Origin of the sequence: Xylanibacter ruminicola 23 (genome assembly GCF_000025925.1) — a bacterium.
Classification (GTDB): Bacteria; Bacteroidota; Bacteroidia; order Bacteroidales; family Bacteroidaceae; genus Prevotella; species Prevotella ruminicola.
In genome coordinates, this window is the sequence record NC_014033.1 from 2,533,138 (window position 1) to 2,590,808 (window position 57,671).

General features: G+C 48.3%; 52 protein-coding genes and 5 tRNA genes (2 of these 57 only partly in view). 8 read left to right on the forward strand and 49 right to left on the reverse strand.

Translation table 11 applies throughout. The annotated features are described in order from the left end of the window. The 47 genes from rpsC to PRU_RS11105 all read right to left on the reverse strand — a co-directional run. On the reverse strand, positions 1 to 28 hold the 5' end (the start) of the coding sequence (gene rpsC / locus PRU_RS10880; RefSeq protein ID WP_013064542.1) for a 30S ribosomal protein S3. 695 nt of this gene lie to the left of the window's left edge; 28 of the gene's 723 nt are visible here — the first part of the coding sequence; its start codon is at positions 26 to 28; the stop codon falls past the left edge of the window. 2 nt (positions 29 to 30) lie between these two features. Beyond that, positions 31 to 438 (reverse strand): 50S ribosomal protein L22, encoded by a 408-nt coding sequence (gene rplV / locus PRU_RS10885; RefSeq protein WP_013064877.1) that lies wholly within the window; start codon positions 436 to 438, stop codon positions 31 to 33. A 40-nt stretch (positions 439 to 478) separates the two neighbouring features. Then, complete coding sequence (gene rpsS / locus PRU_RS10890) at positions 479 to 745, reverse strand: 30S ribosomal protein S19 (protein ID WP_013065476.1); 267 nt, start codon at positions 743 to 745, stop codon at positions 479 to 481. Positions 746 to 766: 21 nt separating this feature from the next. Continuing rightward, positions 767 to 1,594, reverse strand: coding sequence for a 50S ribosomal protein L2 (gene rplB, locus PRU_RS10895; RefSeq protein WP_013064908.1), 828 nt, complete (start codon positions 1,592 to 1,594; stop codon positions 767 to 769). A gap of 5 nt (positions 1,595 to 1,599) precedes the next feature. Next, entirely contained in the window at positions 1,600 to 1,947 is a 348-nt protein-coding gene (gene rplW / locus PRU_RS10900) for a 50S ribosomal protein L23 (protein ID WP_013065472.1), read from the reverse strand. A gap of 16 nt (positions 1,948 to 1,963) precedes the next feature. Then, the gene (gene rplD, locus PRU_RS10905) at positions 1,964 to 2,593 is read right to left on the reverse strand and encodes a 50S ribosomal protein L4 (protein ID WP_013063016.1); all 630 of its coding nucleotides are present in this window, start codon (positions 2,591 to 2,593) and stop codon (positions 1,964 to 1,966) included. A gap of 1 nt (position 2,594) precedes the next feature. Further along, entirely contained in the window at positions 2,595 to 3,209 is a 615-nt protein-coding gene (gene rplC, locus PRU_RS10910; protein WP_013064246.1) for a 50S ribosomal protein L3, read from the reverse strand. Positions 3,210 to 4,057: 848 nt separating this feature from the next. Continuing rightward, complete coding sequence (locus PRU_RS16140; RefSeq protein WP_013064897.1) at positions 4,058 to 4,201, reverse strand: hypothetical protein; 144 nt, start codon at positions 4,199 to 4,201, stop codon at positions 4,058 to 4,060. A gap of 4 nt (positions 4,202 to 4,205) precedes the next feature. Next, positions 4,206 to 5,474 carry a hypothetical protein gene (locus PRU_RS10915; protein ID WP_013065697.1) on the reverse strand — a complete coding sequence of 423 codons (1,269 nt, stop codon included), beginning with the start codon at positions 5,472 to 5,474 and terminating at the stop codon, positions 4,206 to 4,208. Between the two features lie 51 nt (positions 5,475 to 5,525). After that, positions 5,526 to 8,549, reverse strand: a complete 3,024-nt coding sequence (locus PRU_RS10920; protein ID WP_143040020.1) for a hypothetical protein — start codon at positions 8,547 to 8,549, stop codon at positions 5,526 to 5,528. A 41-nt stretch (positions 8,550 to 8,590) separates the two neighbouring features. Continuing rightward, the gene (locus PRU_RS15405; protein WP_013064547.1) at positions 8,591 to 9,139 is read right to left on the reverse strand and encodes a hypothetical protein; all 549 of its coding nucleotides are present in this window, start codon (positions 9,137 to 9,139) and stop codon (positions 8,591 to 8,593) included. Positions 9,140 to 9,695: 556 nt separating this feature from the next. Next, complete coding sequence (locus tag PRU_RS10930) at positions 9,696 to 11,312, reverse strand: ABC transporter ATP-binding protein (protein WP_013063426.1); 1,617 nt, start codon at positions 11,310 to 11,312, stop codon at positions 9,696 to 9,698. Positions 11,313 to 11,348: 36 nt separating this feature from the next. Continuing rightward, positions 11,349 to 11,618: a PqqD family protein gene (locus PRU_RS10935; protein ID WP_013065410.1), complete on the reverse strand. Its 270-nt coding sequence runs from the start codon at positions 11,616 to 11,618 to the stop codon at positions 11,349 to 11,351. A 37-nt stretch (positions 11,619 to 11,655) separates the two neighbouring features. Continuing rightward, on the reverse strand, positions 11,656 to 12,093 hold the full coding sequence (locus PRU_RS10940; RefSeq protein WP_013064460.1) for a S24/S26 family peptidase: 438 nt from the start codon (positions 12,091 to 12,093) through the stop codon (positions 11,656 to 11,658). Positions 12,094 to 12,114: 21 nt separating this feature from the next. Continuing rightward, entirely contained in the window at positions 12,115 to 12,969 is an 855-nt protein-coding gene (locus tag PRU_RS10945; RefSeq protein WP_013064372.1) for a hypothetical protein, read from the reverse strand. Next, positions 12,960 to 14,057 carry a nucleotidyltransferase domain-containing protein gene (locus tag PRU_RS10950; RefSeq protein ID WP_013063163.1) on the reverse strand — a complete coding sequence of 366 codons (1,098 nt, stop codon included), beginning with the start codon at positions 14,055 to 14,057 and terminating at the stop codon, positions 12,960 to 12,962. Before PRU_RS10950 ends, PRU_RS10945 begins: the two co-directional genes overlap by 10 nt. Before the next feature lie 83 nt (positions 14,058 to 14,140). Further along, entirely contained in the window at positions 14,141 to 16,645 is a 2,505-nt protein-coding gene (locus PRU_RS10955; RefSeq protein ID WP_013065285.1) for a TonB-dependent receptor, read from the reverse strand. Next, positions 16,642 to 17,532 carry a GLPGLI family protein gene (locus PRU_RS10960; protein ID WP_074683580.1) on the reverse strand — a complete coding sequence of 297 codons (891 nt, stop codon included), beginning with the start codon at positions 17,530 to 17,532 and terminating at the stop codon, positions 16,642 to 16,644. The genes PRU_RS10955 and PRU_RS10960 overlap by 4 nt, the downstream gene beginning before the upstream one ends. Positions 17,533 to 17,556: 24 nt before the next feature. Then, a complete protein-coding gene (locus PRU_RS10965) occupies positions 17,557 to 18,789 on the reverse strand; it encodes a tetratricopeptide repeat protein (protein ID WP_143040018.1) in 1,233 nt (410 codons plus the stop codon). Positions 18,790 to 18,802: 13 nt separating this feature from the next. After that, on the reverse strand, positions 18,803 to 20,413 hold the full coding sequence (locus tag PRU_RS10970; RefSeq protein ID WP_049769152.1) for a M56 family metallopeptidase: 1,611 nt from the start codon (positions 20,411 to 20,413) through the stop codon (positions 18,803 to 18,805). 28 nt (positions 20,414 to 20,441) lie between these two features. Further along, entirely contained in the window at positions 20,442 to 20,801 is a 360-nt protein-coding gene (locus PRU_RS10975) for a BlaI/MecI/CopY family transcriptional regulator (protein WP_013063741.1), read from the reverse strand. A gap of 220 nt (positions 20,802 to 21,021) precedes the next feature. Then, entirely contained in the window at positions 21,022 to 21,327 is a 306-nt protein-coding gene (rpsJ, locus tag PRU_RS10980) for a 30S ribosomal protein S10 (protein ID WP_013064715.1), read from the reverse strand. A gap of 81 nt (positions 21,328 to 21,408) precedes the next feature. Continuing rightward, the gene (gene fusA, locus PRU_RS10985; RefSeq protein ID WP_013063203.1) at positions 21,409 to 23,535 is read right to left on the reverse strand and encodes an elongation factor G; all 2,127 of its coding nucleotides are present in this window, start codon (positions 23,533 to 23,535) and stop codon (positions 21,409 to 21,411) included. A gap of 34 nt (positions 23,536 to 23,569) precedes the next feature. Beyond that, a complete protein-coding gene (gene rpsG / locus PRU_RS10990; RefSeq protein WP_013063135.1) occupies positions 23,570 to 24,046 on the reverse strand; it encodes a 30S ribosomal protein S7 in 477 nt (158 codons plus the stop codon). A 156-nt stretch (positions 24,047 to 24,202) separates the two neighbouring features. After that, positions 24,203 to 24,583 (reverse strand): 30S ribosomal protein S12, encoded by a 381-nt coding sequence (gene rpsL / locus PRU_RS10995; RefSeq protein WP_013063973.1) that lies wholly within the window; start codon positions 24,581 to 24,583, stop codon positions 24,203 to 24,205. 277 nt (positions 24,584 to 24,860) lie between these two features. Then, positions 24,861 to 29,192 (reverse strand): DNA-directed RNA polymerase subunit beta', encoded by a 4,332-nt coding sequence (rpoC, locus tag PRU_RS11000; protein ID WP_013064429.1) that lies wholly within the window; start codon positions 29,190 to 29,192, stop codon positions 24,861 to 24,863. 46 nt (positions 29,193 to 29,238) lie between these two features. Then, positions 29,239 to 33,051, reverse strand: coding sequence for a DNA-directed RNA polymerase subunit beta (rpoB, locus tag PRU_RS11005; protein WP_013065193.1), 3,813 nt, complete (start codon positions 33,049 to 33,051; stop codon positions 29,239 to 29,241). 77 nt (positions 33,052 to 33,128) lie between these two features. After that, positions 33,129 to 33,509, reverse strand: a complete 381-nt coding sequence (rplL, locus tag PRU_RS11010; RefSeq protein ID WP_013063286.1) for a 50S ribosomal protein L7/L12 — start codon at positions 33,507 to 33,509, stop codon at positions 33,129 to 33,131. A 48-nt stretch (positions 33,510 to 33,557) separates the two neighbouring features. Continuing rightward, positions 33,558 to 34,073, reverse strand: a complete 516-nt coding sequence (gene rplJ, locus PRU_RS11015; RefSeq protein WP_013064077.1) for a 50S ribosomal protein L10 — start codon at positions 34,071 to 34,073, stop codon at positions 33,558 to 33,560. 20 nt (positions 34,074 to 34,093) lie between these two features. Continuing rightward, a complete protein-coding gene (gene rplA, locus PRU_RS11020) occupies positions 34,094 to 34,786 on the reverse strand; it encodes a 50S ribosomal protein L1 (RefSeq protein WP_013065728.1) in 693 nt (230 codons plus the stop codon). A 22-nt stretch (positions 34,787 to 34,808) separates the two neighbouring features. After that, positions 34,809 to 35,249 (reverse strand): 50S ribosomal protein L11, encoded by a 441-nt coding sequence (rplK, locus tag PRU_RS11025; protein ID WP_013064963.1) that lies wholly within the window; start codon positions 35,247 to 35,249, stop codon positions 34,809 to 34,811. Between the two features lie 95 nt (positions 35,250 to 35,344). Further along, positions 35,345 to 35,890 (reverse strand): transcription termination/antitermination protein NusG, encoded by a 546-nt coding sequence (gene nusG / locus PRU_RS11030; RefSeq protein WP_013064805.1) that lies wholly within the window; start codon positions 35,888 to 35,890, stop codon positions 35,345 to 35,347. Positions 35,891 to 35,907: 17 nt separating this feature from the next. Then, positions 35,908 to 36,099, reverse strand: a complete 192-nt coding sequence (secE, locus tag PRU_RS11035; protein WP_013063860.1) for a preprotein translocase subunit SecE — start codon at positions 36,097 to 36,099, stop codon at positions 35,908 to 35,910. A gap of 16 nt (positions 36,100 to 36,115) precedes the next feature. Further along, a tRNA-Trp gene (locus PRU_RS11040) sits at positions 36,116 to 36,188 on the reverse strand. A gap of 85 nt (positions 36,189 to 36,273) precedes the next feature. Beyond that, positions 36,274 to 37,458 carry an elongation factor Tu gene (gene tuf, locus PRU_RS11045; protein ID WP_013063031.1) on the reverse strand — a complete coding sequence of 395 codons (1,185 nt, stop codon included), beginning with the start codon at positions 37,456 to 37,458 and terminating at the stop codon, positions 36,274 to 36,276. Between the two features lie 64 nt (positions 37,459 to 37,522). Then, positions 37,523 to 37,594, reverse strand: a tRNA-Thr gene (locus PRU_RS11050). Between the two features lie 10 nt (positions 37,595 to 37,604). Further along, a tRNA-Gly gene (locus PRU_RS11055) sits at positions 37,605 to 37,677 on the reverse strand. Positions 37,678 to 37,692: 15 nt separating this feature from the next. Further along, positions 37,693 to 37,775, reverse strand: a tRNA-Tyr gene (locus PRU_RS11060). Between the two features lie 95 nt (positions 37,776 to 37,870). Continuing rightward, positions 37,871 to 37,944, reverse strand: a tRNA-Thr gene (locus PRU_RS11065). 102 nt (positions 37,945 to 38,046) lie between these two features. Continuing rightward, on the reverse strand, positions 38,047 to 38,346 hold the full coding sequence (gene hpf / locus PRU_RS11070) for a ribosome hibernation-promoting factor, HPF/YfiA family (protein ID WP_013063088.1): 300 nt from the start codon (positions 38,344 to 38,346) through the stop codon (positions 38,047 to 38,049). Between the two features lie 40 nt (positions 38,347 to 38,386). Continuing rightward, the gene (gene xerA / locus PRU_RS11075; RefSeq protein WP_041386143.1) at positions 38,387 to 39,268 is read right to left on the reverse strand and encodes a site-specific tyrosine recombinase/integron integrase; all 882 of its coding nucleotides are present in this window, start codon (positions 39,266 to 39,268) and stop codon (positions 38,387 to 38,389) included. A 75-nt stretch (positions 39,269 to 39,343) separates the two neighbouring features. Then, positions 39,344 to 39,535: a 30S ribosomal protein S21 gene (gene rpsU / locus PRU_RS11080; RefSeq protein WP_013065274.1), complete on the reverse strand. Its 192-nt coding sequence runs from the start codon at positions 39,533 to 39,535 to the stop codon at positions 39,344 to 39,346. A 157-nt stretch (positions 39,536 to 39,692) separates the two neighbouring features. Next, on the reverse strand, positions 39,693 to 41,834 hold the full coding sequence (locus tag PRU_RS11085) for a hypothetical protein (protein ID WP_013064413.1): 2,142 nt from the start codon (positions 41,832 to 41,834) through the stop codon (positions 39,693 to 39,695). Positions 41,835 to 41,893: 59 nt separating this feature from the next. Beyond that, positions 41,894 to 43,357 (reverse strand): hypothetical protein, encoded by a 1,464-nt coding sequence (locus PRU_RS11090; RefSeq protein ID WP_013063624.1) that lies wholly within the window; start codon positions 43,355 to 43,357, stop codon positions 41,894 to 41,896. Positions 43,358 to 43,733: 376 nt separating this feature from the next. Further along, a complete protein-coding gene (locus PRU_RS11095) occupies positions 43,734 to 44,354 on the reverse strand; it encodes an HU family DNA-binding protein (protein WP_041386145.1) in 621 nt (206 codons plus the stop codon). Positions 44,355 to 44,474: 120 nt separating this feature from the next. Continuing rightward, entirely contained in the window at positions 44,475 to 44,780 is a 306-nt protein-coding gene (locus PRU_RS11100; RefSeq protein ID WP_013063788.1) for a nucleotidyltransferase domain-containing protein, read from the reverse strand. Further along, a complete protein-coding gene (locus tag PRU_RS11105; protein ID WP_013064604.1) occupies positions 44,777 to 45,217 on the reverse strand; it encodes an HI0074 family nucleotidyltransferase substrate-binding subunit in 441 nt (146 codons plus the stop codon). Before PRU_RS11105 ends, PRU_RS11100 begins: the two co-directional genes overlap by 4 nt. 255 nt (positions 45,218 to 45,472) lie before the next feature. Here PRU_RS11105 and PRU_RS11110 point away from each other — a divergent pair, with 255 nt between their 5' ends. After that, the gene (locus PRU_RS11110) at positions 45,473 to 47,818 is read left to right on the forward strand and encodes a TlpA family protein disulfide reductase (RefSeq protein WP_013065388.1); all 2,346 of its coding nucleotides are present in this window, start codon (positions 45,473 to 45,475) and stop codon (positions 47,816 to 47,818) included. 3 nt (positions 47,819 to 47,821) lie between these two features. Here the strand turns inward: PRU_RS11110 and PRU_RS11115 are convergent, their stop codons facing one another. Beyond that, positions 47,822 to 49,597, reverse strand: a complete 1,776-nt coding sequence (locus PRU_RS11115) for an aminopeptidase P family protein (RefSeq protein WP_041386817.1) — start codon at positions 49,595 to 49,597, stop codon at positions 47,822 to 47,824. Between the two features lie 153 nt (positions 49,598 to 49,750). On the opposite strand from PRU_RS11115, the gene PRU_RS11120 reads away from it, so the two are divergent. The 7 genes from PRU_RS11120 (at position 49,751) to PRU_RS11150 (ending at position 56,784) form a co-directional block, all read left to right on the forward strand. Next, positions 49,751 to 50,737: a malate dehydrogenase gene (locus PRU_RS11120; RefSeq protein ID WP_013064390.1), complete on the forward strand. Its 987-nt coding sequence runs from the start codon at positions 49,751 to 49,753 to the stop codon at positions 50,735 to 50,737. Positions 50,738 to 50,793: 56 nt separating this feature from the next. Further along, positions 50,794 to 51,282 carry an RNA polymerase sigma-70 factor gene (locus PRU_RS11125; RefSeq protein WP_013063389.1) on the forward strand — a complete coding sequence of 163 codons (489 nt, stop codon included), beginning with the start codon at positions 50,794 to 50,796 and terminating at the stop codon, positions 51,280 to 51,282. A gap of 61 nt (positions 51,283 to 51,343) precedes the next feature. Further along, positions 51,344 to 52,054: a hypothetical protein gene (locus PRU_RS16145; RefSeq protein WP_013064212.1), complete on the forward strand. Its 711-nt coding sequence runs from the start codon at positions 51,344 to 51,346 to the stop codon at positions 52,052 to 52,054. A gap of 13 nt (positions 52,055 to 52,067) precedes the next feature. Further along, positions 52,068 to 54,668 (forward strand): TonB-dependent receptor, encoded by a 2,601-nt coding sequence (locus PRU_RS11135; protein ID WP_041386147.1) that lies wholly within the window; start codon positions 52,068 to 52,070, stop codon positions 54,666 to 54,668. Between the two features lie 6 nt (positions 54,669 to 54,674). Further along, positions 54,675 to 55,778 (forward strand): DUF4249 domain-containing protein, encoded by a 1,104-nt coding sequence (locus PRU_RS11140; RefSeq protein ID WP_074683569.1) that lies wholly within the window; start codon positions 54,675 to 54,677, stop codon positions 55,776 to 55,778. Positions 55,779 to 55,782: 4 nt separating this feature from the next. Continuing rightward, positions 55,783 to 56,235 (forward strand): FecR domain-containing protein, encoded by a 453-nt coding sequence (locus PRU_RS11145; RefSeq protein ID WP_013065126.1) that lies wholly within the window; start codon positions 55,783 to 55,785, stop codon positions 56,233 to 56,235. A 21-nt stretch (positions 56,236 to 56,256) separates the two neighbouring features. Next, positions 56,257 to 56,784, forward strand: coding sequence for a gamma carbonic anhydrase family protein (locus PRU_RS11150; protein ID WP_013064589.1), 528 nt, complete (start codon positions 56,257 to 56,259; stop codon positions 56,782 to 56,784). A gap of 4 nt (positions 56,785 to 56,788) precedes the next feature. Here PRU_RS11150 and PRU_RS11155 read toward each other — a convergent pair whose 3' ends face one another. Beyond that, on the reverse strand, positions 56,789 to 57,671 hold the 3' portion of the coding sequence (locus PRU_RS11155) for a metallophosphoesterase (protein ID WP_013064247.1). 224 nt of this gene lie beyond the right edge of the window; only the last 883 of its 1,107 coding nucleotides appear in the window; the start codon falls outside the window, past its right edge; it ends in the stop codon at positions 56,789 to 56,791.

The following is a 57,671-nucleotide window of genomic DNA, read 5'->3' on the forward strand; positions in this document are numbered from 1 at the left end:
TGCTAATTGGATTAACTTTCTGTCCCATACTTATTCTTTTACATCATTAGTTTTAGCATCAACAAACAGAGTCACGTGATTAGAACGCTTGCGGATACGATAGCCGCGACCCTGTGGTGCAGGTCTCATTCTCTTCATTGTAACACCCTCGTCAACGAATACGCGAGTGATGAACAGCTCACCATCCTCAGCCTTGCGATCGTTCTTGGCTTCCCAGTTAGCGATGGCCGAACGGAGGAGTTTCTCTACATTAGCTGCAGCTGCCTTCTTCGAGAAACGGAGTACACCCAGAGCGCGATTAACCTCCATGCCGCGGATCATGTCCACAACATAGCGCATCTTGCGGGGTGAAGAGGGGCAGCCGTTGAGCTTGGCAAAATACTGTGTCTTAAGTGCTGCTTTTCTTTCTTCAGCCTTAATATGTTTTCTTGCTCCCATTTTAATTCTTTAATTTTTTAATTCTTAATTCTCCCTGGGATTACTTCTTGTTACCGGCGTGACCACCGAAACGACGTGTAGGTGCAAACTCTCCGAGCTTGTGACCAACCATGTTTTCTGTAACGTAAACAGGGATAAATTTGTTACCGTTATGAACTGCAACAGTGTGTCCCACGAAATCGGGTGAGATCATTGATGCTCTGGCCCATGTCTTAACGACATTCTTCTTACCACTCTCATTCATAGCGAGAATCTTCTTCTCGAGTGATACGTTGATGTATGGACCCTTCTTTAATGAACGACTCATAATTTACTCTAATTAACTTGTTTACTTCTTGTTAGCTCTTTCAATAATGTACTTGTTTGAAAGCTTCTTAGGTGCACGAGTCTTAAGACCCTTAGCGTACAAGCCCTTACGTGAACGTGGGTGACCTCCAGACTGACGTCCTTCACCACCACCCATTGGGTGATCATGTGGGTTCATAACTACACCACGGTTGTGAGGACGCTGACCCAACCAGCGAGAGCGACCAGCCTTACCTGATGCCTCCAGAGCGTGATCTGAGTTACCTACACTACCTACAGTTGCTTTACAAGCTGAGAGAATCTGACGAGTCTCGCCTGAAGGAAGCTTGATTACACAATAGCTACCCTCACGAGAAGTCAACTGAGCGAAATTACCAGCCGAACGAACCAGCTTGGCACCCTGACCAGGACGCATCTCAATGTTGTGGATGACTGTACCTACAGGGATGTTTGCCAAAGGAAGGGCGTTACCAACCTCGGGTACTGCATCAGCACCCGACATCAGAGTTGCACCAACCTGCAGTCCATTAGGAGCAATGATATAACGTTTTTCACCATCAGCGTAGAAAAGAAGTGCAATGCGAGCTGAACGGTTAGGATCGTACTCGATTGTCTTTACTACAGCTGGAACACCATCTTTCTCTCGCTTGAAGTCGATCAGACGATACTTCTTCTTGTGACCGCCGCCCATGTAGCGAACAGTCATCTTACCGGTGTTGTTTCGACCACCGGTTGAACGCTTACCGTAAACGAGAGACTTCTCTGGCACGGATGCAGTAATATCCTCGAACGTGCCAATAATCTTGTGTCTTTGACCCGGAGTTACGGGCTTTAATTTACGTACTGCCATTTTTATTACTGAATATTGCTATAAAAATCAATTACATCGCCCTCCTTAAGAGTAACGATTGCCTTCTTGAACGCGTTCTTCTGACCCTTGATCAGACCAGCCTTAGTGTAGCGTGAGCTACGCTTGCCGGCGTAACGAACAGTGTTCACGTCGATTACTGTAACATTGTACAGAGCCTCAACCTCATTCTTAATCTCAAGCTTATTAGCCTCAGGACGAACGATGAAACCATACTTGGCCTCAGCCTTCTTGGTACGCTCCTCGCCCTTTACCTTATAAGTTTTCTCTACAGAAGACTTGTCTGTAATCTTGGTCATCTTCTCAGTGACCAGGGGTTTAATGATAAATGCCATATCCTTAGTCCTCCTTTTACTTGTTTAAGATACCGTCGATAGTCTCGAGAGCCTTCTCAGTGATAACGAGTGCATCAGCGTTCAGCACCTTGTAGGTGTTAACCAGCGAAGCCTCCATTACCTCTGTGCCCTGCAGATTGCGAGCCGACAGATATACATTGTTATTAGTACCTGACATTACGAAGAGAGTCTTCTTGCCGTCAACCTTCAGGTTCTTTGCAATGTTGATGAACTCCTTAGTCTTAGGAGCCTCCATGGTGAAGTCCTCAACAACTACGATTGCATTCTCCTGAGCCTTGTATGACAGAGCTGACTTACGAGCAAGAGCCTTAACCTTCTTATTCAGCTTGAAGCCGTAGTCACGAGGTGTAGGACCAAACACACGACCACCACCACGCAGCAGAGGTGAGTTGATATCTCCGTGACGGGCACCGCCGCCACCCTTCTGACGTCCAAGCTTACGAGTAGAACCAGAAATCTCGCTTCTCTCCTTTGACTTAGCTGTACCCTGACGCTGGTTAGCGAGATACTGCTTAACGTCCAGGTAGAGAACGTGGTCATTAGGTTCAATACCGAAGATAGCCTCGTTCAGAGTTACCTTACGTCCGGTCTCCTGACATTTGATATTCAATACGCTAACTTCCATCTTACTTGTTAATTAAAACAGTTGAACCATTATAACCAGCGCAGCTACCCTTAACAAGGATAAGATTGTGCTCTGGAATTACCTTTAACACTTTGAGGTTCTGAGTAGTAACTCGATCGCCTCCCATCTGGCCGCCCATGCGCATTCCCTTGAATACCTTGGCGGGATAAGAACAGGCACCGATAGAACCTGGCTTACGCAGACGGTCGTCCTGACCGTGAGTAGCCTGGCCTACGCCACCAAAACCATGACGCTTCACAACGCCCTGAAAACCTTTACCTTTTGAAGTTCCTACAACGTCAACAAACTCGGCACCCTCGAAGATGTCGACTGTAACGGTGTCACCGAGATTCAACTCGGTATCAAACTTGAACTCGGCCAAGTGGGCCTTTGGTGTAGTGTTAGCCTTCTTGAAGATACCCATCATTGCTTTTGTGGTATTCTTCTCCTTCTTCTCACCGAAGGCGAGCTGAACAGCCTCATAGCCATCCTTCTCAACAGACTTAACCTGAGTTACAACACAAGGACCAGCTTCGATAACAGTGCACGGTACATTCTTACCGTCGGCACTGAAAACGGATGTCATTCCGATTTTTCTTCCAATTAATCCTGGCATTTCAGTTTAAAAATTAATAATGTTTATAAAATATATAATAAATGTTCCTTTTTAAGTGGCTCTCGCAACTTCCGTGCACACAAAACACCCACTTAAAAAGGAACTTCAACTACTTCGTTTTCGAAGGCTAAGTCGCTATTTATCAGGGCATTGTTAGCTCCACGGCCAGCGCAATACTCACTTTTGCGGGTGCAAAGGTACAAATAATATATAATATACACAAATATTATTAAGGCTTAGTAGTAACTTTTAAGTATTTTTATACCTTACACCTCCAAAAACTAAACAATTCTGGCTTTTGGAAGCCGAGGTAAGGTATGTGTTGTTCAGATAATCTGCGTGTGCTGTCCAGATAATCTCTATCAGTTGCTCAGATAATCCCTATAGGGGTATAGAGATAATCCGAACGAGTGGTTCGCTACGTCTGAGCAAGGCATAAGTGCCATCCCAACAAACTATATGCTTCTAACATTATCGCCATTAAAAACAAATTCACCACTAACTTGCTGATATTTAATACATTACATATAATATGTGATTTAGTGAATTAGATATATATAACTTTTAGTATACAAAAAAGGAAAATGTATAACATTAATATTTTTGAATAGAAAAATGTTGCATATTATAAATGCACTAAATCACACTTTCAATCAGATTAACAAGCCAAGTTATTGATATTCAACCACTTGCCCCATCAAAAAACCCATCTTTTTTTTATATCAAATTGATTGAACACAAAAAAAAGAATCCTCTTGCAACCTATTTTATAAAGTTGCAAGAGGATTGAGGTCATATAGCAGTTATTCCATACTGTTCATGTCAGGGGCATCTATAGATGATTCTTTTTAACCTAACCAGTCATCGAATTCTGGTGCATCTGTTGGATCTGATGTGTCTGGAAATTTATCGCCACTACTTATCAACAATGCACCCTGATGGCGCAGTTCTATCACCTGTACAGATGGCTTAATATATACTTTCTTTTTCATATCCTTACTTAATTATAACCTTTTTACCATTATGAATATACAGTCCTTTCTGTGTGGGCTTGGCAGAGAGCTTACGTCCGCTCATGTCGTACCAACCACCAAAGTCAATCTCACCCGTCTCGGTGTCGAGTGTACCGATGGCTGTTGTGCCGCCCTGATTGTCGTCGTCATCCTGATTACCAGGTCCTACATTCGACAGTAGTCTGACTACGATGCTACTGGGCAGTTCATCTATGGTTCCACGCGTCATGCTACGAGTATTATTGGGTGTGCTGTTCCAAATCAGATAGCAAGTCATCGGACGGATCTTGGCACCGCTCTTAGCTTTCACAAAGTCGCCCACCTCAATATCATCCTTCTGTACTCCTGCAAATCCATAGACTCGCCCAATCTCCGCAGCGTTTGCACCGCCGGATATCCATTCCTTATATTCATACGTTCCCTTGAACGTCCAGTTACTACCCTTATCGGCTTTCTGACAATTGCCGCCACCCTCTGTACAGAGCGCCACGCCCTCGTTAGGGATGGTGAACGTGATGCCCGTCGCTGTCGGCATAAACAGATATGGCGTATTGGCTGTCAGCGTAGTCACGTTGTTGGTGCCGTCGCCCGGCTCCTTCATGGTGGCTACCCACTGCTCATTTTCTTTCTCTACGCCTACAAACTCATAGAACGAGCCGCCCTCGCTGCCCGTGCAGATATAATCAAATGGCAGCATTACTGTCGACGCCTTACCCACGGTGAACGTGCGGTTATACGTCACGTCATCCACCGTTATTGCTGTCGGAATGTTGATGGTTGCCGTCGATGTTCCATCAATGGTTGCAACCTTACCGCTTTGGTCTTCAGAAGTAGTCAGGGCTCCATAGTTAGTCACCTTCGGAGTAATGGTAAACATCGCCTCCTTAGAGCCAGCATAGTTGGCCATGCCGGTGATGGTATAGGCATGGTTGCCAGAATCCTGAATTGGGCCGCTCGGAGCAGTCACGGTGTAGTCGGTATTCTCGGTCAGCACTGTCTCGCCGTCCTTCACAGTGATGACGGGTGTCAATTCGCTGCCCGTCCATGTCTGCGACGGAATGGTGACGGTGATGTCATTATTCGCCAGCAGTTTCTTCACATCTGCTGTCACCGTTACGTCGTTATCAGGCATGATGATGGTATAGGTGCCGTCACCGTTGTCGGTCATGAGTTGTTGTGCGCGGGCTTCGGGGGCGACGATGACCAGAAGCAGCAGGAGGGCAGCGCGAAGTATATTCTTATTATGTTTCATTGCATTCTTTTGTTTTTGTTGTTCTACAAAGTTGTTGATGTCGCCAGTGGCTTATTCTAAATAGTCTTCATAATCGGGTATCTCTTCGGGCGGGGTGGAGCGAAGGTATTTCGATTGTTCCGTGGCCTCGACGTTGGTGGCACTGTAGCCCGCCTCAAGCTCGATGACGATTGTGGAGCCCTGGCTGAGGTCCTGGCCGTTGCCGGTATAGGGCTGGCCGTCGACGCTGACTATCTTGAAATGCTCGGGCAGGGTGAGCACGAGGCCATTGTTGCCGCCAGTGCCATCGCCCGTCCACATTAGGTAGCACGACGTGGGGCGAATCTTCGCGCCGCTCTTCACTCTCACGAAGTCGCCGGCCACGACGAGTTGTTCGTCCACCTCCTTGGTCGCTCCTGCGAAGCCGTACACCTTGCCGATTTCTTCGGAGTTCTCGCTGTCGCTCCAGTAGCGAGGCTGGTAGGTGCCTTTGAAATTCCATTTGTTCCACGAATATGTGCCATCACTGCCGTCGTACTCGGTCTGCTTGTTACCGCGTTCGTAACCCTCAGTGAAGATATCGAAGCCTTGGTAGTAGTCGTCCCCATTAGTGAAGTAGAGGAATTTAGCGTCCGCACTAGGCATGAAGAGATACGGCGTGTTGGCCTTCATCGTGGTCTCAGTCGTTTCGTTAGAGCCTTCCACGCCCACTTCCTTCATCACGGCAATCCAGAAGTTAAATGGCACTTCCTCAATGCCTGCGAACTCGTAGAACTTTCCTTCCATAATGTTGTCATATTCACCCCGCCTGATATCGTTCTTCGTGAAGTCGAACGGCAGCATGATGGTCACGGCCTTGTCTCTGGTGAACGGACGGTTGTAACGCAGGTAATTTGTCCTCTGTTTCGTCTTGACATCCTTGATGCCGAGCGGCATGTCATCGTACTCGATGATATAGCTCTTCTCCCCGCTGTAGCTGTACGTCTCCACCAGGTCACCGTATGTCGGCGTATAGTACTTGCCGTCGAAGACCATGGTGTGGCCATAGACCTTCAGGAAGCCGTGGTCGGTCGGAGTGCCAAAGTGGGCGAAATTGTCGGGAACGTCGGCCGATTCCACAGCGGGCGAGCCTTGCTTCAGACCGCGTGTGCCGACGTAGAAGCAGTTGGTCAGTTTACCCTCACCATAGCCGTTGCTGCGGTGGAAGAAGGTGCTGTTCCTGTCGTTGTCATATCCCCACAGCAGTTCGCACATGTTGCCATTGTTGTCGTACTGGCCGTGCAGGAAGAGGCAGTCGGTGAGGTCAACATACGCATACTGCGACATGGCACCGACGAATCCGCCGCAGCCGTAGGTCTGATTCCAGGTGTTCGAGTTACAGATGAGTCCGTCGAACACGCAGCCCGTGATGTGGCATTGGTTGTATTGCGAACTCAGAAGACCCACGAATCCGCCGTGCTCCGCTTCACCGTTGATGGTGCTGCTGATTTGGGTGCTGACGCGGCAGTTCTCAATGGTGAGGTTGCTGCTGGCAGAACCTACCAGACCGCCCATGTAGTGCCAAATACCGCCATCAATCTGTCCCGTTGCATGCAGGTTGCGGATGGTAGCGCCGTTAGTGATGCGGAACGGAGCGCAATTAGGCCTATCAGCGGTGTAGTTGAAAGTCAGCGTATGGCCGTCGCCGTCGAACGTTCCTTTGAACGCGTATTTTCCGCTACCCGCCATCGTTGTCACGGTGATGTCGTCGCCCAGCACCACGGTCTTGCCACTGAAACCGTTCAAATCAGCATCGACATCCATGCGCTGACAGAAGTAGTTCCAGCCATCGGCAGTCTTGATGGTGTAGGTGTCGCCGCTCTGAGTGATGTTGTTTTCATTCAGCGGATACGTGAACGTAGCGCTGAGGTTCACGTCCTCTGCGGGCATGTTGAACGTGTAGGTGTTTCCGCTTTGCGTGTAGGCGATGTTGTTGCCCGACGTCGCGCCCGTCAGGGTCAGTCCTTCAAGACTCTCATCCATCTGTTGCGTGTAAGTGATGGTCATCGCTTCGCCCTCCAAAGCCGAACTCTTGCTCAGGCTGAACTGCGAGTAGGTGTTGTTGACATTGAATCCGGCCAAGATGCTGAAATTTGTGGTCAGCATGTATGGATGCTCGTTATCGCTGTTGATGATGATGGTAACGGTGACGGTGTAGTCGCCTATTAAATTTGGTGCTGTACCACTACTTTCTGACGTAGCGTTGTTCGTGTAACTATAGGTAGTTTTAATATCGGTAATGCCCGTCTCTGCCGAGAAATCCGTCAAGTTAAGTGTGGCACTATGTCTTTGGTTGTCAAATGAAGCATCGTTGGCGGTGAGCATCAGTGTGGACTTGCGACTCGTGCCGAGGTTGCAATTGTGGTATTGGCTGGTCTGATTGCACGTGGCGGTCAGTGTATTGCCGCTGGCACTGAACGTAAACGTATGTCCGGGGTCGGAAGTATCCTCCACCTCAACATCGTAGGTAATGGCAATAATGCCATCCTTAAAACTGAAGTCTCCTGAAGCGTCATCTCTTGCGCTGGAAAACATTATTTTCAATGGATTCGGAGCGCTGACAGCCACACTGCCCTCAAAAGTTGCGGAATTAGAATAATCATAGTTGTTGTTCGACGGGAAATCGTAGTCGTTGGTGGTTCCTTGCAGATGCAGCAATGTTGAAGTGTTGTTCTTATCAAGGCCAATGTACATTTGCATATCACTATCGTAGAACCTGAAATTAGTGAGTACCACGCTTTTCACGGTTCCTTCTAAGTTAGGAAACTCAATGACACCTCCGCACTCAATTACACTGGCACGAAAGGTTGTAGTTTTTTTATTGGGTCTACAGTAGATATTATTGTTTGACGGGTCATTGTTAGACCAATGCAAGGTCTTTCCACTGCTTACCAACGTCCAGTCGTCTTGCACCGACGTATTACCCGATGCGCCGCCGTCCATATAGAACGTCACGGTTCTTGTCTCCGTCACAGCCCACGCCGTCTGCGCCATCGTGAGCATCGCGGCGAGGGTGAGGATGAGGATGAGATTGAATTTCTGTCTTGTCGTTCTCATTTTCTTTTTAATTGTTTATGTTTAATGGTTTAACTTTATTACTATCTCAGTTTGCCTTTGCCATCCAGATATTTGGTGAAGGTCTCCCACTGCACGGCGTTCTTCTTGATATTGGCCTGCGTGCGCTCGTCGTCGATGAACTGGGCAGGATAGCAGTCGTGCAGGTAGTAGCGGGGATTGTCGGCATCCTCGCCAATCATGGAATAGTGCAGCACGAGGTCGTAGAATATGCGACTGTCTATGTCGGATACGAAGCGGCTGACCTCGAACAGTACGTCCTCGCCGAGGTGGAACTCCAGCTTTTCTTTATTATAGTTCTTCATCAGTTTCGTGTAAAGCTGCTCGTCCTGCTTCTTGAAGCGGATTTCGCGGGTGCTGACGTTGAACCACTCTATGTCGTCCTCGGTAAAGAGGGTGTCGATGGCGGCGGTCGCGCCCCTTGTGTCACCGCCCGCCTCGCAGACGAAGAACCTAGTCTGCTCTACGGGGTCTGTCGTAAACGGTTCTTCCTGCTCGTTCTTGCCGCATGACGCGATGAAGATGGCAGCAACCATCACGAAGATGTTTCTACAGAAAGTCAGATTTTTCATTATCGTTTATGCTTTATGGTTTAACTTTATTTGTCTCGTGGGGTATAAAACACAGCGGCTTGCCCTGCATTCGTGCAGAGCAAGCCGTATATCGCCATTGCGCGCCGACACAAGTGTCGTCGCTCAATGTATTTTTAGCCTCTATAGAAGTATAGTGAGTGAGTGAGTGAGTGAGTGAGTGAGTGAGTGAGTGAGTGAGTGAGTGAGTGAGTGAGTGAGTGAGTGAGTGAGTTAACGAATTATTTGACATGGCCAAACAATTCGCGTTAAACATTGTTACAAACACGCATTTACACATCATCTGTTGATAATAAAGATTCTAATGTTTCATAAAACGAGTGCAAAGGTAACACTTTTTATCGAAACCACCAACAATAATGAATAATAATTTTATATTTACCTAACAATAATCGCTGGAATCAACTTCTCAGGTATTGTTTACACAATCCGCTATCATACGCACAGAAATGTTCACATCTGTTTTCATCTCCTCAGGGCGAGAAATAGCATAATGACAATTAGGACATTGTATCTGTTTTTCCAAATATGCGCACATTCAGCTGTGGCTGGCAAATTGTTTTTTTTCATTTTCTATCAATACTATATCATCACATAGTTCGCAGACTGTCGACCTATGTGTTATGAAGATCATAGTTTTCTGAGGTAAAGCTGTAAATATCCGGTGGTACAGATCTTTTTCAGTAGATTCGTCGAGCGAGCTGCTTATCTCGTCGAGCAGCAGTATGTCGCCATCATGCAGCAAGCCACGGGCAATGGCTATGCGCTGGGCCTGCCCCTCGCTCAGGCCGCAGCCACGTTCACCCAGTTCGGTATCAAGACCATCCTCCAGATCGAACACAAAGTCGGCACAGGCGGTATGCAGCACCTGGCGCAACTCGTCGTCGGTAGCCGTGGGCTTGGCCAACTGCAGATTGTAGCGGATGGTGCCGCTCATCAGGGTGTTGCCCTGCGGCACGTAACAGATGTTACCACCTACCTCTACCCGTCCGCTGGTGGGCTGGATAAAGCCGAGTATCAAGCGGAACAGGGTGGTTTTACCAATACCCGTCTGCCCCATGATAGCCGTCTTGGTGCCAGGGGCAAACTGGTGCGTAAAATGCTGTAATATCTCGCTGTCGCCATTGGCATAGCGGAAGCTCACGTCATCAAGCCTTACCATTTTATTTGGCACGGAGTTACACGGATTATCACGGATTTCTTTTTTGTCCTGAACAGACAGTTCCTCTAACCTATCGATACTGGCGGTGCAGTGTATCACCGTGGGCACCATGTTAAGCAGTTGCAGAATGGGGTGCTGAATCATACCTACCAGCTGCAGGAACGAGGTCATGACACCAAAGGTGATGGTGCCATTACGCAAAGAAATGCCACCCCATACGAATGCCAACAGATAGCCCAGGCCGAACACACAGCCCATCACAATCCTCATGGCCACGGTGAACCGCATTCGACGCATCACATTGCCTTTCAATCGCTGCTGCATCGACTCCAAACGATCGGTAACCCACTGCTCTGAGCCCAGCGAGCGCAGCACGGCATTGTGCTCCATGCTCTCTTGCACCTGCATCTGTATGCGACTCTCGTCTTCGCGGATATCGAGCGTCATCTTACGCAAACGGCGGGATATCAGCTTACCAAACACAATGGCCATAGGCGTGAGCAACAGCAATGCCCAGGCCAGACGAGCGTCGAACCAACGCATGAGCAGGAAAGCACCACACAGCTGTATAAAGGTGATGGCTATCTGGGGGATGGTGTCGGTACACACGCTGCTAATGGTCTCGATGTCCTTGACCAGTCGCGAGGTAACATCGCCCGAGTGCAGCTCTTGTTCGGTATATAGCTGACGGCGGAACAGACTGCTGAAGATACGCAGGCGCAGGGCATTGGATTGATGTACGCCTGCCGTAGTGGTGAGCCAGTAGCCCACCTGACGGAGTGCCACGCCACCCAATACGGTGAGTACCAACAGTAGCACCATACGCAGCACATCGTCGGCCGTGCCTGTACGGATGGTTTCGTCGATGAACTTACGACTGAGCCATACCATCAGCAGGCCAAGTGCCACCTGACCGATACCCGTCACGATACGCACCACCGTATTAAAGCGGATACCACGCGAGTGATGCCATAGCCACGCGATGTAGTTCATATTTTTTTAGGCACGAATTACGCGAATTACACGAATTTATTCCACCACACCAACGTTTTGCCATTCGTCGAGGATGGCAGCCACATCGGTTTTGGCCTCATCGACTGAAACTTCGTATTCGTCGCAGAGTTTCTGGGCGAGGGTGTCGATGGTGAAACCGTCCATAGCCACAGCCTGCTGCCACAGCCAGGCGGCTGTCTCGTTCAGCGCCAGCATCTTACCAAAGTTAATGGCGCCAAGGCCCTCGCCTACTATCACATTCTCGCCGCACACCTGGCGCAGCACAAATCCCTTTTTTATCTTCATGTTTAATGTTTAATCTTTAATGTTTAATGTTTAATCTTTAATCTTTAATGTTCAATCTCCTAAGTATGGCCAGCAAGTACCGGCGGATGGGGCGCAGATGCCACCACAGGCGGGCAGCACGACAGCGCCACGGGGTGTACAGATCGTGCATCTGCTCGTTAGCACCCACCACATGGGTAGCCACAGCCTTTACATCCTGCAGCGTACAACGCTCGGTGCCTACCAGATTGCCGTCGCCCATCAATATGACGTTACGGCCATCAAAAAGTATAATCCTGTGCACCACATATCTGCTATTATCAACCCAAGCCAGCACCACATCGCCAACCTTCAGCTTATCGGGCTTCTGTAGAACCACACTCTCCTTACCACCGATGATAAACGGCAGCATGCTGTGGCCATTCACGGGCAGTGTCACGCTCACTCCTTCCCTCACCAGCCGGATGGCTTCCTCTATGATCTCATGATCCGTCACAATTATTTCATTTTTACATTATTACATTTTTACATTGCTCCAGCACAACCGTGCTGCGGCCTCGTCGGGCAGACACTCCAGGTGCCACATGGGCACTTGCATGGCCAGGTTGTTCTCGGTGGCATGCAGACCATCGGCTATACGTGCGTCCCAGCGCTTGCCACTGATGCTGGGCACCAGGGCTGCATAGGCCTGCAGTCCGCCTAATGGCTGTATCTTATTGTAAGGCGCCTGACTGAGCATCACGATACCCCCCAAGGGATAGCGCACGTTACGATAGCAGGGTGTTTTGCCGCTCCAGGGCGAGCCGAAGACCGTAGCCGCGCCATCCGCACCAATACGTACCACGGGATTATCATCGTTAACCAGTTCGGTGCCATCGATATACTGTAGCCACAGGCGGGCATGTGTACTCTTACCCGTGCCGCTGGGGCCCAGGAACATATAGCCCTTATCCTGATAGCTCACGATAGCCGCATGGAACAGCGCCGTGCACTTATCGGCCGTTACCAGGGCAAACATAATCATCAAGGCGTTATCGATAGCCATTTTTACGTGATGGGCAGTCATTATCAGTCGGCCCTCACTATAGTCGGCCTTGCAAACCAGCCAACCGGCATTTACGCCAAACCAACCAAACTGGAACACCATCTGACCAGTAGCGGTATGACCGCAGATAATGATCTGTTCATTATCTTCCTGTCGCAGTTCCTCGGTATAGGCGGGTGCATCGCCGCTGGTAATATCCAAGGTAAACAGCACGTCGCCTTCGGCACAGGCAAACGGCTCATAGTTGGTCATGAGCGATAAACAAGCCTCATCGCCACGCACGCAGAACCGATGTTCTGCCACTTCATAATATCTGGTTATACACATTCCGGATAGTCTCTTAATGATATACTTCTGAGTCGAATACGTATGTGCAACGTACGCACGATACGTTTCCAATAGAACAGCTCTTGCCACAGTATCTCGGAGGCGTTAAACCGCATCAGCTGCAATCGGCGACGTTTGCTCTGTGCAACCCTGCGCCACACCCCCAGCTGTGTGCGTTTGGCATAACGTCCGAAGTTGCCACCAGCCATGATTTCGCGCAGCATCCACTCGCCACGATAGCTACCTGGTTTACAAAGCATCTGTTCCTTTGGCAGGTGCAGCACCTCAGCCAGCACCCACATCAGGGCACCTGCCGCATGAAGCAAGCCCAAACGACGTAACTGAGCACTCACACACTGCCTGTCGTCGTCGGTAGCATTCTGCAGCAGCCAATAATAATCGCACACCTGGCGCAGCCCTACCCCTTCGCCTAAGAAATGGCGCTGTATGTGTGCCAACTGCATGACCAGGGCGAACCTTACCGATGGTACATAAAAACCTTCGGGCGAAAGCTCGGTATGCTGTATCTCTTGCTCCAGCCATTGCTGCAAGCGGCGATTGGTGATAGGACTGAAATGGCCCGATGACGGACGGAAATGTATCTCAACCTCAACCCCTTTCTCGTTCTTGGGCAGATGGGCATGGTGGTACGCTACAATAGCCTCGCCATCAATGAGTGCCAACACACTCTCACGACCGCCCTCTACCCAGATATCGATATCGCCAGGCTGGCGGGCATATTTTTCGGGATAGAGGCGCGCGTTGGCCTGACCTTTCAGTATCGCCGTCTGGCGCCCTTTCTCTGAAAACTCCCGTGTGAGTCTGGCCGCCTCCTGATAGAGCAGTTCGTTCAGTCCCTTTATCGTCTCGGCCTCGCAAGTCCACTGCATAGCTATATCTACAGGTAGCTGTTGCTTACCCGACAACTGGCAAACGCCTTGGTAGCAAACGCCTACGAGCGACTGGCGCACAGCCATCTGATACAGCCATCGCCAGTCATCGGCATTCACGCCATCAGGAAACTCCTGCGACAGTCCTAACGACAGGCGCAGCAGCTGATAGAATAGTTCGTTATCGCGTAGAATCATACTTCAATGTTAAAGCAACATGGCGTTTGCGCCGCAAAGGTAATACTTTTCTACAACATTCAGTACATTCTACAGGAAAAAATTTACAATGAGAACTCGGCGGAGAGGATGAGTTCGCGGGGACGGAGGAGGTAGCTGGTGGTTGAGGTGGCGATACCAGTGTAGATGGTCTCCTCGTAGGCTTGCTTGTTGAACAGGTTGTTGAGAGCGGCCTTCAGGCGGACAGTCTTCAATCGCCAGGTTACCGAGGCATCGCTGAGCAGGGTGTTCAGGGTGTTGCCGGCTTGCAGCTCGTTGCGGTGATGCACAAACTTCCAAGAGAGATCAACCTTGCCGATAGTGGAAGTGAGCACCAGCTGCTGGCGCCAATTGAACAGCGTGGTATGCGAACTGCCAGCCGTTTTGTTGCCATTGAGCGAGAAACTGGCACTGTAGTCGAACTCGCACCAATCGGGCGACACGATGATACCCGGCGTAAGCGTAAGCGACTGGGTGGTATAACTGTACCACTCACCTGCCGACAGCTGGCGACCTTTGCTTAACGAGCCATTCACACCCAGGCTCAACTTGGTCTTGATGGCATAGAAGCCTTTCTGTATGCTGGCACCGCCACTCAGAAAGTCGTTCTGACTGTGGAGTTCCTTCAGGGTGTAGTAATAGCAGCCATCGATAATCTGCATATCGTTGGTGGTGTTGTTCCAACTGCGCTGCACCGTGAGGTTGACAGTGGCAAAAAGCTCACGGATAGGACGTTTGTACCGATAGCCCAACGTGGCATAAACCTGACGGTTGACAGGTATCAAGTCGGCTGCTTTGTACCACGTGCGATAATCACGGCGATAACTGTCGAGAGCATAGTTCTGCATACCACCCATTGTTTGTACGTAGGCACTACCGAGATGAATTTCGGAACGGGTATCAGGATTCCAATAAGCAGAGAGCACGGGATGCAGATAGAACATAGACTGCTGCTGACGCACGTAACGCTGGAAAGTAAGCGTGGGCGATAGCGAGAGCGTGAATTTATCGGTGCGATACTGCCAGCGGGGACGCGCCTCGATGATGAGGTGCAGGTTATCGGTGTGGTTTACATACACATCCTCGCCCTCGACAAACAGGTTGTAGGTATGTGTTATCTTACCAGCCTTACGCTGCCAGCCCAGCAGGTGGGCGGTATGCCAGAGGTTGGTGCGCAGGCGATTTCGATCGGCATCGAGATAGAGGTCGCCCACACTATGATGGTAGTCGAGGACAGATTTCCAGGTGAGCTGTGCCCCACTCTTTAACGAATACATACGATACAGCGAGCCCTCGAGAGCGAGCTGCGGCACACGGATGCGCTGCAAAGGTTCATTAGTGCCGAATAGAGACAGACCGTCGCCCTGCGTAGCACCGATGCTGAGCATCTCGTTGCCATAGGCTTTTTCGGTATTCACCTTACGCTCTACCTCAGCCGAGAAGTTATCGGTGATAATGGTCTTCTGCTGCTGTTCGGTGGTAATGGTGGGTGCCTCGCCATCAAGATAGTAGGCCGTACGGTTCTCGGTGGATTGTCGTACCACACTACGGTCGTACTGGGCAGCCACGCGCAGTTCGCCATCATTCTTTGTTTTCCTGACGCTGTTGATGCCATAGCGCTGCGAGGTATTGAAACGCAGGCGCTCCTCGTCGAGTGGTGCCGAGAGCGATGGCACACTGTACCACGAGGGGATGTGACCACCATCGAGACGATTGTAATTACCACCCAGAATCTGATACGACTCACTGAGGTCGATGCCCTTGCGGTCGTAGGCCACATCGTACATCAGCTGTTTCTTCTTACCTATCTGTCGGATATTGGCCGTACCGCCCACATGCGTGGGATCGCCTACCAACAAGTAGGGTATCAGCGTGGCCATCAACCGATCGCGAGCCTCGTCCTTCAGGGTAACGTTCATACCCACATCTTCGGTATAAACCTTATCACGCAAGGCCTTGATAGGCTGGTCGTGCTCTACAATCTCAGCTTTCTCCACATCCTTGGCACGGATATTCTCTGTGAGCTGGTTATAACGGCCACCCGTGAGATCGAGTCCTTCGACGGTGAAGCGCTTTACCTGTTGGTTATTATAGTATATCTTGCCGTTCGATGCCACATCCACGCCTGGCAGTTTTTTCAGCACATCCTTCAGAGAGTTGTCGCGGTCGCTGGTAAAACGCGTCAGGTCGAAGGTGATAGTGTCGCGGCCCGTGATACGACTGCCCTGTACCTTTACCTCTTTCAAGGCGAAGGCCTCGGATGGCAATGAGAGTACAACAGGCTTGTTGGCGTTTTTCATGGGCACGCCACGCCTGCGTTTGCCAAAGCCGAGCATGGTGGCCTGCACCTGGTCGCCCATGGCAACCTGATCGACCGTGATGGCAAACTCGCCATCAGCATTGGTCCGGGCAAACTTAACGGTCTTACCCTTACGCAGGTACATCACACTGGCACTGACCAACCGCTCGTGGGTGGCAGAATCCTCGACTACGCCATGCACCGTTACCTGTGCAGAGGCGCCAAGCGCCTGCATCAGCAACAGCATCAACAGAATGACACCGTTTTTCACTGCAGCTCAATGAGATTAAACTTGGGGCGATCAATCTTATCGAGTTTCGAGCCGTCGGAGTTCATGATCACAATCTTAGCCCCAGTGCCCGCCATCTGTTTGAGCACATCGTTCGGATCGTAGCTCTCCTTCAAACGTCGGAAGTCTTTCTGACTCACTTTCTCACGTTTCGCCTTGATGAGGGTAATAGGTTCGCCCTCGGGCTGCTCCATGCCCTGTCCGTCAAAGATGAACTGACGACTGCTATCATAGGCCCTCAGAATGAGACCTGGCAGACCGCGCAGTTTCCACGGTCCCTCGTCGAGGGGGATATCCTCGGTGTACCAGGCATACCACTGGCGGCCCTTGAAATGGGTGGTAGCCAACTGACAGGTATAACCCATGATATCAGCCGTAGAATCGGGCAGTACGGTCCATTCGGGTGTTTCCATCTTCTCCTCAATCTGACACTTTGCCTCACCCGCCACATCTAACATCAAGGTTTTACCTTTCTCTGGATAGTTCTTATAGAACTCCATCGACAGGATACCAGCCTTGGGCAAGTCTCTCAGGTCAAAATCCCCCTTTTCTATCTTCTCACGCATCAACTTCATGCGAACCGCAGCCGAATAGCTGTAGAACTTCGACACGCCATCGGCACTGATATCAAGACGCATCTCATCGTCGCGATATTTATAAGGTTTGGTAAGCGTATCGTTAACCGCCTTAGATTGATAGGTGATACGATAGGTTGTATTAGCAACTGCCAATGTATCGTTCTTACCCTTCTTCTTAGCCTCCTTGGCTGGCATTTTCATCTGGCTCTTATCAATCACCATGCCACCAATCTGCTGTGCCTGCGCCATCATACTGAAAGCCAGCAGGACAGAAATCATGAATATTCTCATTGTTTATAACAGTTTTTTAAGTTATTATTTTTTTCTTGCTTTGAATTTCTCGCGTAGGTCATAGACACGCAGCATCTCCTTGGCTTTCTCTATCATCTCAGATAGCTTTTCGGTTGGTTTGTCAACTTCGGCGGCCTTCTCAACAAACTGCTGATAATAGGCTTTGCCCTGCTCCTCATCCTTTAACAGATAGGCATAGGCATTAGCGATGTTATAGTAAGTGGCTACCGATGAGGGATTATACAACAGGTGCTCCTTCCAAGCGGCTATGGCCTCTTCGTATTTATGAGTGAGGTAATAGCCCTCACCCTCCGACAAGGTGATTGCTTTCATGATGGTAGTATCAGGAAGCATCAGTTCCTTAGCTAAAGACAGATAGTTCAGTCCTTCGGGATAGCGCTGGGTATCAACACACACCACGCCCAAGCGATAGGCACAGCCGGCGTGCTTCATGCCGCTCAGGAGAAAAGCCATCTGCAGGTACTTATAAGCCTGTTCCAGACTGTCGATACACGAACAACTCATGCCGGCCGAATAGAGGGTATTGAAGGTAGAGTCGCCCTGAGCTAACAGGCGTTCATACATCAGCGACGACTTGCCGAACTGGCGATCCATAAAGTAGGCATCGGCCAAGGCACGATTCACCTCAACGTTAGTAGAGTCAACACCAAAGTACTGCTGTCCGCACTTGATGCCGTTTTGTGGTTGTTCCAACTGCGCATATGCCAAGGTGAGTCCTGCCACCATCTCCCCATCCATAGGGAAACGCGCCAACAACTGACTTGTCCAAAACACATAAGAGTCCAGATCACTCTGTTTCTTATAGCTCTGAGCCAACTGGCGGAAAGACTCGTGCGAGAGACTATCCTCTGGAATCGTCTTAAGCAATTCTATTACCTGGCGATAGTTAGCACGCTTGTAGTAGCAGTCTGCCAGTTTCATCTGGACAGCACAGTCAACTATCGCACTCTGTTCGGCAGAATGCTTGAGACGCTCGATGATTTCATTTTGCTTCTCCTTTGGCAACTTATTCAGTTGCTTAAGGGGAAGGGCTAGGTTTTCTACTGCCTTCTCCCGGCTTTTTTTCTTGGCCAAGTCATAAGCTTTCTGATAGTGTTTCAGAGCTTCGAAGGTGTTATACTGCTGCATACAGCTGTCGCCAACCTGTAGGCAGATGGTAAGCGAGTCGATAACCTCGCCCTTGGCGGGAGAAACCGCCAAGAGGACGAGGGTTACAATAGACAAAACTATTTTCATTATAGAGAGAGAATTATTTCTTTGTAGTAATAAGAATGACGCCATCCTTGGCCTTTTCGCCATATTTCTCAATGGCTGTTTTCTCCTTCAGCACATTCATGTGGTCGATAGACTTAGGATCCAACTTACCCACTTCCTCAAGCGTCATCTCCTTACCATCTACATAGATTAAGGGCCTTTCAGAACGCTGCTCATTGAGTCCTTTTCTGCCAGCCTCGTAACCTGCCGCATAGGCAACTAACTTCTCTGCGAGAGCATCTTTAGAAGGACCATACTGAAGACGGAAGTTCAAGGGAACGGTGTATTTCACACGAACCGCTTCACCATCCTGTCTGCCAGGTATCCACTTGGGCATAGAACCTACAACACGGAGGGCTTCAGCATCGAGAGAGGGTGCGACAGACTTTTTAACCTGCGGCTCTGATACTCTGCCATCCTTCTCTACTACAAAGGAAACGATGACACGCCCCTGGATATTAGCATTCTCAGCCTCAGCAGGATACTGGATGTTGCTTGCCAGATACTCAAAAAGCTTTGAAGCGCCACCAGGGAATTGCGGCATCTGTTCTGCAACATCGTAAGTCTTGCCAGATGTTGGCTCAACCGTTTCCTCTATAGCTGGTGGCTCGGCAATCTCTGATTTCTTCTCGGCAGTCTCCACTATCTGTAGCACTTTCTTACCACCTATATTAATGACCGTATTCTTCCTGCCTTTTTTGATAGGCATCTGCTTCTGCGGCCGGGTATATTCATAATCGGTTACGGTCTCCGCATTCACTGCAAGCACGGCACCAATGATGGGCAAGAGAGCGAGCAACTTCAACAGACTGCGACGGGGAGATTTAGTATGTAACATCATATTAATTCGGTTTTTGAGGGTACTGTGAGAGATACCGTTAGCAAGGGAGTACCCACCAATGCTTGCGGCTTTTGTGATTAACAGGTATTGATATTGACGCGCATTGATCCCTTGAGAGAGTACTGCACCGTCGGCCTCATATTCGTGGATGGCACGCAGATCACTGCGCAGCATCCAAATGGCGGGATTAAACCACTGGAGGGCGGTGAGAGTATCAACAAAGAGCAGATCCCACGAGTGGTGGTAACGGATATGCCCTCGTTCATGTGTGAGAATAGCCGCATCGTTAGCCAGGTAATCGCTGCGGTTCATCACGATATAATGCATCCAACTGAATGGCGCCAGATCGGGGTTACCGGTCACACAGATCACGGTACCATCAGACTGCGGATACTTTTGACTATGCTTAATGAGTTTTACGATTCTGAACAACGACCAGAGGGTATGACCAAGCGTAGCTGCCATGCCGATGAAGAACAGGACAATGGCCACAGACTGCCAAAGCGGATACATACCGGCATCTGACGATATATCGGCCACAGCCTCAAGGGCGCCAAACGACACACTGGGGGCCGACTCTACCACAACGGTTTTATGCAGGGTGATGACGCACAGCGGCAGTACAAACGATGCCACAGCTGTAGCCAGAAGCACCACGCGATTAACACGGTGGAACGTTTCGCGGGCCAGCAGCACACGGTAGAACATGTAGAATACCGCTAAGATAGCAGCCACCTTGAGGTCGTAGGTCAGAAAATCTATCATTGTACAATTTAGTTATTTACGATTTCGACTATTGGTTCTTTTCTATCTGATCGAGAAGTTCCCGGAGTTCTTCAACAGAAATCTTCTCTTCCTTAACGAAAGCAGACACTGCTGACAGATAGGAGTTATTAAAGTAGTTCTTGATAACACCGGCAATGGATTTACGACCGTACTCAGCCTCGGTGATGAGGGGATAGTACTGATAGGTATTACCAAACTGCTTATGATCAAGATAGCCTTCCTTCTCCAGAATGCGTACCATCGTAGATAGCGTATTGAAGTGCGGGCGCGGTTCATCGTAGTACTCTAAGAGCTCCTTGACGAACATCGGACCGTGCTGCCAATACAAATCCATGATCTCCTTTTCCTTGTTTGTTAACTTTTTCATTTTACTACAGTTTGCTTTAAGTTCGAAAATCAAATTGCGCGTTGTTATCAATATCCGAGTGCAAAGTAACTAAAAGTTTTCGTTACAATCAACTAAAAGCTATAGTTTTTAAACTAAATTAATTAGTTAAGTTTGGTTTTAACGATTATTCAGGCTATCAGAATAAAAAAAACAGCGCATCCTTAGGGATACGCTGCTTTATAATCAGATAAAGATAAAACTATACCTTGATCTCAACCTCAACACCGCTGGGGAGCTCGAGCTTCATCAGAGCGTCAACAGTCTTAGCAGTTGAGCTGTAGATGTCGATCAGACGCTTGTAGTCTGAGAGCTGGAACTGCTCACGAGCCTTCTTGTTAACGAAGGTAGAGCGGTTAACGGTGTAGATACGCTTGTGTGTAGGAAGGGGGATAGGACCGCTGATGATAGCACCTGTGGCCTTAACAGCCTTCACAATCTTCTCGGCTGACTTGTCTACGAGTTTGTGGTCGTAGCTCTTCAGCTTGATACGAATTTTCTGACTCATTGTCGTTTTAATTGTTTAATTGTTATTTAAAAGGGGGTGCTGCTAAAGAGTCATTTGCTCAGCAGCACCCATTTGTTATCTTTATACGAGGTCGGCACGGCCCTTAACCTCCTCCAGAACTGCCTTAGCGATAGAGCTTGACAGAGGAGCGTGGTGATCGTACTCCATTGAGCTGGTAGCACGACCTGAAGTGATGGTACGCAGAGCGGTTACATAACCGAACATCTCTGACAGGGGCACCTGAGCCTTAACAACACGGGCACCGCTGCGAGCCTCTTCCATACCCTCTACCTGGCCACGACGCTTGTTCAGGTCACCGATAACGTCACCCATGTTCTCCTCAGGTGTTACAACCTCGAGCTTCATGATAGGCTCCATCAGTACGGGCTTAGCCTGAGCGCATGCGTTCTTGTATGCCTGCAGAGCAGCGATCTCGAATGAGAGCTGGTCAGAGTCAACGGGGTGGAACGAACCGTCGAGTACAGTTACCTTCAGTGAATCCATTGGGTAACCACCGAGGATACCATTCTTCATAGCGTTCTCGAATCCCTTCTGGATAGATGGGATGAACTCCTTAGGAATGTTACCACCCTTAACCTCGTTAACGAACTGCAGACCGCCGTCCTTAGCGATATCCCAATCGTCGTCAACAGGACCAACGTTTACGATGATATCAGCGAACTTACCGCGACCACCCGACTGCTTCTTGTAAACCTCACGGAGGTTAACAGTCTTGGTGATGGCCTCCTTGTAGTTAACCTGAGGCTTACCCTGGTTACACTCAACCTTGAACTCACGCTTCAGACGGTCGATAATGATATCGAGGTGAAGCTCACCCATACCTGAGATAATGGTCTGACCACTCTGCTCGTCGGTACGAACGGTGAATGTTGGGTCCTCCTCAGCGAGCTTAGCAAGACCGTTGTCGAGCTTAGCAACGTCGGCCTGAGACTTAGGCTCAACTGCGATAGAGATTACAGTGTCGGGGAAGCTCATTGACTCCAGTACGATAGGTGCATCCTCAGAGCAGAGGGTATCACCAGTACGGATATCCTTGAAACCTACACCTGCGCCGATATCACCAGCGTCGATGCTCTCCATAGGAATTTCCTTGTTTGAGTTCATCTGGAACAGACGGCTGATACGCTCCTTCTTACCCGAACGTGGGTTGTAAACGTATGATCCGGCAGTGATCTTACCAGAGTAAACGCGGAAGAATACCAGACGGCCCATGTATGGGTCGGTAGCAATCTTAAAGGCCAGAGCCGATGTAGGCTCGTCCTCAGAAGGCTTACGATCCTCTTCCTCATCGGTATCAGGGTTGGTACCCTTAATAACCTCTACGTCAACAGGTGCGGGCAGGAATGCACATACGTAGTCGAGCAGAGGCTGCACACCCTTGTTCTTATAAGAAGAACCGAGCAGCATAGGAGTACACTGCATTGAGATAGTACCCTTACGGATAGCAGCGATGATCTCGTCCTCAGTGATTGAGTTAGGATCGTCGAAGTACTTCTCCATCAGAGCCTCGTCGTACTCAGCAGCAGCCTCAAGCAGCTTGTTACGCCACTCGTCGCACTCAGCCTCCAGGTCGGCGGGGATATCCTCAACATCGTACTCAGCACCCATGGTCTCATCGTGCCACAGGATAGCCTTCATCTTGATCAGGTCAACCAGACCCTTGAAGTTCTCCTCAGCACCGATGGGCACCTGGATAACAACAGGGTTAGCACCCAGGATGTCCTTCATCTGCTGAACAGTCTCGAAGAAGTCAGCACCTGAACGGTCCATCTTATTAACGTAACCGATACGAGGTACGTTGTACTTGTCGGCCTGGCGCCATACAGTCTCTGACTGAGGCTGAACACCGTCGGCAGCTGAGTAAGTAGCAACAGCACCATCCAGTACACGGAGTGAACGCTCTACCTCAGCGGTAAAGTCAACGTGTCCCGGAGTATCGATCAAGTTGATCTTGAAGTTCTTACCATTCCATGTCCAGTTACAGGTGGTAGCAGCAGATGTGATAGTAATACCACGCTCCTGCTCCTGAGCCATCCAGTCCATGGTAGCAGCTCCATCGTGTACCTCACCAATCTTATGAGTCTTACCTGTATAGAACAGGATACGCTCAGAAGTGGTTGTCTTACCGGCATCGATGTGAGCCATAATACCGATATTTCTTGTTAAATGTAAATCGCGGTTTGCCATTGTTTTGTATCCTTTTAACTTCTTACCTTATTTATTAGAAACGGAAGTGAGCAAATGCGCGGTTAGCCTCGGCCATGCGATGCATATCCTCCTTACGCTTGAAGGCACCACCCTGATTGTTGAAGGCGTCCATGATCTCAGCAGCCAGCTTATCGGCCATTGACTTACCAGAACGCTTACGAGCGAACTGAATCATGTTCTTCATTGAGATACTCTCCTTACGGTCGGGACGGATCTCAGTAGGTACCTGGAAAGTAGCACCACCGATACGGCGGCTCTTTACCTCTACCTGTGGGGTAATGTTGTCGAGAGCCTGCTTCCAGATCTCCAGGGCAGACTTCTCCTCGTTGTTCATTTTGCTCTTCACTGTCTCCAGTGCATTGTAGAAGATCTCATAAGACTTGGTCTTCTTACCATCAAACATCAGGTGGTTTACAAACTTAGACACCTTCTGATCGTTGAATACGGGATCTGGCAGGATCACACGCTTCTTTGGTTTTGCTTTTCTCATTTTGTTTTTGAATTAAAATTCTGCTTGAGGGCTGTTCTTACTTGTTCTTCAACGTCACTTCGCTCGGACATTTACTCAACCTTTATAACATTATCTCCAGCAAAACGGATTAAATTTTTTGTTTCTTTTTGGCCTGACTGACCATCTCCGGTCATTTTACTTCTTAGCCTTTGGACGCTTAGCACCATACTTAGAACGGCGCTGTGTACGGTTAGCTACACCAGCAGTATCAAGAGTACCGCGAACGATGTGGTAACGTACACCTGGCAGGTCCTTTACACGACCACCGCGAACAAGCACGATTGAGTGCTCCTGCAGGTTGTGTCCCTCTCCAGGGATGTAAGAGTTAACTTCCTTCTGATTTGTCAGACGAACACGGGCTACCTTACGCATAGCCGAATTAGGCTTCTTAGGTGTTGTTGTGTAAACACGTACGCAGACACCACGACGCTGAGGACAGTTGTCCAAAGCAGGTGACTTTGACTTGTCAACAATTACCTTTCTGCCTTTTCTTACCAATTGTGAAATTGTAGGCATAATACTTTAATTTTTAATTTATATATATGTTATTTTATTTATAATCAGCGCTTTACACACCCTATCTCGCTTAATAGGGGCGTTTCGGGCTGCAAAGGTACAACTATTTTCCGATTCCACCTAACTTATATGGAGAAAATGCAAGTTTAAACCCTTGATTTAACAAGAAATAACGTTTTTTGAATTAATTAATAGTAGATTATGCCAAAAATGAAGAAAAAAGAGTGCTGCACATACATGCAGCACTCTTAACATATTTTGCTAATCAAAGATAGCCTTATTTCTCCTCGAGAATGGTCTCATCAGCGAAGTCGAGAACGTTCTTGCGGTTAGCCTGAATGCGCTCATACTCCTCCTTTGAACCAACGATAATCTTCTCGAACTCACGCAGACCGGTACCAGCAGGAATCAGGTGTCCGCAGATTACGTTCTCCTTCATACCTACCAGGTGATCTACCTTACCACGGATGGCAGCCTCGTTAAGTACCTTGGTTGTCTCCTGGAACGATGCAGCCGACATGAACGACTTAGTCTGAAGAGCGGCACGTGTGATACCCTGCAGAATCTGAGTAGATGTAGCGGGCACTGCATCACGAACCTGTACCAGACGGAGGTCACGACGCTTCAGCATAGAGTTCTCGTCGCGCAGCTTGCGGGCGGTAACAATCTGACCCTTCTGCAGGTTCTCAGAGTCACCGGCATCGGTAACAACCTTCTTACCCCAGATACGATCGTTCTCCTCAGCGAAGTCGAGCTTGTCGACAATCTCCTGCTCGAGGAACGAGGTATCACCAGGTTCGTTGATCTGTACCTTACGCATCATCTGACGAACGATGATCTCGAAGTGCTTATCGTTAATCTTTACACCCTGCAGACGGTATACGTCCTGAACCTCGTTCACAATGTACTCCTGTACAGCGGTGGGACCCTTAATGGCCAGGATGTCGCCTGGAGTGATAACACCATCAGAGAGTGGTGTACCAGCACGTACGGCATCGTGCTCCTGTACCAGGATCTGCTTCGACAGCGATACGAGATAACGACGCTGCTCACCAGTCTTAGAGGTTACGATAATCTCACGGTTACCACGCTTTACCTTACCCATGGTTACCTCACCATCGATCTCGGATACAACAGCAGGGTTAGATGGGTTACGAGCCTCGAACAGCTCGGTTACACGGGGCAGACCTCCGGTGATATCACCACCCTTGGCAGCAGCACGTGGAATCTTAACGAGGGTTTCACCAGTTGAAACTGTCTGGCCATCCTCAACAACAACGTGTCCACCTACAGGGAAGCTATATGTTCCGATTACCTCGCCATCGGCACCGATTACATCACAGGTAGGAACCTTAGTACGGTCGCGCGACTCGGTAACAATCTTTTCAGTCAGACCAGTGGTTTCGTCGGTCTCGGCACGGAAGGTAATACCCTCGATCACATCGTTGAACTTCAGGGTACCAGCGTACTCGGTAACGATAACGGCGTTGAATGGGTCCCACTGAGCAATCTTGTCGCCCTTGGCAACCTCGTCGCCGTGACCAAAGTAGAGTGACGAACCGTAAGGCACGTTAACGGTAGAGAGAACGATCTTGGTGTTAGGATCAACGAAACGCATCTCACCCAAACGGCTTACAACCATCTGACACTCGCGGCCATCCTCATCGAATGGAACGGTACGAACCTCTTCAAACTCGATCATAGCGCGATCATATTTAGATACGATGCTTGCATTTGCTGCGGCGTTGGCAGCCACACCACCGGCGTGGAACGTACGCAGAGTAAGCTGTGTACCTGGCTCACCGATAGCCTGAGCGGCAATCACACCAACAGCCTCACCCTTCTGTACCATACGACGGGTAGCGAGGTTACGTCCGTAACACTTCATGCAGACACCCTTCTTCGACTCACAAGTGAGCACTGAACGGATCTCGACCATCTCGATATCAGATGCCTCGATAGCCTCGGCAATAGACTCGGTGATCTCCTCACCGGCAGCTACAATCACCTCACCGGTCTTAGGATTGATCACATCGTGAACTGATACACGACCCAGGATACGCTCTGACAGGCTTGAGATAACCTCGTCGCCACTCTTCAGAGCTGTACACTGTAGACCACGCAGGGTACCACAGTCTTCCTCGGTGATGATCACATCGTGCGATACGTCAACCAATCGACGTGTCAGGTAACCAGCGTCGGCTGTTTTCATAGCGGTATCAGCCAGACCCTTACGAGCACCGTGAGTAGAGATAAAGTACTCGAGCACTGACATACCCTCCTTAAAGTTAGAAAGGATTGGGTTTTCAATAATCTGGTGACCCTCGGCACCGGCCTTCTGAGGCTTAGCCATCAGACCACGGATACCTGAAAGCTGCTTAATCTGGTCCTTACTACCACGGGCACCTGAGTCAAGCATCATGAATACAGCGTTGAATCCCTGGTCGGCCTCGGTCATCTGCTTCAGCAGGATGTTACCGATATCGTTGTTGACGTGGGTCCAGGTATCAATAACCTGATTATAACGCTCGTTGTCTGTGATGAATCCCATGTTATAGTTGTCGGTAATCTGCTGTACCTCCTCATTACCCTTAGCAATCAGCTCAGCCTTCTCCTTAGGAATAATGATATCATCGAGGTTGAACGACAGACCGGCCACGTAAGCCATGCGGTAACCCAGGTTCTTGATTCCATCAAGGAACTCACAAGCCTCGGCGAAACCTACATTCTTAATTACAGCACCGATAATGTCGCGCAGACTCTTCTTAGAAATAATCTTATTAACGTAACCAACCTCCTTTGGAATGATGCCGTTTACGATTACACGACCTACTGAAGTCTCTACCATGTGGCGAACAGGCTGACCGTCGACGATATCATCAACGATAACCTTAACCTGGGCGTGCAGTTCGCACTTACCCTCGTTGTGTGCGATGATAGCCTCTTCAGGACCGTAGAAGGTAAGTCCCTCACCCTTTGCACCTGGACGAATCTTGGTAATGTAGTACAAACCAAGTACCATATCCTGTGAAGGCACGGTGATAGGTGCACCGTTGGCAGGGTTCAGAATGTTATGGCTCTGCAGCATGAGCAGCTGAGCCTCGAGGATAGCCTCGTTACTCAATGGGAGGTGTACAGCCATCTGGTCACCGTCGAAGTCGGCGTTGAACGCAGTACATGCCAGTGGGTGCAGCTGGATAGCCTTACCCTCAATCATCTTAGGCTGGAAGGCCTGGATACCCAGACGGTGCAGTGTTGGTGCACGGTTCAGGAGTACAGGGTGACCCTTCATCACGTTCTCAAGGATATCCCAGATAACTGGCTCACGACGGTCAACAATCTTCTTAGCGCTCTTAACAGTCTTCACGATACCGCGCTCGATGAGCTTACGGATAATGAATGGCTTATACAGCTCGGCAGCCATCAGCTTTGGCAGACCGCACTCACCCATCTTCAGCTCAGGACCTACAACGATAACCGAACGGGCTGAATAGTCAACACGCTTACCCAGCAAGTTCTGACGGAAACGTCCCTGCTTTCCTTTCAGTGAGTCAGAGAGTGACTTCAGAGGACGGTTGCTATCGCTCTTAACAGCAGACGACTTACGGCTGTTGTCGAAGAGTGAATCCACAGCCTCCTGCAGCATACGCTTCTCGTTTCGGAGAATTACCTCAGGAGCCTTAATCTCCATCAGACGCTTCAGACGGTTGTTACGGATGATGACACGACGATAGAGGTCGTTCAAGTCAGATGTAGCGAAACGTCCACCATCCAGTGGTACCAGAGGACGGAGCTCAGGAGGTGTAACAGGGATAATCTTCATGATCATCCACTCGGGGCGGTTGATGCCCTTCTCAACTGATGTACGGAAAGCCTCTACTACCTGCAGACGCTTCAGAGCCTCGTTCTTACGCTGAACTGAAGAGTCGCTGTTAGCACGGTCGCGCAGCTCGTACGACAGTGAGTCGAGATCGATACGTGTCAGGAGGTCGTAGATAGCCTCGGCACCCATCTTAGCGATGAACTTGTTAGGATCGCTATCGTCGAGATACTCGTTATCGGGTGAAAGCTGATTCTCTACAATCTCTGAGTACTCATCCTCTGAGAGCAGGTCGAACTTGTTAGAACCCAGGGCATCGTTACCCTCGGCATCCTTACGGCCTGCCATTACACCTGGCTGGATAACCACGTAGCGCTCGTAGTAGATAACTGCATCGAGCTTCTTGGTGGGCAGACCCAGCAGGTAACCTATCTTATTAGGAAGACTACGGAAGTACCAGATGTGTGCTACGGGCACAACGAGCTCGATGTGACCAGAACGCTCACGACGAACCTTCTTCTCTGTTACCTCTACACCACAACGGTCGCAGACAATACCCTTATAACGGATGCGCTTGTACTTACCGCAAGCACACTCGTAATCCTTGGTAGGACCGAAGATGCGCTCGCAGAACAAACCATCGCGCTCAGGCTTATAGGTACGATAGTTGATGGTCTCTGGCTTGGTAACCTCACCGAAGCTGCTCTCCAGAATCTCTTCAGGAGAAGCAAGTCCGATGGTAATCTTCGTAAAATTATTCTTTATTTTTGAATCCTTCTTGAAAGCCATATATATTATCTTTCTCTTAATTCTTAACTCTTAATACTTAACTCACTTAGTCGAGGGTAATACTCAAACCAAGACCACGCAACTCGTGCAGCAGCACATTGAGAGACTCGGGGATACCTGGTGTAGGCATTGGCTCGCCCTTAACGATAGCCTCGTAAGCCTTAGAGCGACCTACGGTATCATCCGACTTGATTGTCAGGATCTCCTGAAGAACATGGCTGGCGCCGAAGGCCTCGAGGGCCCAAACCTCCATCTCTCCGAATCGCTGACCACCGAACTGGGCCTTACCACCAAGAGGCTGCTGAGTAATCAAGCTGTACGGACCGATTGAACGGGCGTGCATCTTATCCTCAACCATGTGACCGAGCTTAAGGAAGTAGGTGATACCTACTGTAGCAGGCTGGTCGAAACGCTCACCGGTCTCACCATCATACAGGTGGGTAGAGCACAGGCGTGGCAGACCTGCCTTGTCAGTCCACTCAGCAAGGTCTTCGAGCTTAGCACCGTCGAAGATAGGTGTAGCGAACTTAACACCGAGCTTCTTACCGGCAGCACCGAGGATAGCCTCGAAAATCTGACCAAGGTTCATTCGAGAAGGCACACCCAGAGGGTTCAGTACCAGGTCGACTGGACGACCATCCTCGAGGAATGGCATATCCTCCTGACGTACGATCTTAGATACGATACCCTTGTTACCGTGACGTCCGGCCAGCTTATCACCTACGCCGATCTTACGCTTCTTAGCTACATATACCTTAGCCATCTGCAGGATGCCGTTTGGCAGCTCGTCACCGATTGTGATAGCGAACTTCTTACGCTTCATCTCAGCATCAAGCAGCTTGTACTTCTTCATGAAGTTGATAATCAGCTTGGCAATCAGCTCGTTCTTATGCTCGTCTGTTGTCCAGTTGCTAATCTGTACATCGCCATACTCAAGGTTGCGCAGGGCTGTAGCAGTGAACTTGCTACCCTTGGTGATGATCTCGGCACCGGTGTAGTCCTTAACACCCTGTGAGGTCTTACCCTTAGTGAGCTCCATGAGCTTGTCGATCAGGATATCCTTCAGGTCCTCAACCTTTGCCTCGTACTCCTCGTCGATCTTAGCAAGCACGATCTTATCCTGCTGCTTAGACTTACGGTCCTTGATGGCACGCTGGAACATCTTCTTATCAATAATAACACCACTCAGTGATGGGTTAGCCTTGAGTGAAGAATCCTTCACATCACCAGCCTTGTCACCGAAGATGGCACGGAGCAGCTTCTCCTCAGGTGAAGGATCGCTCTCACCCTTAGGTGAAATCTTACCAATCAGGATGTCGCCTGGCTCAACACGGGCACCAACACGGATAACACCGTTGTCGTCCAAATCCTTTGTGGCCTCCTCACTTACGTTAGGAATATCAGCTGTGAACTCCTCAACACCACGCTTGGTCTCACGTACATCGAGTGAGTACTCATCAACGTGTACAGAGGTAAGTACGTCGTCGCGAACAATGCGCTCGTTAAGCACGATAGCATCCTCATAGTTGTAACCCTTCCAAGGCATGTAAGCTACCAGCAGGTTACGGCCCAGAGCCAGCTCACCATCCTCGGTAGCGTAACCCTCAGTCAGGATATCACCGGCCTTTACGCGCTGTCCCTTCTCACAGATAGGACGCAGGTCGATGGTCATATTCTGGTTGGTACGACGGAACTTAGCGATACGGTACTCCTTCAGGGCGGGCTCGAAGCTTACGAACTCCTCGTCCTCGGTGCGATCGTACAGAATACGGATGGTTGTAGCATCAACGTACTCGATAACACCATCACCCTCGGCAGTAACCATGGTACGTGAATCCTCACATACCTGCTTCTCGATACCGGTACCTACGATAGGTGCCTCGTTGTGCAGCAGAGGTACGGCCTGGCGCATCATGTTAGATCCCATCAGCGCACGGTGAGCATCGTCGTGCTCCAGGAATGGGATAAGAGATGCAGCGATAGAGGCAATCTGCTGTGGCGATACATCCATCAGGTCAACGTCTGTAGGTGGAACTACAGGGAAGTCGGCATCCTGACGACACTTAACAACCGAGCGGATAAATGTACCATCGTCGTTCAGAGGTGCGTTACCCTGACCGATGATGTGCTCAGCCTCCTCCTCTGCGGTGAGGTAAACGATACCATTGTCGCTCAGGTCGGCAACACCATTCTCTACCTTACGGTAAGGAGTCTGGATAAATCCGAGCTCGTTGATCTTAGCATATACACAGAGAGATGAGATCAGACCGATGTTTGGTCCCTCAGGGCTCTCGATAGGACACAGACGACCATAGTGTGTATAGTGTACGTCACGAACCTCGAATCCGGCGCGCTCACGGCTCAGACCACCAGGACCCAGGGCTGAGAGACGACGCTTGTGAGTAACCTCGGCCAGAGGGTTGGTCTGGTCCATGAACTGCGACAGAGGGTTGGTACCGAAGAACGAGTTGATAACGCTAGAGATAGTCTTGGCGTTGATCAGATCGGTTGGTGTGAACACCTCGTTATCGCGAACGTTCATGCGCTCACGGATGGTACGGCTCATACGAGCCAGACCTATAGAGAACTGATTAGCCAGCTGCTCGCCTACGGTACGTACGCGACGGTTCGACAGGTGGTCGATATCGTCGACAGTAGCCTTAGAGTTAACCAACTGAATCAGATACTTGATAATCTCGATAATATCTTCCTTGGTCAGAACGCGAACATCCATATCGGTGTTCAAACCAAGCTTCTTGTTGATACGGTAACGACCAACATCACCCAGATCGTAACGCTTGTCTGAGAAGAACAGGTTCTGGATAACCTCACGTGCGCTGGCATCATCGGCAGGATCGGCATTACGCAGCTGACGGTAGATGTAAAGCACAGCCTCCTTCTCAGAGTTAGATGGGTCTTTGGCCAGTGTGTTGAAGATGATGCTGTAATCCGAAGCAACAGATGCGTCCTTGTGCACCAGGATAGTCTGTGCGCCACTCTCAAGGATGTCCATCATGTTCTCCTCGGTAATCTCAGTCTCACGCTCCATAATCATCTGGTTACGCTCGATTGATACTACCTCACCAGTATCCTCATCAACGAAGTCCTCGTTCCAGCTCTTCAGTACGCGGGCAGCAAGCTTGCAGCCAATCACAGCCTTCAGGCTCTTCTTGTTAACCTTAACCTCCTCGGCCAGGTTGAAGATCTGCAGGATGTCCTTATCGGCCTCGAAACCGATAGCACGCAGCAGAGTTGTTACGGGCAACTTCTTCTTACGGTCGATGTATGCGTACATCACATTGTTGATGTCGGTAGCAAACTCGATCCATGAACCCTTGAATGGGATAACACGAGCCGAATACAGCAGGGTACCGTTAGCATGTACGCTCTGGCCGAAGAATACGCCAGGTGAACGGTGCAACTGTGAAACGACTACGCGCTCGGCTCCATTGATAACGAATGTACCATTGGCGGTCATGTAAGGGATAGGACCCAGGAACACATCCTGAATCACAGTTCCGAAATCCTCATGATCCGGATCAGTACAATACAGTTTCAGCTTAGCCTTCAGGGGCACGCTATAAGTCAAACCACGCTCCAAGCACTCATCGATGCTGTAACGAGGTGGGTCGATATAGTAATCCAAGAACTCAAGAACGAAATTATTACGTGTATCGGTGATAGGGAAGTTCTCAGCGAACACCTTATACAAGCCGTCATTCTTGCGTTCCTCAGGCGGAGTATCCAACTGCAGGAAGTCTTTGAACGACTTTAATTGCACATCAAGGAAATCCGGGAATGGCATCGGATTTTTGACGCTGCCAAAGTTTACTCTGTTATCTATTATTTTTGAAGCCATAAATTATAATTTAAATAAAAAGGCTAGGAACCCCCGACTGGGGAGTCCCTAACCGATTGCTATTTGTATGTAACTGATTACTTCAGCTCAACCTCGGCACCAGCGGCCTCGATGGTCTTCTTCAGGTTCTCAGCCTCTTCCTTGCTCAGACCCTCCTTAACGGTAGCAGGAGCACCGTCTACGAGATCCTTAGCCTCTTTCAGACCAAGACCACAAGCCTCCTTAACGGCCTTTACAACCTGCAGCTTAGCAGCACCGGCTGACTTCAGAACTACGTCGAATGAAGTCTTCTCCTCAGCTGCATCAGCAGCACCAGCTGCAGCAGGACCAGCGGCAACAGCAACAGCTGCAGCGGCGGGCTCAATTCCATACTCGTCCTTCAGGACAGTTGCCAACTCATTAACTTCTTTTACAGTAAGGTTTACCAACTCTTCTGCAATAGCTTTAATATCTGCCATTTTATTTAAAATTTTAATTGTTTTTAATTTGAATGTTACTTATTTCGCTTATTTGTTACGCTCAGCGATAGCGTCAAGCAGACCGTGAACCTTGCCACCAGCGTTCAAGCCAGAAACAACATTCTTGATTGGAGACTGCAGCAGAGCTACAACCTCGGCGATCAGTTCGTTCTTGCTCTTGATTGCTACGAGCTCATCAAGCTTGTCAGCACCAACGAAGAAGCTCTCCTCAGCATATGCACCCTTCAGGGCGGGGATACCTTCCTTCTTGTACTCCTTGATCAGCTTAGCAGGAACGTTAGCTGTCTGTGCGAACATAACAGCTGTGTTACCCTTCAAGCACTCATAAAGTGGAGTGAAATCAATCTCTGAAGCCTCAAATGCCTTCTGGAGAAGAGTGTTCTTCACCACCAGCAACTTAATCTCATTCTTGAAGCACTTCTCACGGAGCTCTGATGTCTTAGCGGCATCGAGACCGGTCAGGTCAACAAGATAGAAATGAGGATATGCCTTCAGTTTCTCTCCAAGTTCTACAATGATAGTATCTTTTACTTCCTTTTTCATTTGTCTAATCTTTTAACGAGTTATTCAACTGATTTAGGATCTACCTTGATACCCATGCTCATAGTGCTTGAGAGGAAGATACTCTTAATGTATGTACCCTTAGCAGCGGCGGGCTTCAGCTTGATAATGGTAGAGATAAACTCCTTAGCATTCTCAAAGATCTGATCACCAGTGAAGTTGATCTTACCAATTGATGTGTGCACGATACCTGCCTTATCAACCTTAAAGTCAATCTTACCCTGCTTAACTTCCTTAACTGCCTTAGCAACATCCATAGTAACAGTACCACTCTTGGGGTTTGGCATCAGTCCGCGGGGACCGAGCACACGGCCCAAAGGACCGAGCTTACCCATGCAAGAAGGCATTGTGATGATAACATCAACATCTGTCCAACCACCCTTGATCTTCTCGATATACTCGTCAAGACCTACGTAGTCGGCACCTGCTTCCTTAGCAGCAGCCTCCTGATCAGGAGTACAGAGAGCGAGCACACGTGTAACCTTACCAGTTCCGTTTGGCAGCGATACAACGCCACGAACCATCTGGTTAGCCTTACGTGGATCAACGCCCAAGCGTACATCGATATCAACTGAAGCGTCGAACTTAGTGGTGGTAATTTCCTTCACCAGTGCGGCGGCTTCCTTCAAAGAGTATGCTTTCCCTGCTTCAACCTTATCAGCGACCAACTTTTGATTTTTTGTCAGTTTACTCATTGTCTCTAATTGAAGTTATTAATTATTTACCAGGGAACTCCCCTTCTACAGTGATACCCATACTACGCGCTGTACCAGCGATCAGCTTCATAGCTGACTCTACGGTAAAGCAGTTCAAGTCCTTCAGCTTGTCCTCAGCAATAACGCGAACCTGATCCCAAGTTACCTTGGCTACCTTCTTACGGTTTGGCTCAGCACTACCGCTCTTCAGCTTAGCAGCTTCCTTCAGCTGTACAGCTGCGGGAGGAGTCTTCAGCTCGAAAGAGAATGACTTGTCAGTGTAGTAGGTGATAACAACAGGAATAATCTTTCCTGCCTTATCCTGGGTTCTGGCGTTGAACTCTTTGCAGAATCCCATAATGTTAATTCCCTTAGAACCCAGTGCAGGTCCTACTGGAGGTGAGGGATTCGCAGCGCCACCTTTAATCTGTAATTTGATTAATCCAGCAACTTCTTTAGCCATTTCTGTTTGTTATTAATTGAATTTTGTTATATAAGCATCAGGAGTGGAAGCCTCCCTCTACCGATATAGAGAACAGGCGAACCGTAACATTCACCCTATTCCTTTTCTACCTGATTATATCCAAGCTCCAGAGGAGTCTTGCGACCGAAAATCTTAACCATAACTTTCAGCTTGTGTTTCTCGGCATTCACCTCTTCGATAATTCCGCTGAATCCGCTGAAAGGTCCATCTGTTACCTTAACTGCTTCATCCACAGCATAAGGTACACCAATCTCTTCACTCTTTATCTCCGTCTCCTCGGCAGTACCAAGGATTCTGTTAATATCACTCTGCTTTACAGGGGTTGGATTATCCAAACCGCCCAAGAAGCCTAACACATTAGGCATAAAGCGCAGTGTGTGAGCCATCTCACCCTGAAGGTTGGCCTCTACCAACACATAACCTGGCAAGAACAGCTTCTCCTTAACCACACGCTTACCATTACGCAGCTGAGCATATTTCTCGGTAGGCAGTAACACCTGACCAACGTTTGCTTGGAGGAAAGAGTCACGCTTCATCAAGGCCTCAAGGTATTCCTTTACCTTGGCCTCTTTACCGCTAACAGCGCGAAGTACGTACCATTTCATTCCTGACTGAGCCATCTCTCAAACAACGTTTATTAACCGGGATAAACCATACTCATTACCGACTTGAACACAAAGTCCATGGCCCATACTACCAAAGCAATAATAAGCGATGCTGAAAGCACCACTACTGCACTATGAGTCAACTCTTTGCGAGAAGGCCAAGTTGTCTTATGTGCCAACTCGTCGTAACAAGCTTTGCAATAATCGATAAACTTCTTAAACATATTATTTCTTATTTAGCACGGGAAGGAGGACTCGAACCCACGACCCTCGGTTTTGGAGACCGATGCTCTACCAACTGAGCTATTCCCGTAAGTAAGCCCCCGCCCATTAAAACGGGGGCTTGGTTTATCTAGTGTTTACTAGAAATTTCTAGATTATCTAGAGCTTACTGAGGATTAGTCCTCGTAAACCTCTGTGATCTGACCAGAACCTACTGTACGACCACCCTCACGGATAGCGAAGCGCAGACCTGGGTTCAGAGCTACAGCGTAGATAAGCTCAACAGTGATCTCTACGTTATCACCAGGCATTACCATCTCAACACCTGCGGGCAGAGAAATCTCACCTGTGCAGTCCATTGTGCGGAGATAGAACTGAGGACGATACTTGTTTCCGAATGGAGTGTGACGACCACCCTCTTCCTTCTTCAGAACATAGATAGAAGCCTTGAACTTCTTGAATGGCTTGATCTGACCTGGGTGGCAGAGTACCATACCACGCTTGATCTCGTTCTTGTCGATACCGCGGAGCAGCAGACCTACGTTATCACCAGCCTGACCCTCATCAAGAATCTTGCGGAACATCTCAACGCCAGTTACAACTGACTTCTTGTCCTCACCAAGACCGAGCAGCTCAACCTCATCACCTACGTGGATAACACCAGTCTCGATACGACCAGTAGCAACTGTACCACGACCTGTGATTGAGAATACGTCCTCAACAGGCATCAAGAATGGCTTGTCAGTTGCACGAGGAGGCTCCTGGATCCATTCATCACAAGTGTTCATGAGCTCCATTACCTTCTCCTCCCACTTAGCAACACCGTTCAGTGCACCAAGGGCAGAACCGCGGATAATAGGAGTATCCTCTTCAAACTCATACTGCTCCAGAATCTCGCGGACCTCCATCTCAACGAGCTCCAGCATCTCCTCATCCTCAACCATATCGCACTTGTTCAGGAATACAACCAGACGGGGAACGTTCACCTGACGAGCGAGCAGAACGTGCTCACGAGTCTGAGGCATAGGACCGTCAGTAGCAGCTACAACGAGAATAGCACCGTCCATCTGAGCAGCACCAGTTACCATGTTCTTTACATAGTCAGCGTGTCCTGGGCAGTCAACGTGAGCGTAGTGACGCTTTGCAGTCTCATACTCAACGTGAGCGGTGTTAATAGTGATACCACGCTCCTTCTCCTCAGGAGCGTTATCAATCTGATCGAATGACTTAACCTCAGAGAGACCAGCCTTTGCCAGCACAGTTGTGATAGCAGCTGTCAGAGTTGTCTTACCGTGGTCAACGTGACCGATAGTACCGATGTTTACGTGCGGTTTGGTGCGCACAAAATTCTCTTTTGCCATTTTACTTGTTATTAATTCTGTTAATTATTACGAATTTTCAGTTTCCTCCTTCTAATCGCAAGAGAGCTGTAACTGAGAGTTGAACTCAGGACCTCTTCCTTACCAAGGAAGTGCTCTACCACTGAGCTATTACAGCATGTTCTTTGAGCGGAAAACGGGGCTCAAACCCGCGACCCCCAGCTTGGAAGGCTAGTGCTCTATCAACTGAGCTATTTCCGCAAACATCTCTTGTAGTGGGTGCTGATGGATTCGAACCACCGAAGTCGAAAGACAGCAGATTTACAGTCTGCCCCATTTGGCCACTCTGGAAAACACCCATGTCATTTTCGCTTATTAAGCGAGGGACGACCTTCCCTTTTGTTCTTTCGAACCAAGCGGATCGGCTTTCACCTATCCTCCTCCTTCCTTCTTGAGCCTCTTGTCGGATTCGAACCAACGACCCCGAGATTACAAATCACGTGCTCTGGCCAACTGAGCTAAAGAGGCTTTTCTAAGCAGCCGTTCTCTGTTTCAGATTTACGACCTGTCGGAAAACGGCTGCAAAGTTACGACTTATTTTTGAATTACCAAAACTTTTTCGAGTTTTTTTTATCTATTTCTCAATTTTTCCTTGAATTTCGTCAATTGAGCCCTCATAGAATCCACGCAAAGGTCAATTCCTTCCTCAAAAGTGTCACATGTCTTGTCTACGAAGAGAGTGGTTCCTGGAACGAAAACCTCAAGACTTGCTTCCTTATTTTGAGCCGTGGCTGGCTTGACTACTTTAAGTTGCACCTCTACTTTCTGTATATCCTCAAACGATTTTTCTAACTTGGCGACCTTCTTTTCGATGAACGCCTCTAACTTCTCGGTAGCGTCGAAGTGAATCGACTTAATCTTAATCTCCATAGTTACCTCCTATTTTAAAATAGTTATTAATAAAAAAGGTTCAGGCTCTTGGATGAGCCTCTTTGTAAATTCGCTTCAGCTGCTCAAACGTGGTGTGGGTATAAATCTCGGTTGTGCTCACACTGGCGTGTCCTAACAAGCTCTTGATTGTTTCCAACCCTGCACCGTTGTTCAGCATGGCAGTGGCAAAGGTGTGCCTAAGCACGTGTGGCGAACGTTTTTTCAGCGAGGTAACCATCGAAAGATACTTCTTTACGATCTGATAAACCTGACTGTCGGATATCCGTTGCCCCTTGTCACTCAGAAAAAGCGCGCCGCCGGTTTCGCCGAATTGTTCGTTGCGAGCAGTCTGATACTGCTTGAGCGCCTCGGCCAGCTCTGCCCCGAAGGGCACTATGCGCTGCTTATTCCTTTTTCCCGTTACTTTCAGTTGTGCCGCATCAAAGTCTACATCCTTATCGTTCAGACTTACAAGTTCCGCACGTCGTAAACCGGCCTCATAGAATAGTAATAATATGGTACGCGCACGTACATTATTAAAAGAACTATCCCACTCTATGCCGTCTATCAGGCGGTCCATTTCTCCTTCGCGAAGGAACTGCGGCAGTGGTTTTGATTTCTTTGGACCTATCACAGCATGTGCCGGATCGGTCTTAACCAGTTGTCTCTTTAGGGCAAAGCGGTAAAAGGAACGCAGTGCGCTCAATTTCTTATTGATTGTTGAGGCAGAGTTTCCTTTATCCATGAGACTCTCCATCCAGTCACGGATCAGATCGGTATCTACCGAACTTATAGAGAGTTCTTTATCCCTAAAAGTCACATACGACTCAAAATCCCTAAGACTTTCCTCGTATGTCTGCACTGTTAGCGGAGATGTATTCCGCTCGTAGCGCAGGTAGTCCAGAAACTGGTTAATCATCATAAAATCGCAACCTTTAGTATTTGGGTACGAATTTACGGAAATTTCTCGAAACTACCAAATTTTCGGGGAACTTTTTTATTCCTCGTTAGCGCGAAGCTGCTGAACATATACAGCGTGCTCCATCTTAAGGCGCTTCAGTACAGATGGCTTGTCAAACTGCTGACGACGACGCAGCTCCTTTACAACACCTGTCTTCTCGAACTTTCTCTTGAACTTCTTGAGAGCCTTCTCAATGTTCTCGCCTTCCTTTACTGGTACAATAATCATTTGTTTTGCTTTTAATTATTTATGTTAAACTTAATGCTTTCGGGCCCAGTGCCTCGAAAAGCGGGTGCAAAGTTACTGAATTTTTACAAAACAACCAAGTTTTTATACATTTTTTATCAAATTACACGCAAAATACTTGATTTTCAACACCATACCTCTAGCATTTCTGCCAGAGGTTGGTGTCAATCTTCACAATTTTGCCTTCTTTAACCCAACGGTAAATGATGGTCTTTACCACACCCGATTCACCATTTGCCAAACGGAGATTCACCAGATCTTCCTTTGAGAACTCCTTAGGCAGAGCATCCAGGTAGCGAATATTACCCTTTGAGACCTGAGCACTGATGGTGCCATCGCGCAAAGCATCAATCTTATTGCCATAAATCATCAACTGATAATGGAAACAACGCTCAGCATACCAGATGGCAAACTTAATGGCTCGCTCAGTTTCCTGCCTGCCTTCGAGCAGATAGGCGATGATGCCGGCACGGAAACCATTGAGTGCAGCACGACGACGAAGCACATCGATAGAATATCGTAGTGTCTGCAGATACTCCTGACGCTTGCCTTCGTCCCACTCTTCGATGGCCTGATTGATAAGAGGCAAATCCACCTCACCCTCCTCGTCCATCAAGCATAGGCACTGGCGCTTCACTTTTTCCTCCTCTTCCTTGGTCCACGTCTTAAACTTAGGCATCTTGGCACCTACCATGTCAGGCAGAAGTACAGGCGTTACTCGGCTAACCAGACCACTCTCGGCATCGGCAAAGAAAGCACGGCACTTATTAGGTGTACCACACATCACCATATTATAATAGAGGGTGACCTTACCTGAGAACGAATCCTTTGAAATGCGGTGCTGTCCCCAAGGTTTGTTGTCGTAAGCCAATCGAAACAGGTCGTTCTTCTCTGTCCACGCACCTCCCTTGTTATTCTTCAGAACAGTCTCAATCTCAGGGGCATAGGTAAACAGATGCTTTCCCTTGGCATAGAGAGCTCGCTCTAGGAATGCCGACACACCGATGTTAGGTTCGATGATACGAATCTGACTGCAGGGATTCTCTACCTCTTCGCCGTTTTTCTTGGCCAGCGAATACTCGATTTCCTTCTGCCACTCCACCTCATCCTGCTTGATGATGGGATCCATCAGCAGTTCGTACTCAGTATCCACGAACGACTTACCCGTGGCCTGAGGCGCCTCGATATCCACTATAAAACTAGGCGAATTCAGTTTGCCGTCGCGATATTTGGCCCTGACACTTGTGGCCAATGTGCCAAGCATAGGCATGGCGGCCATCAGGGTAGCCTCGCGGAATTCTTCAGGAGCATGATCGGAAAGGTCCTGAAGTATGCCAGGCAATTCCTTATCAACAGGTGCCACAAAAGCTTCGTCGTCACCATCCTGACCAGCTTCAGCTACTGCTCCCAAGGTGGACAGCACATCCTTCATAATCGAAGGCATATCCGAGGGACGGGTACTGCCCACAGCGCTTTTGATGGTAGAAATCGTCTCATGGTCCGACAGTCCCCAATGAGGAAGGATTGAGAAAAGCTTCTGCTCGTCGAAATCGCAGATAAAACGCATATAGCGACTCATCGTGTAAAGCGCCATATTACGCTCACCTTCGGCAGGAGCATCGCCATATCCCAACTTCAGGAGCAATCCCGATACGATGTTCTCATAAGGAATACCCTTGTAGTTCATTGAACATTCAGCATTAACCATTGAACATTCCTGTTCAGCCGATTTAGCTATCCGGTTGTTCTGAGAGGAATAAGAGGCTTTCTGCTCCTCGGTAAGAGGCTCGAACACCGCAGGATCGAGAAACCTCACATACTGCTCACTAACCATAAAACAGCATCGGGCCAGGTCGGTAACATGCGAATCGTAACTTACCCCAAGTCGGGCAGCCAGTTTCTGGATATCCTCCTCGATGGTAGCCCCAGGTGTACGCCAAGCCCAGATGTGGGTACCACCTCCGGCACTCTCGGCAAAATACGCTATACGGCATTCGTCGATGAGGTTCTCCGTCCAAACCTTACCCCAGAGTTCCTCAGTTAGTCCCTTCTCATCGATGTCGAGGAAGAAAAGTCCCGAAGGTACAGCATCTTCAGCTTTACGGGTTCCGTTGGTAAAACACTCTGCAAGAGGCAGCCATACAGGCAGTTCCTTCTTGCGACTCAAATTCTTGTTCTGCTTCACGTCGGCGAGGATTTCCTCTACGTGATTCTCCGCCAGCAGCTGACGGTAAGCAGCCATGCTCGCCTTGCGAGGCTTGCCGCTAAAAGATGATGCCATTTGTATCATATCGGCGGCAAAGGTCGCAAGGGGTTTTGCACCTTCAAAATGGGATAATTCTAGCTAATAGTGCAATTATTCTTAGAGTTTGCTAACTGGTTATATTTCTGATAGATAGCACTAAAAACTTTTTTCAATTTTTCGTCTTCACTACTAAAACCTTCCTGAATATTCTTTCTGAATGTGTCAACATATCGTACCTCAGTAAGCTTTTGGGCTAAATCGCGGTCGGAATGGGCGCCAAACATTGCACTTTTTTTCATTTCTCCCACCAAATGACAGAAAAAGCGGGCAGTAAACTGATTATTATGCGGACTTTTACGAGTAACCTTCAGGTGAGCAAATATGTTTTCATCCTCTATCAACTCCCTCCACATATTTATATAATGGGGCATCCACTTCTCGTCAAGAAGATTGGCGAGTTTATTGGCAGCATTTATCACAGCCTCGCCTATCTGCTGAACATCGGTGTTTACCAGCTGCTCTTGTCCGAACTTGGTGGTAGGATCCAGTTCGCGGGCAACTTCGCAAAGCGATGCAAGGTGGAAGATGAAATAGCGAATTTGTTCGTCGCTAAGTTGGGCCTCCTGAAAATCCCGGTCGAACGTCTCGCGATCGGCACTCCATTTGGCAAACAGTCCACCAGGTACTTGTGCCAGTTCCTGCAACTCTTTGCTGCGCTCGGCAGCCATCACTTCCATCCACGAGCAGCTATCGTTTACCACCCTGAGTGTATCACGACGTTCTTTCCAATAGGCCTCCCAGGTGTTGCTCTTTCGCACACGTGCCAATTCCTTATCAAGCAGGTTGGCCATTGCCTTGCCTTTACTTCGGTTACTCTTCATAATGCTCACAAGCATTCCTGGCAATAGCATCAGAACCAACAGCCAAAGTATCATAACCTGCATATTGTTGGTTAAACCCGTACCTATCGAATCCATCGCTTGGTGTAATGTTTTAAAATAGGCGGTTGCCAAATCTTTATCCTGCGATGCATCTTTCTCGTTTATACTATTAACAATGGTGGCCATCACTATCAAATCTTCTGGCTTAAGATGCTGAGCACAAACATACATAAAGTATTGCAATGGCGAACTTTCAGGCTGTGCGTTCTTAGCCTCTTGAGGTGGCATAGCAAAATACTGATTCATCATCTGCTGCGAAAGATCCACAAACGATACCGACTTATGCGCTAATGGCTCGCCCAAATAATTACTGGTAAGCGTTATTACCGATTTGCGTAAACTGTTGTTGCACACCATCTTATCGATGCGATCCAGATACTCGGAATATAAAAATGCGCAAGGCATCTTATTCAGCTCGACCAAGGCCGTCATCGTACTCTGCATACGCATGATGGCTGCATAGACTTCAGCCTCAACACAAGTATCCATACCATCAGTCAGTTCCTGTACCAAGCACTCAAGCCGGTCGGCAGCCACCTGCCAATGACGGCACACCTGAACCGTTAATTGCTCAGTGCGCTCGTCGTCAACAATCTTTTTAATTTCTTCGGTCTTCATACTCATTTCATGTTTATCGGTCACATGGTCACAGCTGTGACCATGTGACCATTTTATCCTTTTGATTATTTGTTTTTATTCGTAATTATCTATTTATCAACAAGTTAGTTACAACAAAACATCACATCTTCCTCACTGCGGTCACATGGTCACAGCTGTGACCACGTGACCATTACACCGTGAAGTAGTGCAGTTGCGAATACTAATAGATGAAGGTGCGAATATTAAGCCTAGCAAGTACAAAGCCTAAGGCTAACAGGTACAAAATGCCTGTTTAAATATCGTTTGCCTATACTCAAACGATTGTGCGCCTATACGCAAACAACCGTTCGACTATACCCAATTTCAATCGCACTCCAGCACCATCGTCATCTATTTATATCTCTGTATAGATGTGCTCCTTGCCACGTGGTGTCATCAGCAGTTTAGGATTGTCACCCTTAGTCCACTCCTGCAGTTGTTTACGGGCCGAATAGATTGTGAGCCCCGTAATTTGAGCAAACATGCTGGCTGTAATATAGCCGTTACGCTGCAAACAGTCACGCATCGTCAGCTCCAGTTTATCCTTATCGGCCAGTATCTCCTTGGTGTCAGGGTTATGATAGCGGCGGAATCCGTCGAGCCACTTCATAATCTCCCTTTCCCAAAACTTGCCAGGGTTATACTCCACGCCCTCAAGCCTTACATCGCGATCTTTCACCTGGTCGGCATCAGTCAACTGTTTGGCCAGCGACAACTTTGGTGCAAACGAACCTATCGGCGTATCAATGCGATAGCCCTCGGCCAGGAATCTACCCGCCACACGCACAAAAGCATCCATCACCCTACTCAGTTCGCCATACCGCAGGTAGTTCATCCGCTCGCAGTAGTCCTCGAGCTGCTTCATGTTCAGCTTCATTCCACTTTTGGGACGGACATATACTATGTTTTGTCCATCTTCGCCCTTTACTGGGGTTCGATGAACCTCATACCACATTCCACTTTCTTTTCTAGGCATATACTTTAGCTTTTTAGTATCTGCTGCAAAGGTACACTTTTTATTGTATTTTACCAACAATCCACCTTATTTTTTTATAAAAAAGCGGCACCTCGCAGTGATTGAGGTGCCGCTTATGATCTATGCTGCTTCGTAAAATATCTGCCCTACTCTATCGATATGGTCGCCTATTGGTGTACCTTTCTTTTTATTGTAATCAAGCAGATCGATGGAGTACAGGAGTTCCAAATCATCAATCTCGCACAGAATGGTTAGTATCTGATTATAATCAACACCTTCGCCAATCACAGCCAGATCGATATCTGAACCTTCACGATAAGTTCCTTTCGACCGAGAGCCGAAAATCAGAACTTTCTTGATGTTCGCATGCCGACGAAACACATCTTGCAGTTCCTTAATAACAGTATCGCTTAGTCCAAATTTCATGCCTGTTTATAATCTTCGTTTTGTGAAAGCACGTTCAAATCTTCATCCAGTTTTTTCAGTAGCGGAGCATAGTTGCTATAAATCAGCCTAACTATTGGCAGCACCTCTTCTTCATCGTAAACATGACTGAGCGTATTACGCGCCTTTGACATTTTACGCCAAGCATCATGATCACCGATAAGGCCATCGTCGAAAGCCATCTTTAGTGTACCATTTGGCCCCAACATAAATTCATACCCCTTATAAATCAGAATATCCTGCAACACCTTCCATGCCAATTCGAAAGTATACTCGAAGCGCTGCACCAGGCCCTCAACTTCCAACTCAGACAGGTCCTCCAAAAACCTGTCAGCCTCAGTCACCTCAACGAGTCTGCCACATGCCTTATGATAATTAGCATATCGCTGAATCCACCTTATATCTTTCTGCTCTTCCATTTCTGAAATCCATTATTTGCGGGCAAATATACAATGTTTTTTTCAAATTAGCAAGCAAACACAACAAAATATGCGAAAAAACGGCAGGTATTCTTCCATCCGAAAGCAGCAATTTTTGAGAATTCTGAGGTTTTGTGGCAAGAAAAAATCACCAAAACAGAGATGTTCTTAAAAAAATATAATTCTTCTATTTAGTTTTTGAGGAATGGACAAAAACGTCTACTTTTGCATCCACTCAAGAAACAATAATTAAAAATGAAGAAACTTTTATCAACTATCGTGCTGGCTATAACCTGTGTGGCTGCGTTGGCGCAAAAATCCAAAGTGTGGGATGATGTCATTACTGGTTATTGCAACATTCCCGTTATCGATATAACCAAAGTTACGTTTACGCCAGATAGTACCGAAGTGTGCATGCGGCTTAGTTTTCGAGCTGGCAAGCAGTTTGGATTCACCAGTGGCACACATCTGAAAGTAGGTACTCAGCAGTACGCCGTCAAGAACGCAACCGTTATCAAACTCAACGAGGGTTACACCATGCCTACTGATACGGTAGACTTCTCGCTGATATTTAATCCTGCACCACTCGGCACCACGCGGATGGATTTGATTGAACCCGCAGGTTTAACGTTCTCGAACATTCATGGAGCTGGCGAGATTCCTGATGGCATCATTGATACCTATTGGCGCAACAATGCTACAGGCGATTGGCTGATAGGTTTTGCTGTCAACCACGTGATATATAATAATAAGGTGTGGGATATCGCCACGCTGACAAACAATAAGGATGCTTACACCATTGCCCTTACCGATGGGCCAATCATCAAGGTAGGAAAGTTAAAGAAGAGTAAGCGCACCATCGGTATCGACCAGCAAAAGGGCATCGTATGTAGTCCCATCACCACAGCTACTATGCCCGATTATCCTACAAAGGATATGCGCAAGGGATTTGTAGACAACGGTTATCGTGCAGGCGACAGCGTAACCATCGTTGGCTGGCTGAAAGATATGCCAGAACAGGCATGGAAACAGAGTGGAGAGTTTGAAGCAATCATCAGTCACCTCATCATCGATAATCAGGAAAGATATACCACAAAACTCGACTCGCTGGGGCGTTTCACCCTGCGTTTCCCATTGGTCAATTCGTCAGACGCCTTCCTTGATCTGCGCCGTTCTTCTGTTTCACCAGTACTTGAGCCTGGCAAGACCTATTTCTTCCTCAAGGACTTTAAGACTGGACAAGTGTTGTTTATGGGCGATGATGCCCGCTTGCAGAACGAACTTGCTGCCTGTCCTGCAGCATGGGGTTATCGACGCATCAATCAAGGCGAGGATGCGATGCAGTTCAAGACACGTATGGATGGCATCTGTGAGGCGATGAAGGCTGAGATACAGGAGAACATTGCAAAGCGCCCCAATCTCTCGCAACGCTATATCGACTACGTGAATGGCTTGTGTTTGGCTGGTCAAGGAGAATCGATGATGCAGGCACGTTTCGTAGTGCCTGGCAAAGAATTGCCAAAGGAGTATATGGATTACGTCACCACGCAACTATGGCAGAAAATGCCTAAACCCTATACACTCTTTATGCCCTTCTCAACCTTTATGCGCGACTATCTCGACCAAGTGGTAACAGAGCGTCATGGCGTAAAAATTGATCGTTACACCATTACCTTGCCCGAAGGGGCCTATCCCACCATTCTGCGCCGGGCTAAGGCTGACGGCAGGGTGTCGATTACCGACGATGAGATAGCCCTTGTAGAGCGTTATGCAGAAGCATATCGTAAGGAGTATGCTGCTCAAGCCCAAAACCAGAAAATAGATAGTCTTAACATCAATATTAGCAACAGCTACTCTGAGCAATATCTTGCCATTATGGAGCGCCCTGATGTAAAGACTGTGATAGATGAAGAGAGTACGTTGGTTGATATCTACTACCAGCTAGAGGCTGTAAAATCAACGAATCCTGACCCAGCTTTGATAGACTTGGCCTTGGCTCACAGATTCTATTGGACGCTCAACAGCTTCCGCAAGTCATTAGCCCCCGCTGCGCTGAACTTTGCGCTGCAAGAAATCAAGTTGCCTGCTGCACTCGATATTGTGAAGACAACAAACGACAAGTACATAGCCCTTGAGCATCAAGATTTGACTAATGCAGCCAGCCTGCGTCCATCTACCGATGTGGAGAATATGACCGATGGCGAGAAGATGCTACGTAAGATTATCGAGCCATACAAGGGGCGCGTTATCTACCTCGATGTGTGGGGCACATGGTGCGGACCATGTAAGCAGCGGCTAAAAGACTCGTGGAAGGAGAAGGAGGCACTCAAGGATTTAGATATTGTATACCTCTATCTCTGTAACGGCAGCAGCGACGAATCGTGGAAGAATGTCATCAAGGAGTATAACTTAGCAGGTCCCAACTGCGTTCATTACAATCTGCCCAAAGAGCAGCAGAGTGCCATCGAGCGTTACCTGAACGTACAAGGCTTTCCCACCTATAAAATCATAGACAAGCAAGGCAACATCCACGACCTGGATTGGCTCCACGCTGACGACATGGAGGCATTCAAACAGACTATGGAAAAGTTCTGCAAGTAATTATTATATCTCCTTGCAAGCATCTTTTAGCCATTCTTTTTCCTCATCATCGAGATGGGGTGAAAGGGTGGCTAAAACATGCTGGTGATATTGGTTGAGCCAGGCGATTTCTTCGTCTAAGAGCATCTCTTTTACAATCGGCGTGGTGTCGATGGGACAGAGGGTAAGACTCTCGAACTGCAGGAACTCTCCAAACTGGGTTTCCATGTAGGGCGTAATCAGCAGGGTGTTCTCCACACGAACACCGAACTTTCCTTCGAGATAGATACCTGGTTCGTCGGTAATAGTCATACCAGCTACAAGGGGTGCTGGTTTCCACTCCATACGGAACTGATGGGGACCTTCGTGCACATTCAGATAAGTGCCCACACCATGACCTGTGCCATGCAGATAGTTCAAGCCCTCGCGCCACATTGCCTCTCGGGCCAGAATATCTATCTGGGTACCACTGGCTCCACTGGGGAACTTGCAGAGTTCTATCTGGACATGACCTTTAAGCACCAGTGTATAGATTCGCTTCTGCTCCTCGGTGAGCGGACCAAGGGCGATGGTACGGGTGATGTCGGTAGTACCATCCAGATACTGTGCACCACTATCCAACAGCAGAAAACCTTCGGGTTTTAGTGGGATATCGGTCTCAGGTGTAGCCTCGTAATGCACAATGGCTCCATGTGCCTGATAGCCAGCGATGGTATCGAAAGAGATGTCGCGATAAAGTGGTTGCTCAGCACGAAGCGAGGTCAGTTTCTTGTCGATAGAGATTTCCGTCTGTCCTCCGGCCTCAACAGCAGGTTTCAACCACGACAGGAACTTCACCATCGCAATACCATCTTTGAGCATGGCCGATTTAAAGCCTTCAATCTCTGTAGTATTCTTGACGGTTTTCATGCGCTTGACTGGTGATTCCACCTCTACTATCTCACGGGTGACCCGCTTATAAAGCGTATAGTTAACCTCATCAGGATCGAGCAGGATATTATACTCGAAATAATCCTTCAGACCTTTTGCCACTACCTCGTAAGGTGCCACCCCTACCCCTTCGGCTTTAAGATAAGTTTCAACCTCGGGCGTTAGCTTCACCTTATTTATATATAAGGTAACATCTTTGGACGAAATAAGCAGATAAGCGACAAACACGGGATTGCAATGCACATCGGTGCCACGCAGGTTCAGCGTCCAGGCAATATCATCGAGAGCCGACATCAGCATACCATCGGCATGTTTTTCGCGCAAGGCCTTGCGGATACGGGCAATCTTTTCACGACAGCTCTCACCAGCATACTGCATAGGAAAAATCTCCACAGCATGCTCAGGGATAACAGGGCGATCGGTCCAGATCTGTGCCAACGGATCGAGATTAGTACGCAGCGTGATGCCACCCTGCTGACGCAGATCGGCTATCAGCTCCTTCACCTCGTTAGCAGAGTTCACCATTCCATCAAGTCCAACCTCTGCACCAGCGCCACACTCCTTGCCTATCCACTCTGGGATGGTAGGCGTACCAGGCATCTTCAGTTTCATCAGCTGGAACTCGGTGCCACGCAGCTGTTCCTCGGCCGCAATGAAGTAGCGTGAATCAGTCCACAAAGCAGCCGAAGTCATCGTAACCACAGCCGTACCAGCCGAGCCGTTAAAACCACTGATAAACTCGCGCCCTTTCCAATGATCGGGCACGTATTCGCCCTGATGAGGGTCGGTACTTGGAAAGATAAACGCAGCGAGATGTTCACGTTTCATCACCTCGCGAAGAGCTTCAATTCGTTGATTTACTGTCATCATCATCGTGTTTTGTAATTTCGAGATTACAAAGGTACAAAATAACTAGCAGAAAATCACATGATTAACACAGATTAATAATAAAAAAACGCTTTATATGAGTCTTTTTTCGTAACTTTGCAGCACTTTAAAAATAACAATAATAAAAATACAATTATGGCTTTTTTAACTAACGAGAAATTGGTGATTGTTGGTGCCGGTGGTATGATTGGCTCTAACATGGTACAGAGTGTGTTGATGCTGGGCTTGACTCCCAACATCTGTTTGTATGATATCTATGAGCCAGGTGTTCATGGTGTATATGATGAGATGTGCCACTGCGCTTTCCCAGGTGCAAACATTTCTTACACTGTAGATCCTAAGGAGGCTTTCACTGGTGCAAAGTACATCATCTCTTCAGGTGGTGCTCCACGTAAGGAGGGTATGACCCGTGAGGACCTGCTGAAGGGCAACTGCCAGATCGCAGCCGACTTTGGTGAGAACATCAAGAAGTACTGCCCAGACGTTAAGCACGTGGTAGTTATCTTCAACCCAGCTGACGTAACAGCTCTTACAGCTCTGATTCACTCAGGTTTGAAGCCCAACCAGCTGACATCACTGGCCGCTCTCGACTCTACCCGTCTGCAGCAGCAGCTGGCTCAGGAGTTCGGTGTACAGCAGGATAAGGTTACAAACGCTTACACCTACGGTGGTCACGGTGAGCAGATGGCAGTATTCGCCAGCAAGGCTCTCATCGACGGCAAGCCTCTCTCTGAACTTCCTCTCTCTGACGAGCGTTGGGCTGAGATCAAGCACATGACTACTCAGGGTGGTAGCAACATCATCAAGCTCCGTGGCCGTTCTTCATTCCAGAGCCCTGCTTATCAGGCTGTTAAGATGATTGAGGGTGCTATGGGTGGTGAGCCTTTCAAGTGGCCTGCTGGTTGCTATGTAAACGCATTCGGTTTCAAGAACGTGATGATGGCTATGCCTACCGTTATCGACAAGGACGGTGTACACTTCACTGAGCCCGAGGGCACTGCTGAGGAGATGGCTGCATTGCAGGCTTCTTACGAGCACCTGCAGAAGATGCGCGACGAGATTATCTCTCTGGGCATCATCCCTGCCGTAGAGGACTGGGCAAAGGACAATGCAAACCTCTAATTAATTCTATATGAAAGGGCAGCATGGAACACCCATGCTGCTTTTTTTGTGTTTTCATGGATATCGAACAACTTTTCCTTTATTATTATCGACCACTTTGTCTTTACGCCTTACACTACGTTAATCATACCGACGTGGTGGAAGACCTGATACAGGAATGTTTCGTAAAGCTGATGGAGAAACAGCCCATAGCCAACGAGAAGGCTTATCTTTACACAGCTGTCAGGAACGCTTGTATTGACTATCTGCGTAAGAAGAATCCTCTGAGCACAGACGTCCAGCCAACCGACCTTGAGGGCACCATCACCGATGAAGAGGCCGCCGAGCGAAGTCTGCATGAAGCCGAACTATGGACAGCCATCGATACGCTGCCAGAGCGATGCAGGATGATATTCCTGATGGCCAAACAAGATGGTATGACATACCATGAAATCGCCGAAGAGCTGCATATCAGTGAGAAAACCGTAGAACATCAACTCAGCAAGGCTATCAGACAATTACGTAAAAAATCAAACGACTACTTCTATCTTCTTAACCTTGTTTAACACTGCTCGCATGGGGGATAGTCCCATTTCCTCCGTTATAGTAGAAAAAACAAGAGTCCAAATGAAGAAATCAAAACTTACACCCAACGCCAGCAAAGTTCTGGCACAGCCTATCATCATGACAGTCATGATGCTTTTTGCAGTATTTACCACACAAGCCCAACCAGAGAGCAAGCCACGACGCTGGCACTTTGAAATAAACCTGCGCTACCAACAAGAGATTTGTCAGCACACCTGGTCAAAAGGCCGCACACCATACTACGATTTTGTAGACAATCAGTTAGTTTTCAAGGGAATTTCAGAATACGAGGATACCTATAACAAATCCATATTTGACAAATTCGAATATGGAGGAAATACTGTGATGTTTTATGAACTGTACGACTTGAACAAATGCATGAGCATCGGAGCAGGACTGGGGCTTACCCGTTCGTTCACACAAGAGATGTGGCAACTGCCTCTATATGGCACGTTGCGCTATAGACCTTGGAGCACACAGCCTTATACCTATTTATACACCGACCTTGGTTGGACATTAACAAACGCCGAAAGTCCTTCTGGCGATGGTATCAGCGGACCGATGTTCAACCTCGGTATTGGTAAGAGTTTTAGTATAGGCAAAAAGACCCGACTGGATTTGAAGCTTGGTTACCATTTACAGCAATACAAATACGAATGGCATTATGACGTAACCGACGACGTAGAGGAAATGCGCTGCAATATGAAAGAGGCCCTACACAACCTCGAACTGAGCGTAGGTCTGGCATTCTAAAGACAGACATCAGATGAGACAGTTACTAATCATACTGCTGTTCCTGCTGACGCAAACAGCAGGAGCACAAACAACCACTCCTACCATCAAGCAACAGATGGAGCGGTTGCATGAGACTGCTGGGTTAAACTTTGTGTACGACGCAAGCCTGAACGTGAGACAACCCTATCGCGGGCCAGAACTGAAAGGTCTCTCGCTATCCAAAGCACTCAAAACCCTTTTCGAAGGCTCTGGCATCAGCTACCAGAAGAACAACAAGTACGTGATGCTGTTCAAAGAGCCTGTTAAGGAAACCGTTAAGCGTTTCACCCTGAGCGGACACGTCAGAGACTCTATCGGCGAGACACTCATTAATGCTACCGTTTACGACCTGACCTCCCGCCAAGGTACCACCACCAATGAATATGGCTACTACTCGCTCACCCTGTCTGAGGGCGAGCACCTGTTACGCATCTCCTATATCGGATATACTGAGCAAACCGTAAAAACAGCGCTTCACAAGAGTCACACGATAGACTTTACGCTCCATGAGAACATGCGACTGGGCGAAGTGGTTATTACAGGCGACCTGAACAGCCCTGTACTTGGCACACAAATGGGCAAGCGATCGCTATCACAAACTGATATCAAAACAGAATTTGCCCTATTCTCTTCTCCAGATGTGGTGAAGACCATTCAGCGCATCAGCGGTGTGCAGGAAGGCGTAGAACTGGCATCAGGCCTCTATGTGCATGGTGGCAATAACGACGAGAACCTGTATCTGCTCGACGGCTCTCCACTCTACCAGATTAACCACTCGATGGGACTATTCTCATCATTCAATGCCGATATGGTGAAGAATGTAGATTTTTACAAGAGCGGTTTCCCTGCCCGATTCGGTGGACGACTCTCATCGGTGGTTGACGTGCGCACTAACGATGGCAACATGCAAGAATGGCATGGGGCGTATCGCATTGGTTTGTTAGACGGCAGTGTACAGTTTGACGGACCACTGAAAAAGAACAAGACCTCATTGAATATCGGCCTGCGCCGCTCATGGCTCGATCTGCTATCGGAGCCGGCATTCTTCCTACAAAGAAGGATCTCGAAAGAAGAGAAGATTGGTTTGAACTACAACTTTCACGACCTGAACGCCAAACTCACACACATCATGAACGACCGCTCACGCTTGAGTTTGAGTCTCTACTCAGGATGTGATGCCCTCAGCACCAACTACGAGTCGAACTGGAACATGCCGAATGGCGGAACCGACATTGAAAAGACAAAGAACCGCTTGAGATGGGGTAATCTGAACGCGGCACTGAACTGGAACTATCAGCCATCGCCCAAACTCATGACCAACGTAACTGCTGTATATACCCATAACAGAGCCAATATTCTTCGTTGCGACGATTATAGCTATGCCTCCAGCAGCACAGAATCCACAAAGAAGACCCATCATGAGAACGAGACCCGCTCTACCATCGATGATATCGGCTACAGGGCAGAGGCAGATTTCCGTCCCTCACCCCGTCACCATATCCGTCTGGGCAATAATTATACACTCCATCTGTTCCGTCCGCAGACCAAGAATCTGCTCAACTACAATGCTGGTCAGGAAGAGAATGATACGATTAGCAAGCAGAGCAGTAATCATCACACCTCTCATGAACTTAATCTCTATGCCGAGGATCAGATCACGCTGAACAAGCATTGGAGCCTGAACAGCGGTATGAACCTATCGCTCTTTTTTACGCCAGGCAAGACTTTCCTGAATGCGGATCCTCGTGTAGCCATGAAGTATCAGATAACACCTTACTTGTCGGCCAAGGCCAGCTACACCATGATGACCCAGTATGTGCATAAAATAACCAACTCGTTCTTAGAGATGCCGACCGACTACTGGGTGCCTACTACAGCCAAACTCCAGCCCATGCGCTCGCACCAATGGGCCGTAGGACTCTATGCTCAGATGGGCAAAAAGTGGACAGCCTCTATCGAGGGCTATTACAAGACCACCAACCACCTCCTGCAATACGCAAGTTGGACTGGATTACAGCCACCAGCCGTATCATGGGAGACTGAGGTGATCGACGGTAAAGGTAAGTTCTATGGCATCGAGACCGATGTGAACTACCATACCCAGAAAATTCAATTCAGTGCAGCTTATACCTTGTCATGGAACAAGCGTAAGTTCGAAGATTTTTATCAAGACTGGTACTACGACAAGTTCGACAATCGTCATAAGTTGAACCTGACAGGGCGCTTTAAATTCAACAAGAAGACAGAGATGTATGCAGCATGGACACTGCATAGTGGCAACAAGATGACAGTACCTACCCAATACGTAGAACTGGCACTGCCTGATGACGATAACAGGCAGCGTGAGTTTATCTACGAACGTCCCAATAACGCCACGCTACCCCTCTACCATCGTCTCGACGTAGGATTCAACTTTTACCACACTACCAAGCATGGTCACCAGCGTATATGGAATCTGTCGCTCTACAATGCCTATTGTCATATCAACACTATGTGGACAGAGGCCCAAGTGAAAGACGACGGCACCATCCGTATCAAATCAAGAGGTTATATCCCTATTGTACCATCATTCAGTTATACGATCAAATTCTAAAGAATCATGAAGCAGAATCAGTACATAACATATCTTGTAGCGATGTTCATCATGCTATCGTTCTACGCCTGTAAGGACGAGTTCGACATGACTAAGATAAATGAGCCTCAGAAACTGAGCGTAAGTTGTTATCCTTCTACCGCCGACACCACATGGATATGGGTTTCACGTACCATCCCTATCAGTCAGTATTCAAATGCCGAGCAAGACATGAGTATCAGCAATGCCCATATTATATATAAGGTGAACGGACAGCAGCGCGAAGTCAGCAAAGCATCATCTGGTCTTTACTATGTTTGCGGTACCCAGAATGTTGGCGATAAGATTACCATCGACGTGACGGCCGATGGTTTTGGAACCGTCAAATCAAAAGCCACAGTTCCCAATGCCATCCCTATCAACATCGACGGACTGAAGAAAACAACCACCTATAATCACAGTTCCGGGGCTTTTGTGACCTACGACCAGGTAACAGCTACCTTCAGCGACCCACAGGCCACAACAGACTACTATGCAGTCAGGGTCAGAGTCATTAACTATAAGGGCAACGTCTATGGTTATGACAACCCTGTTTATAATGATAATGGCGAGATTGAATATTACCAGACTCAGTGGTCGCTGGGAAATTCAAGAGGTACCTATGCTAACTATCTGCGCTACAAGGAGATGTATCCCGAAGCAGAATGGCACGTAGAGATACGCGACTCTATCTATAGCTACCCAGCCATCAATACCGAAGACGAGCCACTACTGAATCCGCTAAGCGAACTCGAAGAGAACTTTGGCTTTAACAACAACTTCATCAAACAGTTCTACATCTTCAGCGACGCAACCATCAACGGCCAGACATACACGCTGCATCTGAACATCCCTACCAACGCTGGCGTGTCGGGCTACGAATTTATGACACGCTATCAGGTGCAGCTATATCATATCTCGCCTGAACTATACCATTATGTGAAGGCACTTAACGATGTTGAGAATAACGAGCTGGCACAAGGTGGTTTTTCGATACTAACGCCCACACCCTCCAACATCCTAAATGGTGTTGGCATCATGGGCGGATACAATACAACAGAAACAACATGGATGACAAAGCTATATGAGTAAACCTATGAAAGAAATCAAAGACAAATCGCTCGAATTTGTGCTCCACCACTATCAGACAGGCAAATTCGACACCCAGAAAGCGCTGCGTAAAGTATCACCTGCAAAGGTTATCCCACTTTGGCGAAAAGTGGCTGTTGCCGCCTCGTTCACACTCCTGCTACTGGCTGGGGCATATGCCGCTTACACCACAGGATTTTTTTCACAAACCGAAGATCCTATCAATAGCGAGCAGCCAGCAACAACTACCACCATTGTACAGACATCAAAGCATTTCCACTTCGACAACACACCGCTGCCTGAGGTGCTGAAGACATTAGGTGATCATTATCAGGTGACCCTGACTGCCGACAAGACCGACAAGCACTTGACAGCCGACTTCGACTCTGACAATCTGGAACAAACAATCGAGATGATAGAACATGTTTTAGAGGTAAAAATTACCGTTTCTAAAAAATAATGTTTATCTTTGCAACCAGATATGGCATTGATTAAGAGTTATAGAGGTCTGGCACCCAAGTGGGGCAAGGACTGTTATTTTAGCGAGAACGCTACGATAGTAGGCGATGTAACAATGGGCGATGAGTGCTCGGTGTGGTTTAATGCAGTAGTACGCGGCGATGTGGCTCCTATCACCATCGGTAACTGTACCAACATTCAGGATGGCAGTTGTGTACACGTAACCCACGAAACAGGTCCTACACATATAGGTAACTACGTTACTATCGGGCATAACGTAACCGTTCATGCCTGCACCATTCATGATAACGCCTTGATTGGTATGGGTAGCACCCTGCTGGATGGTTGTGAGATAGGCGAAGGCTCGATCGTAGCTGCTGGTGCCCTGGTACTGCAGAACACCAAGATTCCTGCTGGCGAGATCTGGGGTGGCGTACCTGCCAAATATATCAAGCCCGTACGCCCAGGCCAGACAGACAATGCCAAACACTATGTGGCCTACTCCAAATTCTATCTGGAGGAGGGCGAAACAGAACCTATAAAATTCTAAGTATTTATTTTAGCGTAGCTACAACATACTCGCTCTGGGTACCAATGCGGAACTTTCCGCCCCAGATGCCTATGCCCGATGAGACATAGTACTGGGTGTTGCCACGCTGATGACTACCCCAAGAGCATTCGTAGATACGATCCGTAATCCAAGAAATTGGCCATACCTGTCCACGATGGGTGTGGCCACTTAATTGAAAGTCGACACCTGCCGCCTCAGCCCTATCAAGATTGTAGGGCTGATGATCGAGCACAAGGATGTATGGACTTTGAACATGGAGCTTTGAACTTTGAACTTTAACCAAATCCTTGATGGGTTTGCGGCGCATGTTGGTACGATCGTCGCGACCAATGATAACAATGCTGCTATCTATAACGGCAGCCTCGTCAATCAACAGGTGGATACCTGCATCCTTATAAAACTGTTTGGCACCAGGCACACCAGCATAAAACTCGTGATTACCTAAGCAGGCATACACGGGGGCTTTCAAGCGACGAAACTCCTGAGCCATCTGCTCCTCCTGCACAGGGCGCATACTACCATCGATAATATCACCTGCTATCAGGATAAAGTCGGGATTCTCAGCATTCATCATATCCACCCAGCGCGCCAGCTCCTTTCGCGGATTGTGATAGCCAATATGGAGATCGCTCGCCATCACTATCTTATATTCCTTCGCAAGTGGCTTTGCCGACTTTAAATCAAGCGCTACACGCTCCTTATGATGGTAATGCAGATTACCATACACAAACACGCCCACCATCAGCACCAAGATGCCAAGGGCAGTATATCCGTTTTGGTAAAGAATTGACTTGGGTACCAGACGAACCAACCGGCCCAGATCGAGTACCAGGAAAATCATCACCAGATAAAGCAAAACAAACAAT

Excerpts from the sequence above, each read along its gene's own strand:
- fusA (WP_013063203.1), bottom strand. The coding sequence starts at position 23,535 with ATGGCAAACCGCGATTTACATTTAACAAGAAATATCGGTATTATGGCT.
- PRU_RS15405 (WP_013064547.1), bottom strand. The coding sequence starts at position 9,139 with ATGAAAAATCTGACTTTCTGTAGAAACATCTTCGTGATGGTTGCTGCC.
- rpsL (WP_013063973.1), bottom strand. The coding sequence starts at position 24,583 with ATGCCTACAATTTCACAATTGGTAAGAAAAGGCAGAAAGGTAATTGTT.
- PRU_RS16140 (WP_013064897.1), bottom strand. The coding sequence starts at position 4,201 with ATGAAAAAGAAAGTATATATTAAGCCATCTGTACAGGTGATAGAACTG.
- PRU_RS10965 (WP_143040018.1), bottom strand. The coding sequence starts at position 18,789 with ATGAAAATAGTTTTGTCTATTGTAACCCTCGTCCTCTTGGCGGTTTCT.
- PRU_RS11100 (WP_013063788.1), bottom strand. The coding sequence starts at position 44,780 with ATGAAATTTGGACTAAGCGATACTGTTATTAAGGAACTGCAAGATGTG.
- PRU_RS10915 (WP_013065697.1), bottom strand. The coding sequence starts at position 5,474 with ATGAAACATAATAAGAATATACTTCGCGCTGCCCTCCTGCTGCTTCTG.
- PRU_RS11145 (WP_013065126.1), top strand. The coding sequence starts at position 55,783 with ATGAAAGAAATCAAAGACAAATCGCTCGAATTTGTGCTCCACCACTAT.
- PRU_RS10975 (WP_013063741.1), bottom strand. The coding sequence starts at position 20,801 with ATGAAAAAGTTAACAAACAAGGAAAAGGAGATCATGGATTTGTATTGG.
- PRU_RS11105 (WP_013064604.1), bottom strand. The coding sequence starts at position 45,217 with ATGGAAGAGCAGAAAGATATAAGGTGGATTCAGCGATATGCTAATTAT.
- rplD (WP_013063016.1), bottom strand. The coding sequence starts at position 2,593 with ATGGAAGTTAGCGTATTGAATATCAAATGTCAGGAGACCGGACGTAAG.
- rplK (WP_013064963.1), bottom strand. The coding sequence starts at position 35,249 with ATGGCTAAAGAAGTTGCTGGATTAATCAAATTACAGATTAAAGGTGGC.
- PRU_RS11150 (WP_013064589.1), top strand. The coding sequence starts at position 56,257 with ATGGCATTGATTAAGAGTTATAGAGGTCTGGCACCCAAGTGGGGCAAG.
- rplL (WP_013063286.1), bottom strand. The coding sequence starts at position 33,509 with ATGGCAGATATTAAAGCTATTGCAGAAGAGTTGGTAAACCTTACTGTA.
- xerA (WP_041386143.1), bottom strand. The coding sequence starts at position 39,268 with ATGATGATTAACCAGTTTCTGGACTACCTGCGCTACGAGCGGAATACA.
- PRU_RS11120 (WP_013064390.1), top strand. The coding sequence starts at position 49,751 with ATGGCTTTTTTAACTAACGAGAAATTGGTGATTGTTGGTGCCGGTGGT.
- rplW (WP_013065472.1), bottom strand. The coding sequence starts at position 1,947 with ATGGCATTTATCATTAAACCCCTGGTCACTGAGAAGATGACCAAGATT.
- PRU_RS10945 (WP_013064372.1), bottom strand. The coding sequence starts at position 12,969 with ATGTGTATAACCAGATATTATGAAGTGGCAGAACATCGGTTCTGCGTG.
- rpoB (WP_013065193.1), bottom strand. The coding sequence starts at position 33,051 with ATGGCTTCAAAAATAATAGATAACAGAGTAAACTTTGGCAGCGTCAAA.
- secE (WP_013063860.1), bottom strand. The coding sequence starts at position 36,099 with ATGTTTAAGAAGTTTATCGATTATTGCAAAGCTTGTTACGACGAGTTG.
- nusG (WP_013064805.1), bottom strand. The coding sequence starts at position 35,890 with ATGGCTCAGTCAGGAATGAAATGGTACGTACTTCGCGCTGTTAGCGGT.
- tuf (WP_013063031.1), bottom strand. The coding sequence starts at position 37,458 with ATGGCAAAAGAGAATTTTGTGCGCACCAAACCGCACGTAAACATCGGT.
- PRU_RS11090 (WP_013063624.1), bottom strand. The coding sequence starts at position 43,357 with ATGAAGACCGAAGAAATTAAAAAGATTGTTGACGACGAGCGCACTGAG.
- rpsJ (WP_013064715.1), bottom strand. The coding sequence starts at position 21,327 with ATGAGTCAGAAAATTCGTATCAAGCTGAAGAGCTACGACCACAAACTC.
- PRU_RS11115 (WP_041386817.1), bottom strand. The coding sequence starts at position 49,597 with ATGATGACAGTAAATCAACGAATTGAAGCTCTTCGCGAGGTGATGAAA.
- rpoC (WP_013064429.1), bottom strand. The coding sequence starts at position 29,192 with ATGGCTTTCAAGAAGGATTCAAAAATAAAGAATAATTTTACGAAGATT.
- PRU_RS10950 (WP_013063163.1), bottom strand. The coding sequence starts at position 14,057 with ATGATTCTACGCGATAACGAACTATTCTATCAGCTGCTGCGCCTGTCG.
- rplC (WP_013064246.1), bottom strand. The coding sequence starts at position 3,209 with ATGCCAGGATTAATTGGAAGAAAAATCGGAATGACATCCGTTTTCAGT.
- PRU_RS11110 (WP_013065388.1), top strand. The coding sequence starts at position 45,473 with ATGAAGAAACTTTTATCAACTATCGTGCTGGCTATAACCTGTGTGGCT.
- PRU_RS11140 (WP_074683569.1), top strand. The coding sequence starts at position 54,675 with ATGAAGCAGAATCAGTACATAACATATCTTGTAGCGATGTTCATCATG.
- PRU_RS16145 (WP_013064212.1), top strand. The coding sequence starts at position 51,344 with ATGAAGAAATCAAAACTTACACCCAACGCCAGCAAAGTTCTGGCACAG.
- rpsU (WP_013065274.1), bottom strand. The coding sequence starts at position 39,535 with ATGATTATTGTACCAGTAAAGGAAGGCGAGAACATTGAGAAGGCTCTC.
- PRU_RS10935 (WP_013065410.1), bottom strand. The coding sequence starts at position 11,618 with ATGAAGATAAAAAAGGGATTTGTGCTGCGCCAGGTGTGCGGCGAGAAT.
- rplA (WP_013065728.1), bottom strand. The coding sequence starts at position 34,786 with ATGAGTAAACTGACAAAAAATCAAAAGTTGGTCGCTGATAAGGTTGAA.
- PRU_RS10970 (WP_049769152.1), bottom strand. The coding sequence starts at position 20,413 with ATGATAGATTTTCTGACCTACGACCTCAAGGTGGCTGCTATCTTAGCG.
- PRU_RS11135 (WP_041386147.1), top strand. The coding sequence starts at position 52,068 with ATGAGACAGTTACTAATCATACTGCTGTTCCTGCTGACGCAAACAGCA.
- hpf (WP_013063088.1), bottom strand. The coding sequence starts at position 38,346 with ATGGAGATTAAGATTAAGTCGATTCACTTCGACGCTACCGAGAAGTTA.
- PRU_RS10930 (WP_013063426.1), bottom strand. The coding sequence starts at position 11,312 with ATGAACTACATCGCGTGGCTATGGCATCACTCGCGTGGTATCCGCTTT.
- rpsG (WP_013063135.1), bottom strand. The coding sequence starts at position 24,046 with ATGAGAAAAGCAAAACCAAAGAAGCGTGTGATCCTGCCAGATCCCGTA.
- PRU_RS11095 (WP_041386145.1), bottom strand. The coding sequence starts at position 44,354 with ATGCCTAGAAAAGAAAGTGGAATGTGGTATGAGGTTCATCGAACCCCA.
- rplV (WP_013064877.1), bottom strand. The coding sequence starts at position 438 with ATGGGAGCAAGAAAACATATTAAGGCTGAAGAAAGAAAAGCAGCACTT.
- PRU_RS11125 (WP_013063389.1), top strand. The coding sequence starts at position 50,794 with ATGGATATCGAACAACTTTTCCTTTATTATTATCGACCACTTTGTCTT.
- rplJ (WP_013064077.1), bottom strand. The coding sequence starts at position 34,073 with ATGAAAAAGGAAGTAAAAGATACTATCATTGTAGAACTTGGAGAGAAA.
- rpsS (WP_013065476.1), bottom strand. The coding sequence starts at position 745 with ATGAGTCGTTCATTAAAGAAGGGTCCATACATCAACGTATCACTCGAG.
- rplB (WP_013064908.1), bottom strand. The coding sequence starts at position 1,594 with ATGGCAGTACGTAAATTAAAGCCCGTAACTCCGGGTCAAAGACACAAG.
- PRU_RS10920 (WP_143040020.1), bottom strand. The coding sequence starts at position 8,549 with ATGAGAACGACAAGACAGAAATTCAATCTCATCCTCATCCTCACCCTC.
- PRU_RS11085 (WP_013064413.1), bottom strand. The coding sequence starts at position 41,834 with ATGGCATCATCTTTTAGCGGCAAGCCTCGCAAGGCGAGCATGGCTGCT.
- PRU_RS10960 (WP_074683580.1), bottom strand. The coding sequence starts at position 17,532 with ATGAGAATATTCATGATTTCTGTCCTGCTGGCTTTCAGTATGATGGCG.